The following is a 57,671-nucleotide window of genomic DNA, read 5'->3' as shown; positions in this document are numbered from 1 at the left end:
GGTGGAGAACGGAGAACCGTAGTTCCACTGAGAATAAGAATTGCTTGTTATAAAGAACATCAGAAGAAAAAGGGGGTATAACTTTTTCATAAATATCTCCCAATAAAAGTTTATTGGAATCCATTTCATTTCTAAATACAATGCTTTATGGGGGTTAAGCAGTATCAGGCAATGTAGTCCGAATTAAAATAAATTCACATTAGTTTTTTTAAAAAATTAACGACAATATAAGTGTTTATACCTATATCTAAAATACAAAAGCCTTAGTAAAAAAATTCCAATTGCTGTAATTTAATTTACATTAAGAGCAGAACTTTTTTATGTCATAAACTACTGCAAAAACTAAGGGCAAAACTTACGCCCCCTCGTAAGTTTTGAGATAAATTATTGTTATTTCTTCATGTTAAAAATCATTTACTGCGCTATATTTTTTTCAGCCTATTACTATTAATATGTTGCATCAGGCTTTCTGCCTGCTCCGCAAATCAGAAATTATTAGTAATTAACAATTAACAGGAATACAAAAAAAAACTCCTGTTAGTTTTCACCAACAGGAGTTTTTTAATTATGAATTCAGAATTTAGAATTATGAATTGCCATTTTACCGGCAACTGACAACTAATTACTGATAACTATTTTACAAGAACCATCTTCATAGTTTTTACAAACGATTGATTTCCGCCTGCTGCATTTATCTGGTAGAAATAAATTCCGCTTGAAAGCATTGAAGCATTGAACTGAACAGTGTAATAACCTGCAGTTCTTGATTCATTAACTATCTGCGCCATTTCTTTACCTGTCATGTCATAAATTTTAATCTGAACTTTGCTGTCGAACGGCAAGTCAAAATTAATCTTTGTTGACGGGTTGAAAGGATTCGGATAGTTTTGTGAAATATCGAATTTGCTTGGAACTCCGATTATAACTTCATTTGATAAGTCATAATATTTGAAGTTACCGTTGTAATCCATTTGTTTCAGTCTGTAGTTATATTTTCCTGTGTTCAGATTGTTTTCGGAGAAGCTGTAGCTTTTTGCAGTTGTTGAGTTACCTGCGCCTGCTACGTTACCGACTTTACTCCATGTATTTTCTGTACCGCTTAACTTTCTTTCAATATCAAATCCTGAGTTGTTTTCCTCTGAAACTGTTGACCAGTTAAGAGTTACTTTTCTCTTATCTATTGCTGATGTGAAAGATGAAAGCTCAACAGGTAACGGTGCATCTTTATCTGTTAATGCGAAGCTTGAGAATGATGTTAAGCCTGCTACTGTTACTGATTTTGCTGCATAGTTCAGATTTGACTGACCTGCGCCAACGCCGGGCTGATAATCTGTCCATGTTGCTCCATCATATTTAGCAAGTATTAAGTTTGTGGCAGGAGCAGTTATTGTTCCTGTCTGAGCATCACTGAAGAATACTGTGATATCATAAGTTGCGCCGCCTGAAGGCTGTACATCAGGTGTTAATGTCCAGTAACCGTAACCGTATTTTGCAGCTACAGGAGGATTTGGAGGTGTTGCGCCTGAATTAAATGCTGCTGTCATTGAACCCGGATAAGTACCTGCTGCACCCCATGTAATGGATGCAAAAGTCTTTCCGAATATTGACCATGATGTTGTCTGTCCTGCTCCGATTGTACCTGTTTGTGTTGCCGAAGGAGCCGGTACTGAAGGAGTAATTTCGTAAGCACCAACATCGCAAGGACCTGTTGATAAAGATGTTGACCTTGCTGTACCGTTGATATCATTAGTTACTAACCCGGGATAACCGTTTCCGTTTACTACCCAGCTGTTTGCATTTGTAATATCAATGCTGCCGCTTGTGGAATTTACAAATGACGGATTGCCGTTGAATGAGCCTTTATCTTTTCCTGTTACTGTAGCATAAGCAGAAAGTGTAGAGTAATCTGTTGTTCCTACTTTTGCAATATCTTTAACACCTGAACCTGTCGGGCTGCAATAGTATACATTATTATCAGAAGCTTCTAACTGAGTAGCATCTGTTTGTAAGAATATACATGTAGAACCTAAACCGGTTGCTCCAAGGAGTCCTAAGTTATTAGAGATAACGTTGTTTCTTATATCAGCGGTAGAACCTGTACCAAGTGTAATACCGTATGACATTGCACCTGTCTGGTTAAGAGTGTTACCGTTGAAGTTAATTGAGTTATTATAAAGCTTTACGCCTGTTGTTGTTCCGAAAACATAAATACCATGTGTATTATCACCAAGTGTGGTATTTACCCAGCCGTCACCGGATAAATCGGCTATCTGGTTGTTTCTTACTGTAATATTACATGAAGTTGTTCCTGAGCTGACTTGAACACCGTGAGCCCCGTATCCATTTGTACCTGTATATTTTAACGTATAAATTGAATTTCTTTCAACAGTTGTGTTTATTGTGCCTGTTGCAAGCCAGACTCCGTTATCGTCTTCCGAAGAAGTAGTTTCAAAGTTAGCAATGCTGTTCTGAGAAATTACTGAGCCGTTTACAGCCTGCATGTAGATACCTGTAAATCTTATAGCGTTTGCACCCGACGTTGTAAGGTCATTACCGTTAACATTTGCATATGATGTACTTGATGCATTTGCATTGATGTACATTCCGATATAAGATTTTTGTATTGAGTTATTCTGGATTGTTGTGTTTGCAAAATAACCCGGATTTCCAAGTGTACCTGCATCGCCGACAACTAAACATGAAGCAGTATTTACACCGTTAATCAGAATACAATTTTTTACAGTTGAAGCTGTATTGTAAGTTGTTCCGTTTGAACCTATCTGAAGTACGCTCGGTGATGTAGCAGATATGTTTGTAATTGTCATATCTTTTGTTGAGCCGCCTACAGTGTTTGAACCATCTATAATTGTATAGCTGCTGAATATTTTAATTAAAGCATTCGATGCTAATGTACCTGAAATGGTTGGTGATACACCAAGCGCAGGTTTCATTGTAATTGTTGCAGAAGCGCTTGGCTGTGCATCACTTCCAATGTTGAAAGTAATAGGGAATGTTTCAGACGGATATGAAGCATCTGTTAAAGATAGCTCTGTATTGCCTGATACTCCTCTTAAGTTTACATCTGCAACTGCTGCTGTGATAGTTGCATAAACACCTGCCATATCTGAAGTAATTCCGTTTGAGCTTCTGTCAGACTGAGATAATTCATGATATAATGAACCTCTGTATTCTGTTCCGTTTTCCATTAACACTGAATATTTTTCATCAACGGTAACTGTCTGTGTTTTTACATTCGGAGCGTTTAATGATGCTGTAAATGCTTCTTTATCAGATTTATTTACAACTGCTGCATCTTCAGTTACTGAAACTTCTCTTGTAACTGTTCTTACTTTTTCTACTGAATAAATATTTTTACCTGTAACTCTGTTAAATAAAGCAAGACCTACTGTGTAAGTTCCGCTCATAGGTGCTGCTGCAATTATATAAGAGTTTGGAGCAAGCGGGGCTACTGTTCCGGGAGGATTTATTCCTGAACCGCCGGCAGGGCTTGTAGCTACGTTTGCGTTTACATCCTGAGCAGCAACATAATATTGAACTACATCGTTAGCAGCTAAGCCGCCCATTGCAGCTGCGTTTATTGTAAATGTATAGTTGCTACCTGCAACAATTGGAGCGTCATCAAAATGATATGTTATTTCCGATGATTTTTTGTAATATAATCTCGGACCGTTTGCTCCGCCTGCTACACCTGAAGCATCGGATATTGCAGCAGTAAGAGTTCTGTCTGCTGTGCTTGCAGTATTGCCTAATGCTGTATAAACTATAGAAGGTGCTGTCAGATCTACTATTGTACCTGCAAATTCATCTGCGCCGATATCAGGAGCAGTAGCAGGAGTTAAAGGATTATCAGGATATCCTGCATTCGGATATCTGTTCTGATTATCATAATCTGTTGTTGTACCTGCAACTATTACACCACCTGATTCAAGCTGTGTGGCTGTTAAAGCAGGGATGTGCAAATCTGTTGCTGAAGTAAATGGTGCTGCAGAGGTTGAAGCAATTGATGCATTATCGTTTGTTCCTGCGGCAGATAAAGTGCTTGTGTAGCTTCTTGAGTTTGTTGAAGGTGTTGTTGAACTGGCAATAAAGTTAGAAGCTAAATAGAAACCTGAACCTGCTGTAGTTCCGACCTGTAAGATACCTTGTCTTGAAGCATCTGAGCCTGAAAAGTAAGCATTGTTATTTAAAGTTAAGTTCAATGTGCTCGTTGCTGCCGATGGAAGAAATAATGAAACGTGAGCAATTGAAGTTGTACCGCCTGTCATTACGTTTGAGAAAATATTGTTTCTCATATCAACGCCTGTGACGGAAGTTGTATTAATAGTAGCGCATACAGTCATAATGGTCGTTGTAGAAGTACCGAGCATTGCGCCTGAAAGATGAATTGAGTTATAATAAATCTTGTGGCCTGTACCTAAAATTCTTAAACCAATAATACCGTATTGGGTTGAGAAAGCTGCACCGCCTGTGATATCCTGGTTGATATCATAAATCATGTTGTTTCTGAAAGTAATATTGTTTCCTGCTGCAAGGAATACACCTGCAACACCGAATGTTCCTGCATTTCTATCGTAAACCTGTGAAACAATATTTCTTTCAACAGTTGCTGATGCTGCTGCGGTTGAAATATAAAGACCTGTCGGCTGATTTGTCTGAGTTGTGCTTCCGCAGTTATTCTGAACATTAGAAATTGTATTTCCGGCTACTGTATAAACACCGGCAGAACTTGCAAGAGAGATACCTCTTGCAGGAGAAGTTGTCGCTGCATTATTAACAACAACACCTGCTATAGTATTGTTTGAAATTGTATTGGGACCTGTACCGATTGCAGTTACAACATCTATACCTGCTGCGTTTGTAGTACCAACAGCTACGTATGAAAAGATATTTTTAATTGAGTTTCCGGTAATTGTAAGTACAGTTGTACCTGAAGCATAAATACCTTTTGTATAAACTGTGTTTGTTGGTGTTGTCTGAGGATAAGCAAAAGACTGCGCGCTCTGGTCTCCAATAATGTTATTAGAAATTGTAACACCTGTAGAAACACCAACTGCGGCACCGTTGAATACGATACCTCTTGCGCATGCCATCACTGTGTTGTTATCTACAAGTAAAGCATTTACAGTTGTTCCTGTAGGAGCTGTATTTGTTGTAACGCTTGTGATAGCTGTCGGAGCGTCTGTAGCTGAAGCCCCGCCGTTACCGCCGACGTAAATACCGAATGTGGTATTTTCGCTGCCTGTAACGCTTGTATTTGCAGCAGCGTTTCTGTCTGCTGCACTTCCGTTAAGGATTAAATTCCTGAATATATTGTTATCTGAACTTGTTACTACTGTTGCAGCATTACAGATTCGGATGACCGATGTATATGTAATTGTTGCAGCAGCAGTGTTTGTAATTGTAAGGTTGCGGTTTGTGCCGCCTGTATTCGGATTATCTCCGTCAATGGTAACATTATCTGCACCCTTTAATTCAATCAATCCGCGACCTGTAGTTGTAGGACCCGAAATTGTAACGCCATCTGTGGTGGGACGAATATTTACAGATGTATAAGAGGCAGAACCTGCGCCGCTTGAGTTTAAAACGCAAGGACCTGCTTCTGTTGTGTTAGCAGTGATACTAATTGTAATTGCACCTGTGTGCGTACCGGCATTAATTGCATCAAAAGCTGCTTTTAATGTCGTGTACGTTGTTGGTCCGCCGCCGGTAGATACATCTACCTGGGCAAAGGAGTTTTTCGTGCAGAACAACGCTAAAAGCACTGCGAGAAAAACCAATTTCTTAAAGGGTTTAGCCATAAGATTTTTTTTTGTTTTTTAAATGATTGTTTAAGAAAAAAATTATACAGTAAATTTTCTGATAGAATTTTGGGGTTCTTTCAGAAAAGATTCATCAAGATTATTTTTTATTCTTAGAGGAAAAAAAACAAATCAGTGCTTTTCAGTATTGTTGACAGTAAAAATATCGCATTAACTTGCCGTTACAGAAAGAATTATGAGATATTTAGTCCTGTTTGTTATTTTAAATTTTGATTATGTAAAAAAAAATAGACAGTAAATTTTTTATAAGAATTTTGGTGTACTTATAAAAAAGATTTATCAAGATTATTTTTTTTTCTTAGAGGAGAAAAAAATCAGCTCTTCATAGCTATAATACTTTACAGTATTATTCGCATTAAAATCTTACTGAGCGCCGGCTCAAGTTAGAATTTCCGGAAAATGAAATTTACTTTTTTTGTTTATGAAAAATAATCCGGTAAAATTTTTGAAAGAATTTGGGGTTTTTCAAAAATGCTGTACGGGATTATTTTTTTTTCTTAGAGATTAAATTAACTTTTTACTTTTTCTATAGATACAACAAATTAAAAAAAAATCCTAACAAAATCCTAACAAAAATTGATAACTTTTATTTACAGGCAAAATCGTTCAGAAATCAGCTAAAAACATAACAAATATTATAATAAAAATTATCTGTAAATCCTGCAATTATCAATTATCAATTATCAATTAGCGAAAAAAAAACTCCTGCTAGTTTTCACCAACAGGAGTTTTTAATTATGAATTCAGAATTTAGAATTATGAATTGCCATTTTACCGGCAACTGACAACTAAATAGTTATAACTATTTTACAAGAACCATCTTCATAGTTTTTACAAACGATTGATTTCCACCGGCTGCATTGATCTGGTAGAAATAAATACCGCTTGCTAAAGCTGAAGCATTGAACTGTACTGTGTAATAACCTGCAGTTCTTGTTTCGTTAACTATCTGATACATTTCTCTTCCTGTCATATCAAAGACTTTAATTTGTACTTTGCTGTCGAATGGCAAGTCAAAATTAATCTTTGTTGACGGGTTGAAAGGATTCGGATAGTTTTGTGAAATATCGAATTTGCTTGGCACTCCGATAATAACTTCGTTTGCTAAGTCATAATATTTGAAGTTACCGTTGAAGTCCATTTGTTTTAGTCTGTAGTTATATCTTGCAGTAGCAAGGTTTCTTTCTTCAAAGCTGTAGTTCTTAATAGTGTTTGAATTTCCTGCGCCGGTTACGTTGCCGACTTTAGTCCATTCGTTTGTTCCTGCAATTCTTCTTTCAATGTTAAATCCTGAGTTGTTCTCTTCGTTATTTGTACTCCATCTTAAAGTTACATTTCTCTTATCGATAGATGAAGTGAATGATGCAAGCTCAACAGGAGCGACACCTTCATTCTGCTGTACGAACTGAATAATCTGATTTATCATTGCGCCTTGCGGAGAAGCTAAGCCTGTAACTGTAGGCACATAACTCTTATAAACGTTTGTACCGTAGAACATATTGTAAGTAGGTCCGACATAGCTGACTGCAGCGCAAGAGTCGCCGTCACCGGACTCTGTAGTCGGAATCAAAATACCTGTGGTTGTACCTGTACCGTTATTCCACGTAGCAGGTGCTACGCAATCCGGATACGGGTCATTTATTCTCTGACCTGTGATTGAAAGAAATGGTGAAGCAGTTCCTTTAACTGTACTATCTGCTGCTGTGAATGCATCAATCCAGTCATCTGCCCAGTATTGAGCGTGCATGTATTGTCTGTAGAAAATTGTATCTGCTGCTGTAGCAGATGTATTTCTTCTCGGGTCTAACTGATATCCTAAGTCATTTCCAAAGATTAAAAGACTTCTCTTATCGCTTGGTCCTGTAGAACCGTCAAGCCATACTTTCAGAGAATCTCTTGAATTTGTAATAGCGCTGATATTAGCAGCACTTGCATATAGAGCAAAGATTGTTTTCCAGTTTGAGAGCGCTGCATTTGGCAATGCGCCTGAAGTTGGAGCAACATCATACTGAGATGCATAAACTGAATTGTTCAAATGGATAATAAGCGAGTCTCTGCTTGGCTGGTCGTTCCAGATGATAAGCATTTTCTTTGCAATATTCGGTGTGAAGAATGCTGATAAAGTATCGTTTGAAGGGCTTCCGTCACCAACCATGTAAACTGAGTCTTTGATCTGATAAGTTACTCCGGTTGTGAAACCTGTAAAATCAGCAAAAGTTGTATTTGCTGTTGCACTTACTCCCAATCCTGCAGGTACAGTTGTTGTACTTATGTAAGCTGTTCCGATAATTTGTCTTACAACTGTTACAGGATTTGTTGTTGCAGATAACCCTGAATTAATGATTACTCCCGTCATAGGAATATTAGTTGTTCCGTTTGGATAAAACGAACTTCCTGATGGAGATATTGATTGGGGACCTACATTAGGTGCAGATGAAGCATCTGTTGCAAAACAGAAGTATTCACCGTTTGTTGCAAGAGGAGATATTGGTCCCGGAGCGCCTGTTGCTGTAGTTCTTGTGTAATTTGTATTTGCAGTGAATGAACCGGTGCCGCTTGTTATTGATCTTACAGTCCAGCTTCCTGTTCCTGTTGTTGACTGAGCAACAAATAAATTTTGAAGATTACCAAGTAAGCTGTCGCTTCCTGCGCCTGTACCATAGTTATAATTGTTTCCTATTAAAGCTATAGTTGAGTTTGTCGGAATATCTGAACCGCCGTTCAAATTCATTCTGTAACTTCTTGTACCCATTAATCCCTGTAAAGGACCAACTACAGAACCTGTTGGTTTTGCTTCTATTGATCCTGTAATAGATGTGCTAGCGCTCCATGCAGTTGTTGTAGCCATTACAACTGTTTTCAGAACGTTTGATGTTGGAATAGAATCATTATAACTCGTTCCTGAACCCAATGCAAAATTTCTTGATGCAGTTGTTGTAGGGAAATCCACTCTCATAGGACCTGAAACATAACATCCATGTGTTACAGATGGAGTTGCAGTACTTGGTGCTGTTCCTGCACCCGGTGCAAAAAATGCCGATGTCCTTAATATGTTAACAGCATCAGTCATTATAATACCTCTTGTTAATGTCAAAGCACCTGTTGTTGCAGTACCTACTGTAAGCGGGTAAGCAAGCTGCAGCCTTCCATGTGTAGCAACAATCATGGTACCGGCAACCGTTCTAACTCCGGTAATAAGTTCAACTTCTTCACCGGGTGAAATTGTTTCTTTGCTTGGTGTGTAAGGCTGTACTGCCAGAGTACTAGTAACACCTGTTCCGTCAAGATATGAAACACTTCTTGTTACACCTGCGCCAAATGTAGGAGCTGATGTAAATGAACCTTTTAATCTCTCGATTGTCATCGTTGTGTTAGATGCAGAGCTTCCAAGTGTAAGATTTCCGTTTGGATTTACTGTACCTAATGCTAATACAAATCTGAATGTGTTTACAACAGGGGAGTTGAAAGTAACTCCCTGTGTAACTGCGCACCAGATTGTATTTATTTTACTAAAGCTTATTGTTCCTGTATTTGTAAATGTGTAAGGTCCGTAGCCGAGCCAAATCATAGCGGCTTCCGAAGTAGAAGTTGCAGAGATACCAAAGTTAATTGTACCTGCGTTATTTATATTACCGCCTATGTATGTTCTTTTACCTGTTGCTCCGCTAAATGAATTATAAGTTCCTGTCGCCGATACTGTAAAGTCACCAAAGGTTTGTAATAATATTGTAGTGGTTGTTGAGTTATATTGTAAAATACCGTCAACCTGTAAGTTTTGGCATCTTGCTATATTTACATTAAGGTTTACAGTTGCGCCGGAAGCGATAACAACGTTGTTATCAGAAGAAGGCACTACGCCGCCTACCCATGTTGCAACATCTCCCCATAAACCGCCTGCACCTGTAGATGTAATGGTTGTAGGTGTATATTCTTCAACTGAAACATCGTCCACGAACATGTTATTTGTTCCCCATGGTGAACCAACTTCAATACCGATTTTCATATTTGCCGTTCTGAAAGCAGCAGGTATGGCAACGGTAATTCTTGACCACGGAGTAGCAGATGTTACAGTCGTTGCAGTGAAGTTCGGTGTAATCTGCTGAATGTTAAGCCATGTTGTACCGCCATCTGAAGAACCTACTACTCTTATATGCAAAGATGTACTTCCGTCTGAGTTAAACATCCAGAATCTTAAATACGGAGAAGTTGAAGATGATAGATTTATGGAAGGGGATTCAAGTCTTCTTGAGCCCCAGTTTTGTCCCGAGCCGCCAAAGTCTCTTGTCTGAAGCCAGGCAACGCCTGTACCTGAGATAGCGGAGTTTGGCATTGTTCCCGGAGTTCCCGGAGTCAATGACCAGGTTGCAGTTCCTGTATTGGTATTCTTTTGCCAGTCTTTATCACCGGAAGTTGTTCCAATACCGTCAGGAATACCATTCCCGATTAAAACTTGTCTGGATTGTGTCCAGCCCGAAGGTGCTTCAGGTGAGCCTGACCATGCGCCTTCGAAATCTTGTGTAAGATATTGTGAATAACCGTTAGTGGTCATAAACAATACCAGAGCTAAAAGTACTAAGATTTTTTTCATTTCTTTTCTTTAGAGGTTAAATAAAATATTTCTTTAAAAAAAAATTTAGTCTTTAATAATATGTATTTGTATGTAAGGAGTAGTTAGAAATTAATTAAAATTTTTAAAATGTTTGTTTACGGAAATGGATGAAAGATATAGTTTAATGAAACTAAAAAGTTAACATTAATTTGTATGATTTAGATATAAATATCAGGAATTGGAGGTTTGATATATCTGAATCATTTGAAAAAAATGATTTGTCGGTTTTAAAAAATCCCGCTGCCCGAATTAAGTTTGCTTAAAAGCGAACAACAGGATTTCTGTTTATGGAAAAATTTTCGCCGTATATTACTTTATATATACAATTAAAAAAAAATCCTAACAAAATCCTAACAAAAATCGGAAATTTTTGGGAAATTAAAAAAAAATATGCGGAGAGGTTTATTGCGGGAAAAATCGGTAAAAAAAAAATCCCGGACTGACCATGCTCTCCAATCCGGGATTTTGTAATGGTGTATCTTATTTAACCAAAATCATTTTCTTTGTATCGCTGAATGAATTTGTTTCAATTCTGTAATAATACACTCCGCTGGAAAGTGCCGATGCGTTGAAATCTGTTTCGTAGGTTCCCGCTGCGAGAACAGAATTTACAAGGTCGCTTACAAGCCTTCCGTTGACATCGAATATGTTTATTTTTACAGTTGAGTTCTTTGCTAAATCAAATCTTATCTTAGTTGACGGGTTAAACGGATTTGGATAATTATTGTATAGTTTATATTCTCCGGGAATTCCGTTTGAAATGTTTACTATTCCGGTTATGTATGATAATCTTAAAAAGTAAGGCTTTGCATTGGTTAAAGGATTTGCAAGGTTTACGTTGCTGCCGGGAACTGTATCCTTCTGAACTACTACATTGGCAAAATATACATTACCAACTATATCATTGGATGGTGAAATGCTTGCATACCTCCAGTCATTTCTAGGTGAGCTTGGTGTAATTCTTTCAGGTGCTGACCAGGTTGCGCCTGAGTTATTGGAACGTATCAGGTAAATATCATCGTAGTTTGTAGTATCCGTACTTCCGGTTGCTGAGTTTGCTGCCATGGTCGTTACAAATAGAACGTTGCCTGTTACACCTATGCTTGGTCTGCAAATCGGAGCAAGTACATCGTTTGTTCCTCCGGCAGGTGCATATGGAATATTATTGGAGTCAGCAATTACTACACTTACAGGTGCTCCTGAAGTCCAGAACCTTATTTTACTAGGCGCTCCCGGGAAGAAATTTCCTGCAGTTGTTTGTTTAATTGTTTCAAAAACGACGCAAGGTGTATTTGATTTGTAAGCCATGGAAATTCCGCGTAAACCTGCGAGTGAATCTGTGCTGAAGTTTGCATCGAAAATTTTTGTAGGCGCTGAAAAATTTGAACCTGCATCGGTTGATTCCATAAAATAAATATCGCCGTAGTTTGCAGGGTCATTTGTTCCGTCAACAATGTAAGCAATGCCTATTCTGCCGTCAGCTCCGCGGGCTATAGTATAGCACTCGGCAGGGGATGCATTGAATGCTCTGTAACTGAGAAAATTAGAAGATGTCAATGAAAGACCAATTCCAATAAAAGCTGAGTCAGCTCCGCTTGTTGATGTACAGAATACAAACTTATTAGTTAGTGATACATTTTGAGTAGCTGCTACTCTTGGCCAGATAGTTCTATTGTTTGTAGAAGCTCCGGGGTCCAAAGCAGTGAATGAACCTAAACCGGGAAATGCATCAGCAAAAAAAACTGCTCTTACATTAGTGTTTGCGCCGATTGCAGTATGCGCTCCGATTAATGCGCAGCCGTTACTTGTTCCTGTTATTGTGCCAAAGCCTGCTCTTCCCGATGCAGGAACGTTGCAGATTAAGCTCCAGGTTAGTCCTCTATCGGAACTGAAAAAATACTGAATGGTTCTGTCACTCCATCCGGTTTCCTGTGATGAATAAGTATATACGGCATGTATATTATCCTGGTTAGCAGGGTCCTGCCAGATTTGCAAAGGTGTGCCGTTGCTTTCAAGGTCGTAATAATTGCGCAATGAACTCATTTCCTTCATGAAAACTATGGTTGAAGGGGATTCATTGTAATTTTGTATTATTCTTGAGTCAGGAACTATACCTGTTTTAAAAACGCTTTTATCAACCTCTCCGTCAGAATTAATTTTTACAGAAATGCTCGCCAACATTCTGATTTGTTCAGGAGTGTAATTGCTCTTTGCCTGTAAACCAAGCGTTAATACAAAATATGAAAGTAGTAAAAGAAAAAATTTCATAAAGTTTTCTCCGTTATTAAATGACTTAATAATTACTTCATTCTCTCTTGTGGTAGTGCAAAATAGGATTGAATTTATCAATAAGATAGGTAAATAATAATGGATAATAAACGTTTAGTATAGTTTGATTAAATCCGGCATAAAATTATTTTTATAAGGAAAATCTGAATTAATTAAATTTATGAACTTTAAAATGATTATCATTATTAATAATTTTTGTAGCGCTTTTTTTCACGATTACAATCTGTTTTTAAATTATTCATATCAATTTTTTGTAAAACAGCTAAACACAATAGTGAAAACAAATCAAAATAGTACAGTCCTATTACATTGAATAAAAAAGCTTATAAGTATAACTTTTTTAACATAAAAGTATTCACCAAACAAACAAAGTAAATGCTATGAAAAGATTAGTTTACCTCTTTCTACTAACACTGCTTTTCTGCTCTGCAGATTCATTTGCGGATTCTACCTTCGTCACCACCCTGAAAATAGGGAAGCTCGGCGGCGCAATCCGTGAAATGAAATTTGTCAACTCAACAACAGGATTTTGCTGCGGCGATGACATCAGCTTTAATACAAATATCTTTATAGCAAAGACCACAGATGCAGGAAACTCCTGGCAGACTGTTACTCCTCCCGGACTAACCCGCGGCTTAACTGCTCTTGAATTTATTAATGCCAACACAGGTGTTGTAGTAGGTAATGCAGGACTTATTCTCCGCACTACTAACGGCGGAACTAACTGGTCTACAATTGATATCTCTCCCTATACAGGCGATATTTCCGATATAACTTTTTCAGGTACTGATACAGCCTACGCATGCGGAGCAAGTGTAACCGGCATGGCAACAAACACTGTATTCAAATCCGTCAACGGCGGAGTGAACTGGACAATGCTTAATACCAATTGCACAAGCTCACGCTCAATGATAGAAGTATTTAATAATCAGACATTGGTCTGCGCCGGTAACAGCGGTGTAATTATCCGTTCAACAAACGGGGGAACTACATGGGATTCGCTTCGCTTCGGTACTCAGGCATTTAACGGATTAAAAAAAGCCGGAAGCAGTACAGTTTGGGCAGTAGGAAATTCACAGGTTGTTTATAAGTCAACCAATCAGGGATTAACATTCACCCTTGCCTTAGATAACGGTCCATCGCCATTATACTCAGTAGATTTCCTTGACTCCTTAAGAGGATTTATAGTCGGCTCAAACGGAGTAAACTACATTACATCTAACGGCGGTACAAGCTGGGATTCGCTTGCAGTCTCAACTTTATGTGCGCAGGTTCTCTTCAGCGCATGTTATAAAAGCTCAACTGAAATATTTGCAAGCGGACAGCAGGGAACAATTATGAAAAGCTCTAACGGCGGAACAGTTTGGGACTACGTTGAGTCATCCAATCGTTTTCATTCTATAGATATCAACGGTTCAATACCAACTTTTATGGTGGCAGTCGGCTGGAGAGGAGCTATTATCAAATCAGCCAACTCAGGCAGCAACTGGACTTTCATGAAAGCGGCTCAGGGATTTGAACTTTACGATGTAAAGGTCTTTGATGCGAACAACTTCTATATATGCGGCGGCGGCGGTACTTTCGGAATTACAACTAACGGCGGTATAAGCTTTACCTATAGAAACACACCGGTAGTAGGAGCTACAAACAGAACAATGTACTGGTTCAATCTTAACGAAGGCTACTGCGCCGGAGACAACGGCGAGCTCTATTATACTACAAACGCCGGAACAACATGGACTTCACAGCTAAGCTGGGGAGCATCTAATAACGATATTGAAGATATAACTTTTATTGATAACAATACAGGATACGTCAGCGGACAGCTTGGCAGAATTGCAAAGACTACAAACCGCTCAACATGGGACAGCACAGGCATTACACATCCATCAACTCAATATGTCTGGGAAATGAAATACATAAGCCATACACGATTTTATGCCGGCAGCCAGAACGGTTGCATTTACGGTTCAACAAACGGCGGTGCGACTTGGGCGTTAGTTAACGATACAACAGGGCTGAGTGGTGTTAACGTTTACAGCTTTGACTACCAGTTTGGCAGAGGTATTGCCGTAGGAACAAAGGGAAAAGTATTCAGATTGCAGGACCCTTCATTCAATTGGATTCTCTCACAAAGCAACGTCACAGGACCGAACGGAACTACAATCGATCTATGGGCATATAGAATGATAACTGTAAACGGCGGATACATGTGCGGCTATCAGGGAGGACTATTTTACATAGGCATTAGTCCGCCTGTAAATATTACGAAGGGGACTGAAGTAGTCAGTGAGTATCAGCTTAGCCAGAATTACCCGAATCCTTTTAACCCGATTACAAAAATAAAATTTGCTCTTCCGAAAAATGAGTTTGTAAAAATTACAATATTTGATTTGAGCGGAAAAGAAGTGCAGCAGATAGTAAATGAAAACCTGACTGCAGGTGAATACGAAACCGAATTTAACGCAGCAAATCTTGCAAGCGGTACATATTTTTATAAGATTGAAACGAATTCATTTTCAGATACGAAGAAGATGATTTTGGTAAAATAGATTTTGTTCTTTCTTTGTTTTAACCCTAAACTCGAGGCCCGTATTGCCCTATGCATGCGGGCTTTTTTTATAAAAAAAAATCAGATTTTTGTCGGGTTTGTTTTTAAAAAAATAACCACCCCAACCCCTACTTGAAAACTTTTTAACTGAACTTCCCCCTCCTTTATAAGGAGGGGGACTGAGGGGGCGGTATCAAAAGTTGTTACACCTGCCGCTTTAGAATATGAGGATAAAGCAAAAACATTATAACTCTAAAAGACCTCCCCCTTCCCCCTCCTTCGCAGGAGGGGGTAACACTAATTACTGTACACCTAACAAATAAACTTTTTAACCCCGGACTTCCCCCTCCTTTATAAGGAGGGGGACTGAGGGGGCGGTATCAAAAGTTGTTACACCTGCTGCTTTTAGAATAAAAGGAATAAAGTAAAAATATTCTAATTCTGTATAGAATTTTTTAAAAAAAGTCGGAGTTTTTTTTATTTTCGAAATCTCAATTACGATATGCATATCTTAAATCTTAACTCACCGAAAGGGATTTTTTCCTGAAATAATTTATAAAGAAGGGTGTACCCAAAAAATCAAATTTATTTTATTAGTACTAATTGAGAAATTAATTCAGAAAGTGGTTGATACGATTTTATAAAAAAGTTTTCCACTTAAAATTAACAGGAAATCCTACCCAGCCCGTTTTTCCATTTTATCCAGAACATATTTCACATGATAAAATCTTCCGCTTTTTTTTGCTTCATCAATTAAATATCTTTCAATCTTCTCGTCCTTCTCTTCTGCTTTAATGACTATTCCAAAATATTTCAGCGCATTGGGAATGAGCACTGCAAACATTTCCGGAATCTCTTCCGCTCTATCTGTATAAAATTGTCTGATAGTATTTAATGAAGCCAGAGCGCTTTCATAAGCTTTTAGCTCTATATAGTTCATCATGTAATAAAATCTCACATTAACTTTTTCTATAATATCGTGAAGCTGTAATTTATTGAAGTAACTCAGCGAGGCTTCAAAATCATTTCTTTTAAAACTTAAAACTCCCATAGAGTAGTTCAATTCGTTCTCCCGTTTTTCCTCATTCAGATACTGCGAATATTCATTTACAAAATTTTCAGCCCAGTCATATTCATTTAAAATAATTGCAACTGTAAACATATCGCGGAAGGGACCGATTGCGAGATTTTTTAAAACTTCATTGGGGAAAATCTGCTGCTCACTGAATATTTTACTCAGCTCAAATATTTCCCTGTAGAAAGTTCTTCTGTCTATCTGAACAAGTTTAGCGAGTATTATCTGAATTGTTCTGACAATAAAAAACAATTTATCATTTCTGTGTACTTTATCCATAATTTCCAGAACACCGCTTTTCAGTTCATAATATTGTTCCGGAGTTATAGGATGTTCGGTGTAATAATATATAAGGTAAATTGTTTTGATAAAGGTTTTGTATTCAGGGAAATTATCGCCGATATATTCTAAAACTTTTTCAAAATTAATTGCTTCCAGAAATGATTCTATTTTATTTTTTTTCCAGTCGAAGAGTCTGTTATTTATTGAATTTGTTAAACACATTTCCAGAAAAGATGTCAGAAAAAATATAAGAAGATTTTTTTGTCCGTTTATCTGTATGTTCAGATATTCTTCCGTATCCTGCTGCCTTAGTGAGTCCAGATTATGTAAATAATTTTGGTTTAACCGGTGGAGGCGGACAAAAGAATTTGGAATATAAAGTGAGCCGTCTTCATAACTGCTTAAACTTCTTAAAATGATTTTGTTCGAAATATCATTCAAATCTCTCTTTGTCAGGGCTTCAGCAATAAAAATATCAAGCTCTGATTTTTTTGATTCAATTCTTTCATAACCCATAAATTTTTTAAGCAGTCCGCCAAACTCAGAGTACAGATTCTGAATTCTGGTTTCTTTAAACTCTTCACCGGGATAAAGCTTTTTGAATATTTTTTCGCTTTGCAGAAACTTTCCGTCAAACTCCGGATGCTCTTTTTTTACAGCATCAAAAATCCTGAGAATTAAATCGGAATTATTAAAGTAAGGGGAGGAAAGAAAATCGCCGAAACGTTTCAGCTCTTTTTTATCAAGTTTTCTAAGTATTTCTACAGATTGCAGGGGGAGCATAAGGATGAATAATTGAATAGTTAAACTATTGAAAAACAAAATGATATGAAAAAAATCATGCCGGTTTTACTCGTGAATTTTAAAAAATTTCTTTTTGCACCGAATATAGCAAAAATATAATTTTGATAAAATTTAATTAAATAAAATTTATTAAATAAAATTTTCACCCCTATGAAAAGGACATTTAAAACCCCAAGGCTGTTTGCAGTTTTAGTTTTTTTATCTTTAGTAATTTTCGGCAAAGTTAATGCGCAGGTTTCATTTACAGATGAAACAATTATAGCTTCTGTCCCAAGTATCTTAGGCGTTGCATGCGCTGATTTTAACTGCGACGGGAAAAAGGACATAGTTTTTACAAGTTCAACAAATAATACAATTACCGTCTGTTTGAATACAACAACAGCCGGTTCAACAACTCCCTCTTTTACAGCAGGAACTAATTTCAATACAGGAACAGTACCGCAGCAGGTAATTGCAGCAGATTTTAACGGTGACGGAAAACCTGATATTGTAGTTGCTCATCAAACCAGCACTTATGTAAAAGTTTTTTTTAACACAACAACTCCGGGGGCATCGACTCCAACATTTTCATCGGGCACTACTTTCACAACAGGAAGTTTTCCGGCATATCTCACCTATGCTGATATAAATTGCGATGGAAAGCTTGATATTGTTGTAGCAAACTCTACTGCCTCAACGGTTTCAGTATTAAGAAATACAACTTCCATCGGTTCATCAACACCAAGTTTTGCCACTCAGGTAACTTTTGCAACCGGTTCTCTTTCATCAGGATTAACAACAGCCGATATAAATAATGACGGTTTACCTGATATAATTGTCACCAATCAGCTGAGCAGCACAGTTTCAGTTTTATTAAATAAAACAACAATAAACAGCTCTACTATATCTTTTGCTGCCAAAGTTGATTTCACTACAGGTACAAATCCGATTGATGTAAGCACAGGTGATTTTAATCATGACGGGCTTACCGATTTATTGGTTACAAATTTCACAAGCGGAACGTATTCAGTTTTGCTGAATACTACTGCCGTTAATGCAACAACTCCCGTATTTTCTCCTAAGACTGATTTTACTGCAAGTCCTCAAATTTACTGGGGCAAAGCAGCCGATATAAACAATGACGGCTTGCCTGATATTGTCGGAGGGGGAAGTGTCTTTGTGTATTTAGATACAACATCTCCGGGCTCATCTTCTGTAACTTTTCATACAAAGAAATTTTTAACCGCGTCTTCCGTCCGATACGGGGAATGTGTGGATTTAAACGGAGACGGGAAGTTAGATTTTGTAGGTATTTCTACTACAGATGTAAAAGTAATAATAAACACGATGACTCTCGGCGCTACCGCATCCTTTGGAGGCGCTACTGTAGTTAATTTAACGAGTTCGGCTAATCAGATTGATATTGCAGACTTAAATTTAGATGGAAAACCGGATGTAGTTGTTTCTATGCCAATCTGGGGCATTGCAACATTTTTAAATACTACTCCGATAGGTGCATCTACGCCGACATTTGCAGCTGCATACGAGAAACTTGGGTTAACTTCTCAATACGGAATTGTATTAGCCGATGTTAATCTAGACGGACAAAGTGATATTATAAGCAGCAATAATACGTCAGGTAATTTTTCTGTCTTTATGAATACAATGGCTCCGGGAGCAACAACGGCAGTATTCGGAAATGCAGCAAATTTTACGGTGGGCACAAACCCGCGTTTTCTTACAACAGGAGATTTCAACGGAGACGGTAAACCGGATGTAGTAGTGGCAAACAATGGCTCATCCAATATAACAGTATGCCTGAACACTACAACTCCCGGCAGCAATACTGCATCATTCGGAAGCAAAGATATCGCAACCGATGCATTTCCGAATGATGTAACAGTAGCTGACTTTAACGGAGACGGCAAGGTAGATATTGCAGTAGGCATTAATAATTTTTTTGAGATGCAGATTTTTCTTAACACAACAACTCCCGGCGCTTCTACTCCTACCTTTAGCGCAGCAACTACAGTTACAACTACTAATAAAGTGGTAAATATAGCAAGCGGAGATATTAACGGCGACGGAAAGCCGGATATTATAACGGTATATCAAACAGGAGTATGCTCAGTATTTTTAAATAATACTACTATTGGCTCAACTACTCCTTCATTTCCGGCAAAAACAGATTTCTTTGTAGATAACGGCAGAATAAAAATTACAGATATCAATGGAGACGGAAAACCGGATATTTTATTAGGCGGGGGCAACGGTTCTCTAAGCCTGTCCTGCCTTATGAACACAACTTCAACCGGCACAACAACACCAATTTTTTCAAAATCAACAATTTCTACGAGCAGCAGCAATTCTGCAATAGGATTTGGAGATATTAACTTAGACGGAACAAATGATTTAATTTCAGCCTCCATAATTACTGCGTTTGTTAGAGTATATTTAAACTCTACTGTAATTCCGCTTCCGGTTGAGCTGACTTCATTCGTTGCATTAACAGATAAACAAAATGTAACTCTTAACTGGAGCACTGTGCAGGAAGAAAATAATAAGGGATTTGAAATTGAAAGAAATTCATTCGGCGCAGGATGGAAAAGGATAGGATATATAGAAGGACACGGAACAACAAACACACCACAGAATTATACTTTCACAGAACGAGGACTAACAACGGGTTCATATCATTACAGGTTAAAGCAGATAGATTATAACGGTAATTATGAGTACCATGAGTTAAACAGCGAAATCATCATAGGGGTGCCTAGCAAATTTGCTCTGGCTCAGAATTACCCGAACCCGTTTAATCCTTCTACAATTATCAATTATCAGTTAGCAAATAACAGCTTTGTATCAATAAAAATATTTGATATCAGCGGAAGAGAAGTTTCATCATTGGTAAATGAAGTTAAGGATGCGGGATATTATTCAGTGCAGTTCGATGCAAAGAGTCTGCCAAGCGGAACATATTTTTATAAGCTGAGCACGGATAAGTTCAGTGATGTGAAGAAGATGGTGGTAGTGAAGTAGAAAGTTGAAAGTTTGTAAGGTAGATATGCCGCTTCTTATTTATAGAAGCGATTATTAAAATTAAAAAAATACTCAGAATAAAAATTTTACCCCTATGAAAAAAATAATATTTATTATAGCGCTCATATTAAGCGCGCAATCTTTGTTCAGTCAGGTAACATGGACTCTGCAGAATCCCTATCCAACCTCAGAGAGCTTATTCAAAGTATCTTTTTCCGATGCAAATAATGGAATGGCAGTAGGGTGGGAGGGAACAGTCATTTCCACAACTAACGGCGGCTCATTCTGGAATATCACCAACATAACAAATAAAGATTTAAATTCAGTGTTTTGTCTGGATGCTAATACAGCATTTATAGTCGGAGATACAGGAACGGCTTTTAAAACAACGAATGCCGGGAACAGTTGGGTTGAAATGAATACCGGGGTAACAACAGATTTGATGGATATTTATTTCGTAAATGCAAGTACGGGAATTATAGCAGGAACTACAGGAACAATTTTACGCAGCACCAACGGCGGAACAAGCTGGGCTTCTGTTTCAAGCGGAACAACTACTTCGCTTAATTCGGTGAATTTTCCTTCGGCAACTACAGGTTACGCCGCAGGAGCTACCACTGTTTTGCGGACAACTAACGGGGGAATCAATTGGACAAGTATTTCGACCGGGGTGTCATTTTCAATGTACAACGTTAGTTTTGCAAGCAATACTACAGGAGTTTTAGTGGGAGTTGGCGGAAAAATATACAGAACTGTAAACTCAGGCGGAAGTTGGACTGAAACTACTTCCGGTATTTCGACTTATTTATACGGAACATCTTTTATCAACGCAAGTACAGGGTTTTCCGGCGGTGCTTCAGGTGGTATGTTAAAGACAACCAATGCCGGTTCTACCTGGAGTACGCTAACGCTTGGAACAACAGAAAATATGTTGAGTGTAAAATTTGTTGATGCAAACACTGGATATGCTGTAGGTATATACGGTTCTATAATGAAAACTACTAACGGAGGAACAAACTGGTTTTCGCAGCGAAATGGTCCTGCTCTGCAATTAGGTGATGTAAAGTATGTGAACAACAGTACCGGCTACGCATCGGGCGGTAACGGAATAATATTAAAAACTACAAACTCAGGTACAAACTGGGTAATACAGAGCACTCCTACAACACAGTTTTTAACAGAAATGTTTTTTATGGATGCCAATACAGGTACCGCTGTAGGAGGAACAGGAACAATATTAAGAACAACAAACGGAGGAACGAACTGGACATCACAAACCAGCGGAACTGCAGTTAGTTTAACTGCCGTTGTTTTTACCGATGTAAATAATGGTATTGTTACGATGTCAAACGGCGGAAGTATTTTAAAAACAACAAATGCCGGAGTGAACTGGACCTCGGTTGCTACAGGAAGTTCAGCCGTATTTTACGATTTAGATTTCTGTTCTTCCGCAACCGGAATGATTTCCTGTTCAGGCGGAACAGTTCTTAAAACAACAAACGGGGGAATAAACTGGACTTCTATTTCCACAGGAAGCTCTGCTGCATTAAATGCAATAACAATGATAGATAGTTTGACTATTTATGCTGTGGGAACAGGCGGAACTATTCTTCTTTCAACAAACGGAGGAACAAACTGGAATACTCAAGTTAGCGGAATTACTTATCCTATGAATGACGTTAAATTTGAAGACAGATATACCGGTTCAATTTGTTCTTCTGCAGGAGTGTTATTAAATACAACAAACGGAGGAACAAACTGGACTATGTATCAGCTTCCTACCTATCAGTCTCTTTACGGTATAGACTTCAATTCATTTTATGTAACTGCTGTCGGAAACGCAGGTGTAATATTACGCTCCGATGTTCTTCTTCCCGTTGAACTTTCCTCATTTACTTCAATTGTTAAAGGAAATAATGTCACACTTAACTGGAGCACCATACAGGAGCAAAACAACAAAGGATTTGAAATTCAAAGAAATTCATTTGTAATAGGATGGAAAAAGATAGGATATATAGAAGGACACGGAACAATAAACACACCGCAAAATTATACTTTCACAGAACGAGGACTAACAACGGGTTCATATCATTACAGGTTAAAGCAGATAGATTACAACGGTAATTATGAGTATCACGAGCTGACGAGTGAGGTCATCATAGGGGTGCCAAGCAGATTTGCTTTGGCTCAGAATTACCCGAACCCGTTTAACCCCGGCACAGTTCTCAGCTTTCAGTTGCCCGTTGCCGGATTTGTTTCACTAAAAGTATATGACATTAGCGGCAAGGAAGTTTCTTCATTGGTAAATGAAGTGAAAGATGCGGGGTATTATTCGGTTCTATTCAACGCATCAGGTATTTCTTCAGGAACGTATTTTTACAAATTAACCATGGATAAGTTTAGTGATGTGAAAAAGATGGTGGTTGTGAAGTAGCAAGTTCGTAAAGTTAAAAGTTTGTAAGGTTTGTAAAGTTTATCATAGTAAGGTTCGTAAAATTAAAGCCTCTTTCCGGAAGAGGCTTTTACATTCTACATTCTACATTCTACATTTTGCATTCTACATTTTACATTCTATATTCTGCATTCTGCATTCTGCATTTTACATTATAAAATCTCTTTCATCTTGCTTATGAGCCATAAGTTTTTTGTCTCTGATATAAATTTTTCCATGCTGAAGTTTAAATCCATTTTTTCCGCTTTGGAGTAAGGCGAGAACTCTGCCTTGATGAGCAGTTTCATTCCTGCAATAAATTCCTTTCCTACGGTTTTATAGCTTTCAGAGACTTTTTTATTTTCTTTGAGGAAATGAGAAAATGCATCAATTGAATAATTAAGACTCTCAAGATAAGCACCCGAACTTTTTGCAAGCTCGTAATAATTTTTGAGCATCATAAGTTTCATATCATAGGTAAAAACCTCGTTTTCAAATTTGAAGCCGGAAATAAAATCAATCGATTTCAGATACTCACCTCTGTAATGCGTAAGATAAGCATAGGAATACAAGCGCATATTTTCTTTAATATCGGGATTGGTTTTTTCCAAGTACTCCTCTATATATTTTTCAGTCCAGTCAGTATCGCCTGCATGAAGACCTGCAAGCATAAAAACTTTATATGAAGAAGGATGGATGTATTTTACGTCATCCGACGAGAAAAGTCCTTGCGAGAGAGCAAACTTAATAAATTCAAATTTCAGAGGTATGATATCTTCATTGAGATTCAGGGTGTAATAATTCAGAACGAATGTAAAATAATTCATTTTATTTCTATCATTCATAGTATCGAACGCATCAAAATAAACTTCATTCAGCTTCATATAAAGATGTTCAAATTTTTTATTTTTTAATAATGAGCAAAGCAGAATTACATCCAGCTTAATTCTTTTATAGTTGGGGTAATCGGTGCGTAGATTTTCGAGAAATACATCTAAATTAAAATTGTTCATTAGAAGTGAAAGCTGCTCGGTTTTCCTCTCTATATTATAGATGATGGAATTTACATTGAGACTATTGAGCAAATGCGATGAAAAATTAAACAGGAAGGAAAGAAGGTCTTCGCTCTGGCTTTCAATCACATTATATATTTCATAATTTTTATTTATTGAGCTTTTAAAATTACTATATAAATTTTTCAGAAGTATCACCTGAAGTTTTTTTGTAAATGAAGAATCAGAATTTTCTTCTTCCAGTAATACCTCCTCAGTTTTCATTTCACCCAGTTCATTTAATCCGCGGTTTGAATATCCTTCAATTAAAAGATACGAGGAATAAAATTTCATACTTTTCATTGCCATCAGAGTAATGTACTCATCAAGAGCTTTACTGAAATCGGAGTTTGCAGCCCTTAAAATTTTCGATTGTTTTCCTTCGGCATCATCTAATTTTCCGAAATATTTTTTTAAAAATTTTTCTTTGTTAATTTCAAATTCCGGATAATATTTGATGATGCAGTCATAATATTTCGTAAGGTCTCTTCCGGTACTGAAAATGGGGGAGTCAAGAAATTTTTTAAAGTTCTTTATATCTTTTTTATCGAATGTTCTAAGGATACTTATAATTTTTTCGTTCAAAAGCTGTTATTTTTTTTGTGCAAAAAGATATTTTTAAATATTATAGAAAACAATCTATTAATTTTGATTAGATAGGATTTAAATTTCAGTTTCCCGTGCTACTTTATTAAACTTCTCTTTGCATTACCTCATTCAGAAATAGTAAATTGCACTGTTAATAAACAAAGTGCGCAAACTGTGCACAATTAATAGAAATATTTTTTAAAATAAAAAAATCTGAATGAAACACTTTACATTACTTTTTTTGCTGTTCGTCTCAATTCAATCAGTCTTCTCCCAGACAGATAAAAAAGCCGGAACTTCATACTCCCAAATAATTGAAGCTCCTGCGCCGGACCCGGTAATAACTGAAATTGTAAAAAATATTGATATAGCCAGAGATAATAATGACGTGGTATCTAAATTATATTGGGAAGGAAAGCTTAATGAAATAACAAAACCGCAGATAATAAAGGAAACTACAGGTGTGTTTAATTTCAAAAGGGGAGAAGAAAACCAAGGCGCTTCTCAGATTATAAATCTATCAACTATAACGGGAAATAAAATTGTGGCTAATGCAATATCGCGTGAGAGGGTGCATGGAGATATTTATGCTGCAGTCGGAGTTTATGGAACAAATACACTTCCTGACACTTTGAAAATTTTCCGTTCATCTGATAACGGAATAACTTTCAATCTCTTGCTTAAATATACAAATCCAAGCCTGGCTATTCACAATAATAGTATAGATATTGAAGCGGTTTCCAATGGTGACTCTTCATATGCATTCGTAACTATGACATACACATCTACAGGCACTTCCAATTCGGCTATTTTACGGGTTCGGCAGGATGGGCATATGGAAAGTGGTATAATTTTACTTTCTAATGCAACAAAAAAATATACCAATATCCGAATTACAAGTGATAATGCCAGGTTTACCACTACAACGTACATTTATATTTCGGCTACTTTAGATTCCACCGGTGGAGGAACAAGAAGATTAAAATCCAAGCTATTAAGAGTCCTGAACCCTTTTTCTAGCGGTCTCTCAGTAACATCATCATATCAACAGCCCGTCACCGGACAATATGGTTATGGCTTTTCAGGCGCAGTACCTGATTCAGCTAAATTTGAAACCGATATTGCATATGTAAGTAGTACGGAGTCTGCTTCTACATTATGTACTGTTACAATTGCAAGCGGTGTTCCGAACGAATTTAATAATGGAAGAAGTTTATATTTTACAAAGGATGCTAATTTGGGAGCATTTGCGCCAATCTTATTTTTTGCGACAACTCCGGTGAGTTTAAAAGAAAGTCCGAGATTTGCTGCTACAGGTTACATGGATAATTCTGCTGTGGTTATATCAAGGAGTTTGTTCGATGGGAACGACTGGGATCCGCTTTATGCATACACTCAGGATATAACAATAGGAGCTCCTGTATTTGATTATGGTTATGTTCAACCTTCAGCATCTATAACGATGGGTGTTTCAGTAGCTGCGAATTACAGAGCTAAGGGTTCCTATTTATTTGCATTCAGCGAAAAATTTGATCAAATCTCAGGCAATATATACATCAGACCTTTTAAAGGCGGGCAATTAGGAGCTCAGTCAACAATGGTGATGGTCAATAATATTGCCGCAACTACTACATTGGGCTTACCGGATGTGGGATTCAGAAATGTGAATGACGATTCATGTTTAGTCATTTGGTCCGGGAGTCAGGGCATGGGTTCTTATGTATCGGGCGGATGCAGCGGACCTGTTATCGGCATACATCCATCTAATACATTAGCTGAGCGATATCATTTATCTCAGAACTATCCTAATCCGTTTAATCCTACAACAAATATTAATTATGAAATTCCTGCCAGAGAATTTGTAACTCTAAAAATTTATGATGTTCTGGGAATGGAAGTAATGGAGCTTGTGAATGAAATTCAGCAGGCAGGAAATCACAGCGCAACATTCGATGCGAAGAGTCTGCCAAGCGGAACATATTTTTATAAGCTCAGCACGGATAAGTTTAGCGATGTTAAAAAGATGGTGGTAGTGAAGTAGAATTTATTAACCACCCCCTGCCCCCTCCTTGAAAAGGAGGGGAGTTGATTTTTGAAAATACTGAGTGATGTTAAGAAGATGGTGGTAGTGAAGTAGCAAGTTTGTAAGGTTTGTAAAAAATATGTCTTTCCCTCCTTTACAAGGAGAGCCTGTCCCGCCTAAGGCGGGAGGGACTGAGGGGGCGGTATCAACCAAGTATAAATTTTTTAAAATTAGTTTTGCAAAGTTTCCCTCATTTACAAGAAGAGCCTGTCCCGCTAAAGACGGGAGGGAGGGATTGAGGGGCTGAAAGTCCGCCGTGGCGGAGCGGTATAAATGTAAGTTGGATTCTAATATTTATTACAGTTATTCTTTTTTTAGCCTTATCCTGCTTAAGCGGGATGAGGTTTTTTTATGAAAAATCTTTTCTAAATCCAATCCGATAATCCATACGTACTTCTATAAGCTACAAACTCCCTCATTTTCTTGAATAAGGAAGATGATATTGCTGAAGTAAGTTCTTTAATTTTTCCCGATATTTTTTAACAGAAATTTTTTACCAATTTGGACTGAAATTTTAATCAGAATTTTATAAATTGGCAAAGTAATTGCATTAGTTATAAGCAATGTTATCCAATTTTTATTAACATAGGGGGATAAACAATGCTGACAAATGTATATAAAATGTCTGGAAGCGCTTACTAAAAAGAAAGCTTCAAAGGCTTCAAAGTACTAAGTACATAGATTGCATTATTTATTTTCTTCCAATACGTTAATTTTATTGGGAAGCGTTTTGGAAGAAAATACTTATTTACTATCCCGCGGAACTATTTTCAGATAAAAGACTTTAATATATAGAATTTATTAATAGTTATATCAAATCACTCATCTTAATATTTCTTTTCCTTCTCACATTTTCAGTAACTGATACTTACTCTCAGACTAATACTGAGGTGAAGCTTCTTCAGGGCATCAACTATATCTATAATGTAAAATTTGATTCCGCGCATAAAGTGTTCGATGAAGTTATTGCCTCTAATCCGAACAAACCCGAAGGGTACTTTTTCAAAGCAATGACTGCCTGGTGGGCAATAAATATTGACCGCGATAATGATGCATTGTATGACGAATTTTACAAAAAGGTTGACAAAGTTGAAGAAGTATGTGATAAGCTTCTTGATAAAAATGATGAAGATGCTGATGCTCTCTTTTATAAAGGGGGAGCAGTGGGCTATCGCGGACTTGTGTACAGCCTGAAGGATAGCTGGCTAAAAGCTGCGCAGGATGGCAAGACGGCTCTTAATCTTTTAGATAAGGCAAATGAGATAAATCCGAACAACCCCGATGTCAAATTCGGGCTTGGAATATACAATTATTTTGCTGAGTTCGTACCCGATAAGTATCCTATAATTAAGCCGCTTATGATAATCTTTCCAAAGGGAGATAAGCTTAAGGGACTTGCGCAGATAAAAGAAATTTCAATGAACTCCAGATATGCCAGAACGGAAGCAAAATTCATTTTAGCTTACCTCTACTCCATATACGAAAAAAATTACTCAGAATCTCAGTTTTACTCACAGGAACTTGTGATTTCATACCCGAATAACGCTTTTTTCAGACAGCTGCTTTGCCGCAGCTTCATAGGACTCTCAAACTGGGAATCTGCAATTAGCGGATGGGAAAAAGTGGTGCAGCTATGTGACTCCAATATCTTTGGATTTAACGAAAAACTCCGCCGTGAAGCACATTATTACTTAGGCGTAAGTTACTTAGGTCAAAGGAAGTTATCCGATGCTGAAAAGAATTTGCTCAAAGCTGAAGAACTGAGCCGGAAAGTGGATAAGGAGTCGACCGAAATCGCTGCGGACGGCTGGCTAAAGCTTGGGATGACTTACGATTTAATGGGAGATAAGGCTAAGGCTGATATTTATTACGATAAAGTGCAAAATCAGAGCGGATTTGCAGGTTTAAAAGAGCAGGCTGAGAGGTTCAAAAGGGATAGGTACAGATAGTGCGATTCCGGCTCAAAATCGCAAAAGTTACGCGAAAATTTTGAAAGTGAAAATAAATAATTATTAATACTTGTATTTATTTCTGCATTATGTAAAGTTGAAAATATTTAACTGATTTTACAATATTTATTTGAACGAAAACCGGACTTTTTCATAATTATTTTAATAAATTCTTACCTTCTTCTTTATCCCCATCTTCCTGCCTTATCGCCTCCATCCTTGCGCGTTCTTCTTCCTCTTCTTTCAGGCGTTTCTGATACTCTTCTTCATCAATTTCAAATTCCTCTCCGTTAGCGTCAAAGCCGCTTATATTAGTTTGCATCCTTCTGGAAATCCTGAAGACTTCAAATATTGAAAACGGAATCAGCGGTATAGAGATATAATAAAAATAAAAATAAATTTCCTGCAGAAGCCAGTTCACAAGAAGGATATTTATAAAGCTCCACCCGCAGACAAGCAAGAACCTCCTGAACGTAATAAGATAAATATATCTGAAATAAAAATATAAGATAACGGCTAAGAACCAATAGACTGATAGAAACGGAATGAGGTCGTATGTCAAGTGAAGCTTATCGGAGAGCGCAAATGCAGTCATGTACCAGGCGTAATAAAGCGATGCCATTACAATATAAATTCTCGTAAGCCAGTAGAGTCGAATCATACATCAAAGATATTGAAAACTTATCACTGATTATACTGATAAAAACTTCAATCGCGGATTACACTGATTAAGTATGATTGATATATCCGGAGTCTCATCATTTAATGAAACTTCGTTTCATTATTCTTTTTGTCTTGATACAAAAAGAACCAAAAAAATCAATCCGCTTAGGCGGACTATAAATTTCCCTAAAAATCACTCCGAAAATCGCGCTCGAAGTAAACTCGCTTCGCTTCGCTCGCTCAAACAAACTTCTCGCTAGCGATTGTTCTCGTGATTTTCTTAATCCCGCATCAAGTGCGGGACAAGCTCCAAATTTATAAGGCCGGATTTTGTTTAAATCTGTTCCCCTCTCCCGCTAAAGCGGGACTTGATAATTGGTAGCTTACCAAGGAGCGGGTACTTGTCCCGCAGTTTTTTTTGCGGGAGGGGTGGTTTAACGTGGGATGTGTTAGTACAAATCTTTATGGTTGTTTTTCAGGACTCGCTAAAGCGGGACGGGGGAACCAACAACGGCGGGAAAAAACTCCTCCCTTGAGGGAGGTGTCGAGCCTACGGCGAGACGGTGGGTGTCCGTTCAAACACCCCTCCCGACCTTCGGTCGGACTCCCCTCAAGGGGAGAGTTTGTTTATCTCATTCCCAACTGCCTGTCCCTACTTGGCGGATCCCCGTAAGGTAAGTGATTTTCATATCCTTGTGGTTGCTGGTCAGGAGACCAACAACGGCGGGAAATTCAGCTTGTAATAATACTCTCCGACTGGCAACGAGCTGCCATTAAATTCATTTTTTGTGCGTAAAAATACTTATTTTTTGAGAAAATTCGCACAAAATTCTCTGTTTGTACATTGTATTAACATATAGGATGTATTACTTTCCGCAAGAAGGGGAAAATTGGGCAAAGAATATCCTTTCGATTATACATCTCGTATATTTTTACATTTATAAACTTTTTGCATCTATCAGTATCCTGCTTCAAACTCTAAATTGAAACGATGCCTCTTAAGAAATTATCCGATCTATATCACAAAAAAATAAAAATTTTATTAGTTGAAGATTCACCTGCCGATGCAGAAATTATCGGGCGTGAACTTAAAAAAAGCGGACTTAACTTTACTATCAGCGTAGTCCATACTAAAGCTGATTATATAAATGAATTAAAAGAACCTCCCGATATAATTCTTTGTGACCACTCTCTTCCGGATTTCAATTCTATAGAAGCTCTGGAAATAGTTCAGGAAAAAAATTTAAAGATTCCATTTATATTAATTACGGGAGCTATCAGTGAAGATTTTTCTATTCAGATAATTAAAAAAGGCGGAACTGATTACATCATAAAGGACAGAATAACAAGGCTGCCCTCAGCTATAGCTAATGCTTTAGAAAAATACAGAATACAGAAAGAGCTTTCAGATTATATCGAAGTAGAAATTTCTAAAGAAAAGATTGAAAATGACAGGGATGTTCTTTCTAAGCTGGAGATGGGAGCCATAATAGATTCCTCACCTAATCATATTGCTTTGCTTGATAGTGACGGAACAATTATAGCTGTAAATAAAGCCTGGAAAGAATTTGCAGAGCAAAACAAATTAGAGGATTTCAATTACGGCTTAGGAAAAAACTATATCCATATTTCACAGAATGCGCTGGGCTCTGATAAAAAAATTGGAGAAAAAGCAGCCGAAGGAATAAAAAATATTTTAGGAGGTTCTATCGATAAATTTTCATTAGACTATCCGTGCAATACTCCAAAAGAAAAATTATGGTTTCGTTTGATTGTTTCTCCGTTAAAAATTGGAAATTCAAACGGAGCAATGGTGATGCATCAGAATGTATCTGAAATGAAATTTGCCGAGCTTGAACTAACACGCACAGAAAAAAAATATCAGACACTCGTTGAAAACGCAGGAGATATAATTGCATTATTAAGCGCTGAAGGAATTATAGAATATGTAAGTCCCTCAATAAAAATACTCGGCTATGAGCCGAAGGAATTGATTGGTAAAAATTTTACATTCAGTACGCATCCGGATGATGAAGTAAAAAAGGGAGATATATTTGATGAACTGCTAAAGGCTCCCGATAAAGAGATAAGCAGCATTCACAGAATTCAGCATAAAGACGGAAGTTATAAATGGCTGGAAGGAATAAAAATAAATAAACTTCATGATGAAAATATAAGAGCAATTGTTGCAAACTTCAGGGATATAACTGAGCGTAAGGAAGCAGAGCTAAAACTTGCAAATGCCTACCGGCTTTATTATTTCATAAGCCATATAAATCAGGCAATTATTCATAATCAAAATGAGCAGGACTTATTTGATGCAGTGTGCGAGATAGCAATCAATCAGGGTAAACTGAAAATGGCATGGATAGGACTGACAGAAAATGAAAAGGGAATTATAAAAATGCGTGCACAGTGCGGGGCATCGCAAAATACCCGCGAAATTTTAGCAAGGTATAAGTACAGTCCGGGCGGCCCTATAGACAGAGTATTGAAAGGCGCCGACTACAGTGTAATAAATGACATTAAGAAAGAATACAAAAGCGCATGGAAAAATTTCGGAAGGGAAGAGCAGTTTAATTCAGCCATCACACTTCCAATAAAAAAATCGGGACAGGTAATAGGAATCTACAGTCTGTATTATCCTGAAGTGAATTATTTTGATGAGGCGGAAATAAATCTGCTCACAGAGGCGGCCGGTGATATTTCTTTTGCGCTGGATGTGATGGAAAAGAAAAGGCTGCATGAAATTGCCGAGAAAAAAGTTGCCGACAGCGAAAAAACTTTGAAAGTGGCGCAGGCAATTGCTCACGTAGGCAGCTGGGAAATAGATGTTGCAAAAGGAATTTCAATATGGTCAGAGGAATGCTGCAGGATTTACGGAGTATCTCCCAAAAATAATGTTCATACATTTGAAACTTGGAAAACATTTATTCATCCGGATGATCTGGAATTTGTGTTAAAAACTTTTGACGAAGTTGAGCCGACTTTAACAAATATCTCTTTGAGTTTCAGAATTGTAAGACCGGACCGAACTGAAAGATATTTATTCTCACAGTTACAGTACACATTGAATGAAGAGGGAGCTATAACTTCAGTGACGGGAGTAGTGCATGATATTACGGAACGCTATATAGCTGAGCAGGAAAAAGAGTTTACCAAAAACAATCTTGCTGCGCTTATAAACAGCACAACAAATTTAATGTGGAGTGTAGATACTAACTTTAAATTAATCACTTCAAACTATACAAACGATGAAGCGGTAAAGAAAATATTTGGTAAGGATTTAAAACTAGGAGAAAGTATCCTGAAGGTTTTTCCCAATGAAAGAATGATGAAACGCTATAAAAAACATTATGAGCGCGCATTTTCAGGAGAGAGATTTACTGAGGTAGAATTTTTTGAAAGTCCTGAGAAAGTCTGGCTGGAAATTTCATTTTATCCGATGCTGGATGCAGGCAAAGTGATCGGTACTGCATGCTTTGCGCAGGATATAACGCAAAGAATTCTTGCCGAGGAAGAAAAGGAAAAGCTTACCAAGGATATTTTTCAGCGCAATAAAAATCTTGAGCAATTCGCCTATATCATTTCTCATAATCTCAGAGCGCCTGTTGCCAATATACTGGGATTTGCAGAAGAGCTTAGCGATGAAACATACGGCGAAGAGGATAAGAAAATCTTTCTGGAGGAAATGCTCTCGGGAGTAAAAAGACTTGACCGTGTTATAAAAGACCTCAATGAAATTCTTCATTTGAACAAAGAAGCAGATTCTCAAAAAGAAGAAATATTTTTATCTCAATTAGTGCATTCAATAAAAACTAGTATTGTTAATCTTTTAGCGAAGGACCAAGTCGAAATAAAAACAAACTTCCATGATTTAAAAAAGATAAATACTTTAAAAAGTTACCTTTACAGTATTTTTCAGAATCTTATAGTGAACAGCATAAAGTATAAAAAGCCGGGAGTTACTCCCGAAATAACAATAACCTCCGGGATAAGGGACGGGAAGGCGATTCTTACGTTTAGTGATAACGGCACAGGAATTGATTTAGACAGGAAAGGTGACCAGGTGTTCGGTTTGTATAAAAGATTTCATCCGGATATAGAAGGCAAGGGAATGGGTTTGTTCATGGTGAAATCACAGGTAGAAAATTTAGGTGGAAGTATAAAGGTTCACAGTAAAATTAATGAAGGCACAACATTTGAAATTGAGCTTCCTTTATAAAAGCTTTCGTTTAAAAAATTCTATTAATAATATTTATGAAGAATTTACAAAATGTAATAATTGTAGATGACGATCCGTCTAACAATCTCCTCTGCAAGACAATAATTAAAAGGGTGTATCCGGATGCGGAGATAAAATCATTTCTGAAAGCCGAGGATGGTTTAGTTTTTATTGCTGAAAATTATTCTGATGCCGCAGCGGTAAATCCTTCAAACATTTTTCTGGATATAAATATGCCGCTGATGAACGGATGGGAATTTCTGGATGAGTTTGAAAAATTTCCGGATTTTATAAAAACGCAGTTCACAATTTATATGCTGTCCTCTTCTATAGATGATTCCGATAAGGAAAGAGCCGCAGCAAATGAACTTGTAACAGGGTTCATTTCAAAGCCGCTCAGCAGAGAGATTATTTCACGTTTGTTTGGGTGAGTGGAGTTATTTCTTTTCTCTTCCTACAGTGGGAATTGATAATTGACAGCTTCGCAGCAAAGGGAAACGCTTACTTAATTAGCATCATCTTTTTCGTTTCAGAAAAATTATCTGAAGTCAGCTTGTAATAATACACTCCGCTTGGTAATGCGGTTGCGTTGAAATTTATTTTGTACTCACCTGCGTTTAAATTTTCATTAACAAGCTCAGATACTTCTCTTCCGTTTATATCATAGACTTTAAGATTGACAAAATTATTTTTCGGAATTTGAAAATTTATTGTGGTATTGGGATTGAACGGGTTGGGATAATTTTGTGATAGAGAGAATTTATCGGGAATACGTGAAGAAATCGGAGAAATACCGATTGCATCTGATATACTTCTTCGAATAAGGCCTGCATTGCCTATTGAAGCAAATATGTATTCAGAATTATTCCAAATATTATTTACGTTTATGTTTGCAGCGGCAGAATAAATTGAAATCCATGTGTTTCCGAAATCGGAAGATTTATAAACAGCTGTACCTGAATTTGCAAAAATGTAATTGTTGTATGAAATAATTTTTGTGAATGGAGAACTATACTGTTCCTGAAAAACTTTTGTCCAGTTTATGCTGTTTCTGTTTGTTCTGTATATTCCGGAATTTGTTGCAGCAAATAAAAAATCGCCTGCAGATGTAACAGCATTTGAATTCAGGTTAGTAAGACCGTTATTTATCTGAGTTAAAATATATGAAGAGGAGCATTTATAAATTCCATCGGATTGTGAGCTTATAAAAAATTCATTGCCGCTTTTATAAATATGGTTTAAGACAGAGTTTAAATAAAATGTAGAGAAGTTTAATGTATTATCATCGTGATAGACAAGAAGATAATTATCGCTTAAAAATAAAATATCTTCGTTATTTATTTCTCCGAGATAAGTGCTATACGAATAAGACTGAAGTCCGTTAAACCAGTTCACTCCGCCATTTGAAGTTCGTAAAATTGTATAATAAGAATTACTGACAGGAATAAATATCCTGCTTGAGTTTTTTTTGATTAATGAATTAGCAGGATAATATCCGTTGTTTGCATAGCCGTCGAAGTTTAGTGTCCATTGGTCACCGTTAGTTGTAGTTTTGTAGATAATTCCGTAAATAGTGCAATACAATTCGCTGCCGTAAATGTTAACAGAGTTAAAAAGAATATTAATGATGTTCTTATTTCTGCTTTGCCAAGTTGAACCTCCGTCAGATGAATACATTATACCATTAGTATTTGCAAGAAATATATTATTTCCATCTGAGCATGAGCTATATCTCGGATAAATATTATTTGTAATCGGAGAAGTTGAAGGAGTAAAGTTCAATCCGGAATTAGTGCTTTTATAAATAAAATTCTGATAGCTTACAAAAAGATTCAGGGAATCAGAAAAAATGGTAATTGGATAATAGGCAGAAGGATATGGTTTTGGCAGAGTAACCCAGTGAGTAGAATCTAAATGGCATTTATATATTCCATTAAAATCCAGAGCATATATATAATTATCTTTGAAACAATAATCGGCATAGTCAGTGTAGGAAGAATGACCAATTCTGCTCCAGCTCTGTCCTTCATTAGTAGATTTATACAAAACTCCGGTCAGTTTAACGTACAGGATATTATTATATTTTTTAATTTCAGAAATATTCGGATAATTTAGTCCTGAAGTAATATCTACCCATTGATTTCCTTGTAGAATAAAAATGCCGATATATGTTCCCACGAGCAACTTGCCGTTTATTGAACTGACACAATTTGCAAATGGAGTTATTAAAGCCGGGCTAAAGGAACTCCAGCTGCTTCCGAAATCAGTCGAACGGAAAATTCCTTTGCCATAAGACGCGGCATAAATGTCGGTTCCAATTTCAGTGATATCAAGTATATTAATTATCGAAAATCCGTTATTAGATTCTTCCCAGTCAAGCCCGTTATCAGATGAGCGGAACAGACCGTTACCATCGGTGACTGCAAATAAATAATGTGAAGTCTTTATTACTTTTGAAACTCTTCCTCCAGATAATCCCGAGATTTTTGTCCATTGCGCAAAAGAGGGAACCGAGGCAAGGAGGAAAATTATTATAATAAATTTTCTCATAAGCTTTTGTATAAACAAATATCAGATAAATTCACTTTAAAAACAAAGACTTTTTTAGCGAAAAAACAACAAAATAAGCTATTGATAATAAAAGATATACAGTGAATTTAGTAAATTGGATTTATGTTCGTTCCGAAGCCGGAGCATCGGAACGAGAGGATGTATGATAACTTTTAAACCACTTCTCCCGCAAAAGAACTGCGGGACAAGTACCCCCTCCTTGAAAACGAGGAGAACACTCATAGCTCATAACTCATAACTCATAGCTCATAGCTCATAACTCATAACTCATAGCTCATAGCTCATAACTCATAACTTTAATCTCCCTTGAATATCTAAGGATATTTGCTTATTTTTACTAATAAAATCTAACTAGAAAGAGGTAATTTCTTTGTTCAAAGTCATCATTCAGGAAGGCGAATCTATCGATAAGGCACTTAAAAGATTCAAGAAAAAATATGAAAAGTCAGGAATCTTAAAAGAATTCAGACGCAGAATGTTTTTTACTAAGCCATCTATTGAAAAGAAAATGGATCTAGAACGCGCTATTAGGAAAACTAAAAGAATAATAGCGGAAGAAAATAATTAATCCAATACGTTGAATTAATTAGATGTAAATTTTTACCCGCCATTACTATTTTGAGTATAGGCGGGTTTTTTTATTTTTGGAAACGAACGGTTCTCATTCCCAAACTCCGTTTGGGAATGCATATTCCGCGAAACTCCGTTTCGCAGTGAAACAGAGTTTCACGGTATAGTTCCGTCCCAAACAGGAGTTTGGGACGGAGAATAATATTAAAGTTAACCACCCCCTGCCCCCTCCTTGAAAAGGAGGGGGTTATGCGGGGATAAATTTTTATCCACGGCTTGAAAGCCGTGGCAATTGAATTCATAACAACATCCGGGGGCAAACAATTTTGGAAGTAAACAAAAAAGCGAAAATTAAACCTTACATAAAAAAAGGAGAAATCAAAAAAAGGATTTCTCAGCTTGCGAAGAAAATCAATAAAGACTACAAGCATAAAAAACCGATTTTCATAGGCATACTTAACGGCTCATTTATTTTTATTGCCGACCTTGTGCGCGAGATTGAAGTCGAATGCGAAATAGATTTTCTTAAGCTCTCAAGCTACGGTGACAGCAAAATTTCTTCGGGACAGGTAACTCTCCTGAAAGACCTTAACTGCGAAGTCGAAGGTCAGGATATTATCGTTGTTGAAGATATCGTAGATACGGGACTCTCTGTAAAGTTTATCCGCGACTTAATCATGACAAAGAAACCAAAATCAATAAAATTCGTTACACTCTTATACAAGAAGGATATAGCCAAATTAGATTTCAAAATTGACTACATCGGGTTCAAGATAAAGAATGATTTCGTAATAGGTTACGGTCTTGATTACGCCCAGAAATATAGGAATTTAAATGGCATTTTTGTGTTATAATAAAAGAATTAAATTTTAATACTAATCAATTTTAATGGATAACAATAAGAACAAGAAAAAATCAGGCAATGATGATTTTAACTGGAGCCGTGTCTTCAGAATCGTTCTCGGCTGGAGCGCAATATTAATTGGGTTCTTTCTGATAATGATTTACACGAAGGGCTCAGAAGGAAAGTATTCCGATGTATCATTTGACGAATACCAGAGATTACTTCGTGACAAAAAAATAGAGAGCGCAGTTATCAAAAAGAATGATAACAACTACGAATTCCTCGGCAAGCTGAAAGGCAATGAGCCGGTAAACGTAGGCACACGCACATTCACAACTGATAAAATTACAGTATTCCTCCCATATACAAATGTAGATGACAATTTTATAAAATCCCTGAATGAAGCAGGCGTGAAATTCTCCGTTGAAAAAGATGACGGCGGATGGCTCGGACCTCTTCTCGGCGCAGTGCCGTGGATACTTATAATTGTATTCTGGATTTTGATTATGCGCAGAATGCAGTCAGGCGGAGCAGGCGGCTCGCGAAATATTTTCTCTTTCGGAAAATCAAAGGCGAAGATGCTGAACGAATCTGCAATCAAAGTTACATTCAACGATGTAGCGGGAGCAGATGAAGCTAAGCAGGAACTTTCTGAAATAATAGACTTTTTAAAATCACCGGGCAAGTTCCAGAAGCTCGGCGGTAAAATCCCGAGAGGCGTACTTTTATTAGGCCCTCCCGGAACAGGTAAGACTTTACTTGCCCGTGCAGTAGCAGGCGAGGCAGGCGTTCCGTTCTTTTCAATCTCAGGTGCAGACTTCGTAGAAATGTTTGTAGGCGTTGGCGCATCGAGAGTAAGAGATTTATTCGAGCAGGGAAAGAAACACGCTCCATGTATAATTTTCATAGATGAAATTGATGCAGTAGGTCGTCACCGCGGCGCTGGTATGGGCGGCGGACATGATGAAAGAGAGCAGACATTAAATCAGCTCCTTATCGAAATGGACGGCTTTGAACAGAACAATGGTGTAATAGTTATCGCTTCCACAAACAGACCTGACATTCTTGATCCTGCGTTGTTAAGACCGGGAAGATTTGACAGACAGGTAGTTGTAGATAGACCTGACGTGAAGGGAAGAGAAGGAATTTTAAAAGTTCATACAAGAAAAATTCCGCTATCGAAAGATGTTAAGATTGAAACGATTGCAAAAGGCACTCCCGGATTTTCAGGAGCTGACCTTGCAAATCTTGTAAACGAAGCAGCGCTTCTTGCTGCAAGAAACAGCAAAGATGTTGTAAGCATGCGCGAACTTGAAGATGCGAAAGATAAAGTTATGATGGGTACGGAAAGAAAGAGCATGATAATTTCCGATAAAGAAAAATTAACGACTTCATATCATGAGTGCGGTCACGTTATAGTTGCACGAATGATTCCTGAAGCTGACCCTGTGCATAAAGTTACAATCATTCCGAGAGGAAGAGCATTAGGCGTAACAACTTATCTTCCGATGGATGAAAAGCACAGCTACTCCAAAGAGCATATCGAAGCAGTTATTGCATACGCTATGGGCGGCAGAGCAGCAGAGAAAATAATTTTCAACGAGCTTACTACCGGCGCAAGCAATGATATAGAACGCGCAACGGGAATGGCAAGAAGAATGATATGTGAATTCGGTATGAGTGAAAGATTAGGGCCTGTAGCTTACGGACAGAAACAGGAAGAAGTATTCCTAGGCCGTGAAATGGGTTCGCATCACAACAGGGATTACAGCGAATCAACACAGATCATAATTGATGAAGAGGTGAAGAGAACTGTTCAGGCAGGCATGACAAGAGCAGAAAAAATATTACGTGATAACATCGAAGTGCTTCATAAGATGTCACATATATTAGTTGAGAGAGAAATTCTTGATGCAGAAGAAATTGATAAGATAATGCGCGGAGAGGAATTGCCTCCGTTCATTAAGGAACCGATTCTTCCTGTAGCAGAGCAGGGAAAAGAAGCTAAGAAAGAAAAGATAATGAAGGACGATCCCGGCTTTTCAGGTAATGTAGCATTGGCGAATTAAAGAAAAGTAATGACAGCTGATAATATTAAAAATATTGATACTGAAAAGATAGCAAGGGAAGGTGAAAAGATTTATGAAAAAATTAAATCTGATTATGAACCTCATCTAATAGGAAAATTTTTAGCTATTGATACGGAAACCGGTAAAGTTTATTTAGGTGATACAAGTCTTCAGGCATCACAAATTGCAAGGAAAGATAAAGCTGAAACAATTTTTTATATCAAGAAAATAGGATTTGATGTTACTATGGAATATCCGGGATTTTCAAGCCGTTATTTGAAGAGCATTAAATGATTAAAGGCTTTTTCCATGGTAATCTTGCTTATATTAATTTAGATGTTTCATGGGGCACTACTTCTCTTGAGGAGACTTTTCTGATTGATACGGGTTTTGCAGGAGGAATTATGATTTCACCTATTCTTGCAGCACAATTAGCTTTAGATATAACTGAAACTAGAAATGTAAGGTTAGCGGATAATTCAGTTGCAAATATGATGGCTGCTTCGGCAGTTATTAATATTGAAGGAGAATTCAATTTAATCGAAGTATTTATATCGGATGGTTTACCAATAGTAGGAATGGATTTTTTTATTTTGTTTGGATATAAATTAATTGTAGACTGCAAGGAAAGAAGAGTTACTTTAGAAAAATAGTTTTCAAAAATGTTTCAAGCGGTTCCGTAATGTATTTTTCGGAATCGCTTTTTTTATGTACTCATTTAAAAGAGTAGCCAAAAAGAGTTGTATAGATAAATGGAATCAGGAAAAAAGCTGGATATAAAAAATGAATTCTTGAGGAAGTCGATTCACATCGGGTATTCTGCTGTTCCTATTTTTTATTTATTCACAACAAAAGAAGTAATAGTTACGATAACGATAATCCTCAGCGTTTACATGATTGCTCTGGATCTGCTAAGAATAAAATGGATATGGCTGCGTGATTTATATCTTAAAGTACTTGGAAAGATCTTACGGAATCACGAAACAGATAATTCAAAGTCGTTATTCACGGGCGGTACGTATATAGTTCTTTCTTCGCTGTTCTGTTTTTTATTTTTTGAAAAACACGTTGCAATAAGCGGAATGCTTATTACAACTTTCGGCGATACGGCAGCAGCTTTGTATGGAAAATATTTTGGCAGGATAAAAGTTTTTGATAAGACGCTCGAAGGCAGCATTGTATTTTTTATTACGGGACTTATAATACTTTTTTTCATGGGGATGCTCAGCGGATTATTTTTAATTCCTGCATTAATTGCGCTGGCAATTACTGTAACACTTGAGCTTATGCCTATTCCTATTGATGATAATATTTTAATCCCTGTTTCGTTTTGTGTAGTCTTTAATGCAGTGAATATGATTCTTGGTCGCGGATGCCTCTGTTAGTAAAAAGTATAAAGTAGTAAGTATAAAGTAACAGAAATAATAATTCATCCCGCTAAAGCGGGATTTCGTTTCACTCAATAATTCTAAATTCATAATTCATAATTATAAAAAATGTCTTTAAGATGCGGTATAGTAGGACTTCCGAATGTAGGAAAGTCAACATTGTTTAATGCTTTAACCTCTTCACAAAATGCAGAGGCGGCAAATTATCCTTTTTGTACAATCGATCCTAACGTCGGAACAGTTATCGTACCCGATGAAAGAATCGATAAGCTTGTTGCATTATATAATCCTAAAAAAATAATTCCGTCAACGATTGAGTTCGTTGATATAGCGGGACTTGTAAAGGGCGCTTCAAAGGGCGAAGGGCTTGGCAATCAGTTCTTATCTCACATAAGAGAAGTTGATGCAATTATTCATATTGTCAGATGCTTTGAAGATGATAACGTTATTCACGTAGAGGGAAAAGTAAATCCCGCCGATGATATTGAAGTTATTGAAACAGAACTTATACTAAAAGATCTTGATACAACTGAGAAGGGAATAGAGAGAACATCAAAAGGTTTGAAGTCAGGCGATAAAAAAATAAAAGCTGCAGTAGATGTACTTACAAGATTGAAAGAACATTTATCCGGCGGAAGACTTGCAAAATATTTTACGAATGAATTAGATAACGAAGACGATAAAATCACAATCCGTGACTTGCATCTTCTAACCGATAAGCCGTTTTTATATGTTGCAAACGTAGATGATTCAAGCTCGAAGGGAAATAAATATTCAGATGTAGTAAAAGAAATCGCTGCAAAAGAAGGCGCTAACTTTATGACGTTGTCAGTACAGATTGAATCTGAAATTTCCCAATTGGAAACCAAAGAAGAGAAAGCGGAATTTTTAAAGGAGTTGGGACTTGAAGCATCAGGTCTTGACAGACTTATAAGAGAAGCATATTCATTATTAAATTTAATCACATACTTCACGGCAGGGGAGAAGGAACTGCACTTATGGACAATCCATAAAGGCACAAAAGCTCCGGCAGCAGCGGGAGTAATTCACACCGATTTCGAAAAAGGATTCATCCGCGCAGAGGTTATAAAATGCAAAGACATTCTTGAATATAAAACTGAAGCAGCTGTTAAAGAAAAAGGATTACTGCACGTAGAAGGAAAAGATTATGTGTTTGAGGATGGCGATATTGCGAATTTTAGGTTCAATGTCTGATTTAGTTGTCCGTTGCTAGTTGTTCGTTGTCAGAAAACTTTAACTCCTTTCGGATTTTTCCGGAAGGAGTTTTTTTTTATTCACAAGTTCCCCCCTCTCCCGCTAAAGCGGGACTTGATAATTGATAGCGTTACAAGGAGGGGGATTAAGGGGGCGGTATCAATTCATAATGCATTCCCGTTCCACACCAAATGCAGGATAAACTCCGGCGAGAATCCAATCATTTATCTATATCTCTTAAACTTAAAATTTTTTGCACTATATGACCGTTTGCAATTAGGATACCCAGAACAACGCCAATATTTACCATAAAACCCATTAGTTAGTTTCATTTCTTTTCCGCAACTATAACAAATCTTTTTCTGTGTAAGTATATTAATCGATATATCATCTATGTTAATATCAAGATTTACAGTATGTCCAAATTCACATACTTTAGAACTTTCAGAGTTTTTAAGATCAAATAAAACAATGTTCCCACATTCTCTGCACATCGCATTATAGTTATAGTTTTCTTTTTCGGGAAATGCGGCGCCCATTAATTTAAGTAAGCGATCAATATTTATGCAATCAATATTTACAGTCGAAGCGTACTCTATTGCAGTTTTTTTGAAATCAGAAGTTGTTACAAAAAACCCTTTTTCTGCTTTTTCTTCTTGCATAGCTGCAAAAAAGATTTGCAGTGCCCTTCTACCAATAGTATTTTCTTTTTTATACTTTTTATATTCTGCTACAAATTTTCTATTATTTTTAAAGAATACGGCATCTTTTCCTCTATCATTTGTATAAGGAGTTTTATTTACTTTGTATCCAAGATTTTCAAACATTTTTGAAACTATGTCTTCAAATTCATTTGGTTGGAGTGATAATAGATATTCTTGTTTTGTCAATTTTAGTTTCAAAAGTCTTTTATATTCATTTAACCTTAAGTCATCTGCCTTTTGGTTCAATTCTTTTTTCTTTTCAATTGCTATCCTCTCATTATTTTTTTTTCTTTCAAGTAAAATTTTATCCCATTTACATTTTTCACATTTTGCTAACGTCTCACCTCCTATAATATTGTGTTTGCATACTTGTCTTGCTTGTTTATAATTGAAACGCTTTTCCTTTATATAGTTTGCAAGCCATCCGATCCCCCAAAATAAAAAAATTAAAATTACTAAAGTTAATGGATATATTAATATCCAAAAAAGATACCAAGGGTTAATTTTTATGTGAAGCCAATTTGTTAATACGTATTGATATCCTTTACCTATTGGATAAGAATATATGAGAATTGCAATTAGTGAAGAAGTTGAATCGTTACGATAATATCCTCTGCCCAAATATAACTTACTTTAATTACTTATAAATTATATTTAGTATTTAAGTTAATCAAGAGTTAATTTGGGAGTCATTTGATTGGATTCCCGCTTTCGCGGGAATGACATAGAGTGTATATGTGAAATTTTTCTAGCAATTGACAGCTAACAACCGAGAACTAACTCACTCCCATCGCTTTCAACCCATTCACAACAATTACAGTCAGAGTATAGGCAAGCGAAGTAAAAACTACAATTTGCAGTATAGGTATTTTCCAGCCGCCGGTTTCCTTGCGTGCAATTGCTGTCGTGGATAAACATTGCATAGCAAAGACGAAAAAGATTACGAGCCCTATAACCATTGACGGCGTAAATAACTTCTTACCCGTATCTTCAAACTTTGCATCCTGCATTGCAGTGAGAAGGCTATTATGATTTGACTCATCGTCATCGGTCACTTTGAAAATAAGTGCTAAGGAGCTGACGAACACTTCACGCGCTGCGAAAGTAGCAACAAGAGAAACGCCGATACGCCAGTCCATTCCCATCGGCTTCATAACGGGTTCAATAAATCTTCCCATCATGGCAGCATATGAGCCTGCGAGACGTTCGGAGTTTTTAACAGAAGAAACTTCCTCAGCGCTTAACTTATCCGCATCCGGAATGGACGGATTGTAATTTGGAAAAGTTGTCAGCACCCATAGCACAAGAGACAGAATTAAAATCACAGGTCCCGCTTTTTTTACATACTGCTTTGCATTCTTATATGAGTGCTTTAAGTTGTACCAGAGCTTTGGTCTGCGGTAAGCGGGGAGCTCAAGTATAAAAGACGAGTCCTCTTTTTCTTTTACAATTTTATCGCGGAATTTATTCATAATAGCAGCAACAACCAGAGAACATACTATGCTGAAAATATAAATCAGAGTAAAAAATATTCCGCCGAGATATGGCTTATCTTTAGGAGTTAAAAAAGCAACGAGCAAAGCATAAACCGGAATACGCGCCGAGCATGACATTAACGGTAAAATAAAAATCGTAAGAAATCTTTCTTTCTTATTTGCAATAGTCCGTGCAGCCATTGTTGCGGGAATAGCGCATGCAAAACCAGAAAGCATCGGAACGAATGAACGTCCGTTCAATCCAATTTTTGAGAGAGGCTTATCAACAAGCATCGCGCCCCGCGCTAAGTAGCCGGAGTCTTCCAGTAATTCAAGTATAAAAAATAAAATTAAAATCTGCGGTAGGAAGACGAGAACTGAACCGAGCCCGGGTATAAGTCCGCCGGAAACTAAATCACTCAATAAATTATCACCGAGTAAATCACCGGAATAATTTGAGAGCCATTCAAATCCGCCGCTTATCCAGTCCATCATGGGCTGTGCAATCCAGAAAATAGCAGTGAACGTAAATGCCATAATCAGGAAGAAAATTGAAAGTCCCCAGTATTTATGAAGAAAAATTTTATCGAGCTTAAGAGTCTTTGAATCAGGCCTTACGAATGGTCTTCTTTGATTTAATATAACAAGCTCTTCGTTGATAGCGTTTAAATCCAGTGCACCGTTTTTTCTAAAACCGTTTTCGGTTATTACTTCATCTTCAATCTCTTCAATCTGTTTGTATGAAAGCAGCAGTTTATCTTTATCAATATGAAATTTTGCAATCGGTAAAATTATTTCTTCTTTTTGTATAGCAACGATTTTATCGCGTGTCTTTTCAAGCAAATGCTTTATACCGTCTGCGTTTCTACCGTCAAATTTCACAACACAGCAGCCAAGTATTGCGCTGAGTTTTATAATATCAATATCTTTTCCGTTACGCTTCAGAATATCAATCATTGTTACAACAACAATCAGATTGAAATTCGATTCCATCAGCTGCTTCACTAAATACAAATGCCGTGAGAGCTGCGATGCATCAACAGTTACAATTACTATATCGGGATGTCCGTACTTGGGATGTTTGTATAGCGTATCGACAGAAACTTTTTCATCGGGGGAAGTGGGGATTAAGCTAATGATTCCGGGAGAGTCAAGTATATCGGCGTTAACTTCGTGCTTGCTGAGAATTTTAGAAACAGAATAATTAACGGTCGAGCCGGGATAATTTACCGTCTTGGATTTTTTTCCGCTGAGGTAATTATACAGCGTAGTCTTGCCCGAGTTTGGCGGACCAACTAATGTTACAAGCGGAGTCTTCTTTTCGTTTAAATGTGAATACAATGCGCCTCTTTTTTTCTGATTGCAATTATAGTTCCTCTTATTGCAAATGCAAGAGGGTCTTTGAATGCCGAGCAATTGAGAAGCTCGATTTCCTGCCCGGGCGTGAAACCGATTTCAAGTATTCTGTGCGCAGACGGGTGAGTATTATCTACGTCTTTTATTACGGCGCGCTCGCCGATTTTTAAATCGTCAGCTCTTTTCAATTAAAAACTTTATTTAGTCTTTGTTTAAATCTTATTAAGACTTTGTATAAATATACAGACAAATTTTTTTAAAACTCTATTGGTGTTTAGTATCGTGCTTAAATTCGCATGCCTTTTCATCTTTACACTCGGCAAAAACCTGTAAAGTGTGGTCAACTAATTTCAGTTCGTTTTTCTTGCAGACTTCTTCCTGAAGCTTTTCAATTTTCGGATCTTCAAATTCAAGAATTCTGTTGCAATGAACACAGATGATGTGGTAATGATTGTTGCGTCCGAATTTCGTTTCGTAGCGTGTACGTTCGCCTTTGAAATTGTGCTTTGTAAGAAGGTCACACTCGCTCATCAGGTCAAGAGTTTTGTAAACGGTCGCTCTTGAAACGTTCAGGTATTCATTCTTCATTTTTAAGTACAGTTCATCAGCGTTAAAATGCCCTGCCATATTTAAAGCGGCATCAAGAATAAGAAATCTTTCATTCGTTATTCTGTGCGCATGCTCTTTTAAATACTTTACAAAAATTTTTCTTGCGTCTTCTGATATCATTTTTTTCGATGTCATCCCGGGCTTGACCCGGGATCCAGTTAAACTTTATGATTGGATTCCTGCCTTCGCAGGAATGACAAAATTATTTTTTAATTATTTATTAAACTATTTTTAAAACGACTTCAATGCTTTATGCAGTGCATCGAAGCCTTCGTTTATTTCTGCTTTGTTAATGTTTACCGGAGGTCTGAATCTTATTGTTCTTCTTCCGCATGGGAGAACCATTACGCCTGACTCAAGCGCTTTTTTGATAACCTGATTTCTTGTTTCAGTATCTTTGCAGCTGAATGCGCACATAAGGCCTTTACCTCTGGGACTTAATACTAAACCGTAAAATTGTTCGTAAAGTTCTTTTATCTTCGCAAGCATGTATTCACCCATTACTTCTGCATTCTTTACTAAATTATCTTCTTCTATTATTTCAAGAATTCTTTTTGATCGCACCATATCAGTTATGTTGCCGCCCCATGTAGAATTTATTCTGCTTGGTTCGTGGAATACGTTATCCGGAACTTCATCAACTCTGTCTGTACATAATAATCCGCAGACCTGCATCTTCTTTCCGAATGTAATTATATCCGGCTGAACAAAATGCTGATGTGCCCACCATTTACCTGTGAGAGCAATACCTGTCTGCACTTCATCAAGTATGAACATGATTTCGTTTTCATCGCAGATTCTTCTGAGTTCCTGGAAGAACTCTTTTCTAAAGTGATGGTCTCCGCCTTCACCCTGAATCGGTTCAAGTATAATCGCTGCTATATCATCTTTATTTTTTCTTAATGCATCATGAATTTCGTTTATACATGCTTTTTCTTTTTCAACTGTTGCGGCTAAATTTTCTTCGTTAAGAGGAAAAGTGATGTACGGATTTGAAACTCGTGGCCAGTGGAATTTAGGATAGTACTTCGTCTTCTCAGGTGAAGTATTTGTTAAAGACATTGTATATCCGCTTCTTCCATGGAAAGCTTCCTTAAAGTGAATTATCTGATGACCTTTTTCTTCTGTGTAACCTTTTGCAAAATTCTTTCTGACTTTCCAGTCGATTGCAACTTTCAATGCATTCTCAACAGCAAGCGCTCCGCCTTCAATAAAGAATGAGTACTTGAAGTAAGAGGGGACTGCAAGCTTCCAGAATGTATCAACAAATTCAGCCTGATCCTGTAAGTATATATCGGACAGAGATGGCTTTGAAACTGCTACCTCGCCAAGTTTCTTTTTGAACTCATCGTTGTTGATTTTCGGATGATTCATCCCGAGAGGATTTGATGCAATGAATGTGAAAAAATCCAGATATCTTTTCCCATGCTTTGCATCGAAAAGATATGAGCCCTGTGATTTTTTTATATCTAGAGTCATATCAAATCCGTCAACGAGCATATATTTTTTTAGAACGTCCTGAACATTAGCTGCATCAATGTGTGGGACTGCACCGACTCCGTTTGTAGCTGTAGATTTTTTTTCCATTGTTTCCATTGTAGAATCCTCCGTGGTTAAGATTTAGTGAATATTACCTATAAAAAGGGGTGTTTCGTTTTGTGATTTTAAAAATTTTCTGAATCTGAGAACATCTTTAGGGGCTACTATAAATATTAAACCGATTCCCAGATTAAAAGTTCTTCTCATATCTTTCTCGTCAACGTTTCCTTTTACCTGTATGATATCAAATATTGCGGGGCGCTCCCATGTATCGTAATCAACTTTTATTTTAAGATTCTTCGGAACAACTCGTCTTGTGTTGCCTTCTATTCCTCCGCCTGTTATGTGCGAGATGGATTTTATCTTAAATTTCTTTAAAGAACTTTGTATTATATCTAAGTATGACCTGTGTGTATTAAGTAACTCTTCGCCTAATGTTTTCGTAAGTCCTGAATATTTTTTATTGAGCTTCGCCTTTGTATCAAAAATTTTTCTTACAAGTGAGTAGCCGTTTGTATGAAGTCCCGTTGAGGGAAGTCCTATAAGCACATCGCCCTTCTTTACATTTTTCTTATCGAGTATTTTAGACTTTTCTACTATACCTGTTATCGAACCAGCCAGATCAAAATCGTTATCATGATAAACTCCGGGCATCTCTGCAGTTTCACCGCCGATGAGTGAGCAACCGTTTGCTTTGCATCCGCGGATAAGTCCTTTTACAACTTCCTGAGCGACTTTGCTTTTCAGCTTTCCAATTGCATAGTAATCAAGAAAGAACTGAGGAACTGCGCCGCATACGGCAATATCGTTTACGCAATGGTTAACGAGGTCTTCACCGATTGTATCATACTTATTTAAAAGAGCGGCAATTTTAAGTTTTGTTCCTACTCCGTCAACACTCGAAACAAGAACGGGAGATTTGTATTTTTTGAAGTCTATCTGGTAGAAGGAACCAAAGTTTCCGATGCCCTGTATAACACCTTTAGTGAAAGTACTTTTTACAAGCGGGCTTATAGCTTTAACAAATTTGTCAGCTTCGGAAATGTTAACGCCTGAGGTTTTATAACTTACTTGCACCATATAAGTTACTCAAAATGCAGAATTTTATCAATGCAGTTTCATAGTGAAAAAACTGCGTTTAAACAGTTTAAAGTTAGTTTTTGTAAAAGGTGAGATTTTATAGTTTCTCCCTCCTTTATAAGGAGGGGGATTAAGAGGGCGGTATCAATGGTATTCTTCACTTTTCTTTGAAATTGTTTCCCTTCTATTCGTTATAAGAAGTTCATTATCAAGTTTGTTAATCAGTTCAAGAATAAATTCAAGAATAGTCCCAATTTACTCTAACATTTGACGGACAATAATTTCATAATGACTGACAGTCCTGCCTTGTAAAATGTTAATTCACTTACGCAATCTTCAAATACAACTAATAATTATAATATTTTCATCATAGGTTTTTGGCACAGGTATTGAATTAATATATAACAAGTTCATTAAAAATAGTAAAGCAGTAAATACATTTTCTGAGGTGAGATAAATCGATATTATGTAAAAGATACAATTACATTTTATGGTGACTATCTCACCTTATTAAAACTTTAAATTGACTTTACACGGACAAAAAGTTTGCGGTGAGTATGATATGTTTGAAAGGATTAAATTCCAATTCCATATCGTATATTACTTGCCGCTTTAATTTTTCGGTGAGACTCAATAGGATTCATATCGTAAATCCTCTGGAGTGATAATTACATAATTAAATTTCATTGCAGATAAAAAATCTCGCCGAATGTTTCCATAGGTGAAGAAGGATATATACAGTGCCGGAAGAGGTTCCGGCTATATATCAATTGTGTAAGCCCGTTGCCCGGAATTAAGTTGTGAAAATTTTTTACAATTATGGCTTCGGATAGAGGATTTACACATTCTTTACCTTTTTTTATTTTAAGGAAAATGTTTTGAGTAATATGGTCAATTATAAAATAGTAGTTCCTTTAAAAAACAATTATAGACTTATTGTTCTAAAACTCTCCCCCGATGGGAGTACTCCGCGAAGCGGAGGGAGGGGTGTATAACTGAACACCCTCCGTCTCGCTTCACTCGACACCTCCCTCAAGGGAGGAGTTTTGCTTTACTATTCCTATAGATTTATAATCAACTTTTTAGAGAAGGAGGGGGAAGAGAATTAAAATGATTTTATTTATCTATTCTCTTCAGCTTTGCGGCGTTAAAATCACTCATAGTTATCCATCCCGCTTTTTTAAATACAACCAACATAATAATTATAATTATTACCATTACTCCTATGCTTGAAAAAAATCCGAGCTGGCTGTGAAGGAACGGCATGTAGTCGAAATTCATACCATATATTCCGGTAATAAGATTCAAAGGTAAAATAATGGTAGCAATGATAGTAAGTCTCTTCATAATGTTATTCATATTGTTGTTCACGATAGAAAGATATGAATCCAGCATACTTGTAACAACATCTCTATAAGATTCTGCGCTGTCAACAATTCTTACTAAGTGGTCATATACATTCCTGTAATAAACAGATTCTTCCTCTGAAATCAGGTCATACTCACCGCGGTATAACTTAAATAATATTTCTTTCTGATAACTTGCAATCCTTCTTATTTTTATCAGCTGTTTTTTCATTTCGAGAATTTTTTGGAGAGTAGTATTTGAAGACTGCATCTTGAAAACAAAATCTTCCACTCTGTCAATCTCTTCCTCAATGTAATCCAGCACGGGATAATATCTGTCAACGAGTGAATCCAGAATAATATGCAGAGCGTAATCAGGTCCTTTTTTAAGAATTGTCTCTCTTAACTGAGCATTTACGGCGGCAAGAATAAAATTTTTCTCCCTCTCATTATGAACCGTGATTATGAAATTATGCCCGATGAAACAGCTTAATGAAAATTGTTTATAGTGAGTGTAGTCTTCTGAAACAGTAATACCGTTAAATACCAGAAAGAGATATGATTCATAATCATCAATTTTAGGAAGATGGACATCTTCATTTTTATTCAGATATTTTAAACAGTCCTCAATTGCCAGCGGATGAAAATTAAAAATATCTTTAAGGATTTTATTGGCTTCGTCTTCTTCCGGCTGCCACATATCTATCCATGCAAATTCCTTTTCATTGCCTGTATCCCATGAATTGAAATCTTTTAAATCAACCGGATGACATCCGTGTGAGTTTTGTGTAAGGATTGTTATCATAAATCAGTTTCAAATTTCAAATTTCAAGTTTCAAGTTTCAAGTTTCAAGTTTCAAGTTTCAAGTTTCAAGTTTCAAGTTTCGAGTTTCAAGTTTCAAGTTTCAAGTTTCAAGTTTCAAGTTTCAAGTTTCAAGTTAATAAACAAATTCATTATTCTAAACTCATAACTCATAACTCATAACTCATAACTCATAACTCATAACTCCAAATTCTTATGCACCTTTCCATCCACCACAATTACAAATTCTCCCTTTAAATTTTCTTCCCCTATCTGAGTTAGAATTTCTTTTGCATTGCCTCTGAAATGTTTTTCACCGGGCATTGTTAAGTCAAAGCCTATAAAAATTTGTGTGTTGGGGAATACTTCTGCAAAGTCACCAAGGATTTGTTTTAATCTGTAGGGAGCTTCAAGTAATGCAAAAACCTTATTGAGATTTTTTAAATCGTAAATTTCTTTTTTTCTTATTTCACTTTTGGGGGAGAGGAAGCCGATATAATAAAATCTGCTGATATCAAATCCTGAAAGGACAATAGCAGCAAGGACTGAATTCGGTCCGTGCAAAAACTCAAGCTTGATATTAAAATCGATACACTTCTTTAAAAGTGTTTTGCCGGGGTCGGCAAAAACGGGAGTGCCTGCATCTGAGATAAGCGAAATGTTTTTCCCGTTAACTAAATCAAGAAAAATTTCTTCCGTCTCTTCGTTATCTTTGTTATCGTTATGCTCATTAATTCTTTTAAGATCTTTTTTTATTCCAAAAAATTTTAAAAGCTTAACGGCTTCTTTATATTCTTCGCAGATTATATAATCGGATTCTTTAAGATATCGCAAAGCGCGCAGAGTGATATCTGCATAGTTGCCGATGGGAGTTGTTATTAGATTGAGAGGCAAGTTATTTGTTAGTTTAAATTACACCTGTGCTGCCGTATCCGCCTTCTGCGCGTTCGGTTTCAGATAAGTTTTCATCTTCTACAAATTCCATTTTTTCATGTTTTGCAATTACAAGCTGCGCAATCCTGTCGCCGTAATTTATTTCGAAAACATCTTCTCCGTGATTTATAAGCAGGACTTTCACTTCTCCTCTGTAATCCGAGTCAATTGTGCCCGGCGTATTTAAAACCGTCACTCCGTTTTTCAATGCAAGTCCGCTTCTGGGGCGTACCTGGGCTTCATAACCTTCCTGCAATTCTATAATAAGATTTGTAGGGATTAATTTCCGTTCGCCTTTTTTCAATGAAATTATTTCAGAAGAAGAAGACCTCAGGTCTGCGCCTGCAGAGCCTGAGGTTTTATATTCGGGTACAAATGCTTCTTTCGAAGCATCAAATTTTTTATAAAGAACTTTCATCAGTTATTGGAAATCCCCGCAAGTAATCCGAAGAACACAGCAATTATTGCTACGATAATTCCAAGCACTGCAACAATACAGTGTGCAATACCAAGCCACATACCGATTGTTGCCATAGAGCGTCCTGCTTCTGAAGAACGTCCTTCATTAATAGCATTAATTTCTTTTCTGCCGATTATCCATGCCGGAATAGCTGTTAAAATTGTACAGCCTATTAACCAAGAAGCTATACCGAGTATCAATGCCATTATGGCATTAGTACTTGCCTTGTTCTGGTCCACGCCTCCAAATTGTGTATTGCCGTAAGACGGTGGAGGTGGCGGCGGCGGCGGTGGATTATAACTCGGCGGCGGCGGCGGTGGCGGCGGTGGATTGTAATTTGGCGGTGGAGGAGGAGGTGGTGGAACTGAGCCTCCGTCTCCTGTATCAGGACTAAGTAGTTTGTAATTTTTCATAGACAAATTAGGTTTAAGAGTTTAAACAAATATACAAATTTAAGAATTAAGAATTAAGATTGAAGATTTAATACAGAGGAGAGAAATAAAAAATCCGTTCAACTCTTATTAGTTAAACGGATTTTTTAAAACAAAGTTATAATTGCTCAATAATTTTCTTGGAAAATTATTTTATAAGTGTCATTGATTTAGTCTGAGTAAAGTCAGGTGTGGTAATTTTGTAGAAATAAACTCCTGAGGATAATTCCATTCCTGAAAAAGTATATTCGTAATTTCCTGCTGAGATATTTTCAGAGACCAGTGTGTTAATCTCTTTTCCCATTGAATTATAAATTGTAAGAGTCACGTATTCAGATTTCGGAATTGAAAAATTTATTTTTGTAGTCGGGTTAAAAGGATTCGGATAATTCTGTTCAAGCTTAAAGCTAACAGGAGCAGTATTTTCTCCTACAGAAGTCACGCCTGAAAGTTTTGCCAGCCATAAAGATGCATTCAGAAATAAGCTTGAGTGGTTTGTACCCAGCTCTGTCCATCCGGGATATAATGTATTTCCTGAGGCGCCCGTTCCGTCATCGCAAGGTGAGCTGTCTCCTATGATGCAGACTCTTCCTGTCCCTAACAATGATGTTGCGCACATTATGCTCACGCTGTTTTGTGAAGCACCGTTACGCCATATAACTCCTTTTGCATTTGCGTTTTGAGTTGTGTTAATTGTCATCGAGGTGCCGTTAGAGAATTTCAATTGCTGGACTGCGCCAACGCTTCCATTAAGAATAGGGCTTCCGCTCCATGATGTTAAAACATTTACCGATGTTTCGGAAATATTGTTGGAGTCAAGGATGATTCCAAATGGATAGGACTGAACTGAATTATTTCTAATCAAATCGTTTATTGCACGCACAGCATCCCAGCCGTCTCCGTCTCTATCTGCGCCTGCGTGGTCAGCTACTAAAAATAATCCGCCGCCGTTTTGAACAAAATGTATTATTGCAGCTTTTTCTGTTGCCGTAAAAGCGTTATTTGGTTCATCTATTACAAATACATCGTAATTGGAAAGATCTTGAGCGTTGCTTGAATTTCCATAGGTAATTGCTCCGCTTGGAGGAAGAGTTTCTACAGTGTTTCCGAGTTTAACAAGTGAAATACCCCATGCCGAGATTGCGCCTTTCCAATAGTCTTCAGTGGTTGACTGTGTAACGGTTGATTGTAACGGTGTAGGATATCTTTGCGGAGTGCTTGTATCTTCGTCAATTACCCAGTCAGCGTTTCCGGCAGTTTCGCCCATCGTTGCATCGAATAAGAATTTTTTAGGTACAGAGTACGAATAAGAAGTACATACGAAAAGAACGACTACTAATAGTAGTTTCTTCATTGTGTTTGCTAGAGGTTTAGTTTTTTGTATTTGGTGAATACCAGTTAAAAATAAGCATTTTGAGTGAAAAAAACAAAAAAGCGAGTGTTAGTTTATGGTATTTATATCAAATATTATGCCGATTGAAGAAGTTGTAAATTGTTATTTCCCCCCTCCTTACGAAGGAGGGGGATTAAAGTATGTCCAGCACTTGATGCGGGAGGGGCGATATCAATTACTACGTAATTTTAAAATTTCATCCTTTATTCTTTCTAAAACTAATGGCAGACTTTCAAATATTTCTTCATTATTAAATCGGATTACTTCTATTCCAAGGTTATTTAAAAATAGTGTTCTTACTTTATCATATTTTATAGCAACTTTTTCTAAGTGGATTTCTCCGTCAAGCTCAATTGCAAGATTTAATTTAGGGCAATAAAAATCTATAACGTATTTATCAACACTAAATTGTCTTTTGAATTTTGCGCCTAAAAGTTTTTTACCACGTAATTCTTCCCAAAGAATTGATTCTGCTTTGGTAGAATTTTTTCTAAGATGTTTTCTTTTTTCCTTTGACTCTGGTTTATTAAATATTTCCATTTTTCTTATTTAACCGCCCCCTCAGTCCCCCTCCTTCGTAAGGAGGGGGAAGCTTGCGTAATTGATAAAGTCGTTTAATTTAATATTGGAGTTATTTCTCAATGAATGAAATAAAAATAAAAAAATATTTTGAGGGATAAAAAGGAAAATAGGAGAAGATTTATGTTAGGACAATCTGATTTCCCCCTCCTTACGAAGGAGGGGGATTAAGGGGGCGGTATAGTTCTACACCCAGACACTTACTAAAAATATTCTGGCTATATAAAAAATTATTAATGATAAGAGGGCATTTATTACCGGTACAGAAAAAGTGAAATAGTTTTGTAAAATGGTTTTTTCAACTTTGAAGATAAATATCGTTACAATAGAAAAAACAAAAATTAATACTGCATAAATTAATGCGTAACCTGTGATATCAAAATCTAATCTGTTGAATGAATTTATTGGCTTATGCAAATAAAAAAATAATAAAATTGTATACAGAATTGAGAGACACAGTATTAGAATATTAATTTTTTTAGGATTCTCATACCTTAAATATTAAATTATACCGCCCCCTCAGTCCCCCTCCTTCGTAAGGAGGGGGAGGCTTAATTCTTAAATCTTAAATAAAGATGTCACATTCTCTCTGAAACTCTTCTTCATTTCATCTTCATTTACATTTTTAAACTCGGCGACTTTTTTTATCGTGTTTACAATATAGGAAGGCTCGTTCGGTTTTCCGCGGTGGGGGATTGGCGAGAGGAACGGAGAATCCGTCTCTGATAATATTCTATTCATCGGGACTTTCACAACAGTATCTGCAAAAGCATATTTCTTATATGTAACATTGCCCGTGAATGACACATAGAATGTTTTCAGTTCCATTACTTTATCAAGCTGTTCAGTCGTGCCGTCGAAGCAATGGAATTGTCCCTTCAGCTTTTCGCTGTAATTATCTTTCACAACTTGTATAGCATCATCGATTGAATTGCGGGTGTGAATAATAACAGGCAGCTCTCTTGCTTTTGCAATTTCTATGTGCAGTCTGAAAAATTCTTTTTGCTTATCGTTGTAAGATGTATCCCAGTAATAATCTAAACCTGTCTCACCGACTCCGACAACCTTATCGTTATCAAAAAGTTTTTCTATCTTCTCCAATTCCGAATACTCATATTTATTTACATCGGTAGGATGAATACCTAAAGCAGCGTAAACCATAGGATACTTTGCTGTAAGCTCGAGCAATTGCATCGATGTTTTGTAATCAACGGCGGGAGCAATGATTTTTTCTATTCCGGCATCTTCCGCGCGTTTTAAAATTTCATCTATGTTGTTTAATATATCTTCGTAATAAAGATGGGCGTGAGTATCTACTATCATTTTAAAATATTTCAGTTTAAGAATTAGTAACGATTGTTCTGAGAAGATTTGAAAAATTCTTAAATGCGCTTAAACCCGCTTCAACAACTTCAGCATGTTCAGTTTTTCCGTTGTTGGAAACTCTCAGCAGATTTGTGATACAGGAAATTCCTATAACGTTAATATTATTTTTCTTAGCGTAAAGAATTTCCGGAATGGTTGACATGCCTATGGCATCCGCTCCCATTTTGCGAAGCATAAGAATTTCTGACTTGGTTTCGTACGCAGGTCCGGATGAAGCTGCATAAGTCCCTCGCCTTAATTTAATGTTATTATCTGTTGCAAGCTTTATTACTTTAGATAAAGTTGGGTGATGGAAGCACGATTTATTCGGCTGGAAAATTTTTCTGTTCATTAAATCAATATGAGAAGTAATAAGCATTAAGTCTGAGACCTTATAATTAAGATTCACTCCGCCGGCAGCGTTTGTTATAATCAGATTTGTGACGCCCAGCTCAATTGCCTTATTCACATTCTGGAAAACCATATCCTGAGTGTATCCTTCGTAAAAGTGACTTCTGCCCTCGAAAACGACAATCGGCTTTTTGTTTATAGTACCTTTTATGATTTTTCTTTTATGAAATCCAGAATCGTCTTTGAGCAAAATTTCGCTGTTTTCAATCTCTTCTGAAAATTTGTTAAGCCCCGAACCCAGTATTACCCCCGTTAAACTCATTTATTTCTCTGTTTCTCTTTTTATATTATGCAAAAATGGTGATTAATTGAATATTTTAAATTTTTATGTAATAAGAAAGTGAAATCACACTTTTTGAAAATTAACCACAGAGAACACAGATTTTGCACACAGAGAGCACAGATTTAATTAATGTCGATTTTTAACCAATAAAACTAGTTTTATTCATATTCTTTTCTGTGTTCTCGGTATAATTTCTGTGTCCTCTGTGGTTAAATCTTACTTCTGCGAAATAATTTTTTTAAACCTTGAAAATACTTTTCATTACTGCTATGTTTGTTCACATGAAACTTTAAATATGCAGGGTTAGTTTATAATATTAAAATACTTATGAAAGAAAACTATTATAAGAATTTAGTTGAACAGTCAAAGGATTATTTTAATAAGGCATTCAAATTTCAGTCTGAAGGATTACTTGAACAGGCAATTGAGAACTATAATTTATCTATAGAATTATTTCCAACCCCTGAAGCTCACACATTTTTAGGATGGACATACTCGCTACTTGGTAACTACGAGAAAGCGATTGAAGAATGTAAAAACGCAATTGAAATAGACCCCGATTACGGAAATCCGTATAACGATATTGGCGCATATCTTCTTGCACAAAGAAAAGTGGAAGAGGCTATTCCTTTTATTGAAATGGCATTAAATGCAAAACGATACGATGCCCCTCATTTTGCTCATCTAAATTTAGGAAGAGCATTTGAAATGAAAGGGCTGTGGTTTGAGGCAGTTGAAGAATACAGAAAATCTAAAGATATTGCCCCTGAATATCTTGCGGCTAAGCAG

At 36.8% G+C, this 57,671-nt stretch carries 37 protein-coding genes (2 of these 37 only partly in view); 15 read left to right on the top strand and 22 right to left on the bottom strand.

Annotated elements, in window-relative coordinates:
• From JST55_14285 to JST55_14270, 4 genes are all read right to left on the bottom strand, one after another.
• Positions 1-90, bottom strand: the start of a protein-coding gene (locus JST55_14285) for a T9SS type A sorting domain-containing protein (GenBank protein ID MBS1494679.1). 2,619 nt of this gene lie to the left of the window's left edge; only the first 90 of its 2,709 coding nucleotides appear in the window; its start codon is at positions 88-90; its stop codon lies off the left edge, out of view.
• A gap of 542 nt (positions 91-632) precedes the next feature.
• Positions 633-5,819: a T9SS type A sorting domain-containing protein gene (locus tag JST55_14280; protein ID MBS1494678.1), complete on the bottom strand. Its 5,187-nt coding sequence runs from the start codon at positions 5,817-5,819 to the stop codon at positions 633-635.
• Between the two features lie 823 nt (positions 5,820-6,642).
• Complete coding sequence (locus JST55_14275) at positions 6,643-10,428, bottom strand: T9SS type A sorting domain-containing protein (protein ID MBS1494677.1); 3,786 nt, start codon at positions 10,426-10,428, stop codon at positions 6,643-6,645.
• A gap of 501 nt (positions 10,429-10,929) precedes the next feature.
• Positions 10,930-12,717: a T9SS type A sorting domain-containing protein gene (locus tag JST55_14270; protein ID MBS1494676.1), complete on the bottom strand. Its 1,788-nt coding sequence runs from the start codon at positions 12,715-12,717 to the stop codon at positions 10,930-10,932.
• A gap of 401 nt (positions 12,718-13,118) precedes the next feature.
• Between JST55_14270 and JST55_14265 the strand changes: the two genes are divergently transcribed.
• Positions 13,119-15,290, top strand: coding sequence for a T9SS type A sorting domain-containing protein (locus JST55_14265; GenBank protein MBS1494675.1), 2,172 nt, complete (start codon positions 13,119-13,121; stop codon positions 15,288-15,290).
• Between the two features lie 675 nt (positions 15,291-15,965).
• Here JST55_14265 and JST55_14260 read toward each other — a convergent pair.
• Positions 15,966-17,429: a hypothetical protein gene (locus JST55_14260; GenBank protein MBS1494674.1), complete on the bottom strand. Its 1,464-nt coding sequence runs from the start codon at positions 17,427-17,429 to the stop codon at positions 15,966-15,968.
• A gap of 171 nt (positions 17,430-17,600) precedes the next feature.
• Here JST55_14260 and JST55_14255 point away from each other — a divergent pair, with 171 nt between their 5' ends.
• Positions 17,601-20,468, top strand: coding sequence for a T9SS type A sorting domain-containing protein (locus tag JST55_14255; protein MBS1494673.1), 2,868 nt, complete (start codon positions 17,601-17,603; stop codon positions 20,466-20,468).
• A gap of 94 nt (positions 20,469-20,562) precedes the next feature.
• Positions 20,563-22,902 (top strand): T9SS type A sorting domain-containing protein, encoded by a 2,340-nt coding sequence (locus tag JST55_14250; GenBank protein ID MBS1494672.1) that lies wholly within the window; start codon positions 20,563-20,565, stop codon positions 22,900-22,902.
• A gap of 170 nt (positions 22,903-23,072) precedes the next feature.
• Here the strand turns inward: JST55_14250 and JST55_14245 are convergent, their stop codons facing one another.
• Positions 23,073-24,536 (bottom strand): hypothetical protein, encoded by a 1,464-nt coding sequence (locus tag JST55_14245; GenBank protein MBS1494671.1) that lies wholly within the window; start codon positions 24,534-24,536, stop codon positions 23,073-23,075.
• A gap of 220 nt (positions 24,537-24,756) precedes the next feature.
• On the opposite strand from JST55_14245, the gene JST55_14240 reads away from it, so the two are divergent.
• Positions 24,757-26,580 carry a T9SS type A sorting domain-containing protein gene (locus JST55_14240; protein ID MBS1494670.1) on the top strand — a complete coding sequence of 608 codons (1,824 nt, stop codon included), beginning with the start codon at positions 24,757-24,759 and terminating at the stop codon, positions 26,578-26,580.
• A gap of 932 nt (positions 26,581-27,512) precedes the next feature.
• On the top strand, positions 27,513-28,571 hold the full coding sequence (locus JST55_14235) for a hypothetical protein (GenBank protein ID MBS1494669.1): 1,059 nt from the start codon (positions 27,513-27,515) through the stop codon (positions 28,569-28,571).
• 157 nt (positions 28,572-28,728) lie between these two features.
• On the opposite strand, the gene JST55_14230 is transcribed toward JST55_14235, so the two are convergent.
• Positions 28,729-29,232 (bottom strand): hypothetical protein, encoded by a 504-nt coding sequence (locus tag JST55_14230; GenBank protein MBS1494668.1) that lies wholly within the window; start codon positions 29,230-29,232, stop codon positions 28,729-28,731.
• Positions 29,233-30,225: 993 nt separating this feature from the next.
• Here JST55_14230 and JST55_14225 point away from each other — a divergent pair.
• Both JST55_14225 and JST55_14220 read left to right on the top strand, forming a co-directional pair.
• On the top strand, positions 30,226-33,459 hold the full coding sequence (locus JST55_14225) for a PAS domain S-box protein (GenBank protein MBS1494667.1): 3,234 nt from the start codon (positions 30,226-30,228) through the stop codon (positions 33,457-33,459).
• Positions 33,460-33,494: 35 nt separating this feature from the next.
• Positions 33,495-33,890, top strand: coding sequence for a response regulator (locus JST55_14220; protein MBS1494666.1), 396 nt, complete (start codon positions 33,495-33,497; stop codon positions 33,888-33,890).
• 70 nt (positions 33,891-33,960) lie between these two features.
• Here JST55_14220 and JST55_14215 read toward each other — a convergent pair whose 3' ends face one another.
• The gene (locus JST55_14215; protein ID MBS1494665.1) at positions 33,961-36,009 is read right to left on the bottom strand and encodes a T9SS type A sorting domain-containing protein; all 2,049 of its coding nucleotides are present in this window, start codon (positions 36,007-36,009) and stop codon (positions 33,961-33,963) included.
• 391 nt (positions 36,010-36,400) lie between these two features.
• On the opposite strand from JST55_14215, the gene rpsU reads away from it, so the two are divergent.
• From rpsU to ychF, 7 genes are all read left to right on the top strand, one after another.
• Entirely contained in the window at positions 36,401-36,598 is a 198-nt protein-coding gene (gene rpsU / locus JST55_14210) for a 30S ribosomal protein S21 (protein ID MBS1494664.1), read from the top strand.
• A gap of 310 nt (positions 36,599-36,908) precedes the next feature.
• Positions 36,909-37,454 (top strand): hypoxanthine phosphoribosyltransferase, encoded by a 546-nt coding sequence (gene hpt, locus JST55_14205; GenBank protein ID MBS1494663.1) that lies wholly within the window; start codon positions 36,909-36,911, stop codon positions 37,452-37,454.
• Between the two features lie 34 nt (positions 37,455-37,488).
• Positions 37,489-39,513: an ATP-dependent zinc metalloprotease FtsH gene (gene ftsH / locus JST55_14200; protein MBS1494662.1), complete on the top strand. Its 2,025-nt coding sequence runs from the start codon at positions 37,489-37,491 to the stop codon at positions 39,511-39,513.
• Positions 39,514-39,522: 9 nt separating this feature from the next.
• On the top strand, positions 39,523-39,807 hold the full coding sequence (locus JST55_14195) for a hypothetical protein (protein ID MBS1494661.1): 285 nt from the start codon (positions 39,523-39,525) through the stop codon (positions 39,805-39,807).
• Complete coding sequence (locus JST55_14190) at positions 39,804-40,166, top strand: hypothetical protein (GenBank protein MBS1494660.1); 363 nt, start codon at positions 39,804-39,806, stop codon at positions 40,164-40,166. The genes JST55_14195 and JST55_14190 overlap by 4 nt, the downstream gene beginning before the upstream one ends.
• A gap of 99 nt (positions 40,167-40,265) precedes the next feature.
• Positions 40,266-40,898 carry a hypothetical protein gene (locus JST55_14185; protein ID MBS1494659.1) on the top strand — a complete coding sequence of 211 codons (633 nt, stop codon included), beginning with the start codon at positions 40,266-40,268 and terminating at the stop codon, positions 40,896-40,898.
• A gap of 111 nt (positions 40,899-41,009) precedes the next feature.
• Positions 41,010-42,116, top strand: coding sequence for a redox-regulated ATPase YchF (gene ychF, locus JST55_14180; protein ID MBS1494658.1), 1,107 nt, complete (start codon positions 41,010-41,012; stop codon positions 42,114-42,116).
• Between the two features lie 224 nt (positions 42,117-42,340).
• On the opposite strand, the gene JST55_14175 is transcribed toward ychF, so the two are convergent.
• From JST55_14175 to JST55_14110, 14 genes are all read right to left on the bottom strand, one after another.
• A complete protein-coding gene (locus JST55_14175; GenBank protein ID MBS1494657.1) occupies positions 42,341-43,441 on the bottom strand; it encodes a restriction endonuclease in 1,101 nt (366 codons plus the stop codon).
• Positions 43,442-43,596: 155 nt separating this feature from the next.
• Positions 43,597-45,636: a ferrous iron transport protein B gene (gene feoB / locus JST55_14170; GenBank protein ID MBS1494656.1), complete on the bottom strand. Its 2,040-nt coding sequence runs from the start codon at positions 45,634-45,636 to the stop codon at positions 43,597-43,599.
• Positions 45,621-45,839, bottom strand: a complete 219-nt coding sequence (locus JST55_14165) for a ferrous iron transport protein A (protein ID MBS1494655.1) — start codon at positions 45,837-45,839, stop codon at positions 45,621-45,623. The genes feoB and JST55_14165 overlap by 16 nt, the downstream gene beginning before the upstream one ends.
• Before the next feature lie 76 nt (positions 45,840-45,915).
• Positions 45,916-46,380 (bottom strand): transcriptional repressor, encoded by a 465-nt coding sequence (locus tag JST55_14160; protein MBS1494654.1) that lies wholly within the window; start codon positions 46,378-46,380, stop codon positions 45,916-45,918.
• 111 nt (positions 46,381-46,491) lie between these two features.
• Positions 46,492-47,847, bottom strand: coding sequence for an L-lysine 6-transaminase (locus tag JST55_14155; GenBank protein MBS1494653.1), 1,356 nt, complete (start codon positions 47,845-47,847; stop codon positions 46,492-46,494).
• Positions 47,848-47,880: 33 nt separating this feature from the next.
• Positions 47,881-48,879 (bottom strand): phosphoribosylformylglycinamidine cyclo-ligase, encoded by a 999-nt coding sequence (locus JST55_14150; GenBank protein ID MBS1494652.1) that lies wholly within the window; start codon positions 48,877-48,879, stop codon positions 47,881-47,883.
• 1,116 nt (positions 48,880-49,995) lie between these two features.
• On the bottom strand, positions 49,996-51,030 hold the full coding sequence (gene corA, locus JST55_14145; GenBank protein ID MBS1494651.1) for a magnesium/cobalt transporter CorA: 1,035 nt from the start codon (positions 51,028-51,030) through the stop codon (positions 49,996-49,998).
• Positions 51,031-51,225: 195 nt separating this feature from the next.
• Positions 51,226-51,921 (bottom strand): 16S rRNA (cytidine(1402)-2'-O)-methyltransferase, encoded by a 696-nt coding sequence (rsmI, locus tag JST55_14140; GenBank protein ID MBS1494650.1) that lies wholly within the window; start codon positions 51,919-51,921, stop codon positions 51,226-51,228.
• A 13-nt stretch (positions 51,922-51,934) separates the two neighbouring features.
• On the bottom strand, positions 51,935-52,378 hold the full coding sequence (dut, locus tag JST55_14135) for a dUTP diphosphatase (GenBank protein MBS1494649.1): 444 nt from the start codon (positions 52,376-52,378) through the stop codon (positions 51,935-51,937).
• Positions 52,378-52,833 (bottom strand): DUF4190 domain-containing protein, encoded by a 456-nt coding sequence (locus JST55_14130; GenBank protein ID MBS1494648.1) that lies wholly within the window; start codon positions 52,831-52,833, stop codon positions 52,378-52,380. The genes dut and JST55_14130 overlap by 1 nt, the downstream gene beginning before the upstream one ends.
• A gap of 166 nt (positions 52,834-52,999) precedes the next feature.
• Positions 53,000-54,205, bottom strand: coding sequence for a T9SS type A sorting domain-containing protein (locus JST55_14125; GenBank protein ID MBS1494647.1), 1,206 nt, complete (start codon positions 54,203-54,205; stop codon positions 53,000-53,002).
• A gap of 210 nt (positions 54,206-54,415) precedes the next feature.
• Positions 54,416-54,793, bottom strand: coding sequence for an endonuclease domain-containing protein (locus JST55_14120; GenBank protein ID MBS1494646.1), 378 nt, complete (start codon positions 54,791-54,793; stop codon positions 54,416-54,418).
• Between the two features lie 588 nt (positions 54,794-55,381).
• On the bottom strand, positions 55,382-56,146 hold the full coding sequence (locus JST55_14115) for a TatD family hydrolase (protein ID MBS1494645.1): 765 nt from the start codon (positions 56,144-56,146) through the stop codon (positions 55,382-55,384).
• A gap of 16 nt (positions 56,147-56,162) precedes the next feature.
• A complete protein-coding gene (locus tag JST55_14110) occupies positions 56,163-56,861 on the bottom strand; it encodes a purine-nucleoside phosphorylase (GenBank protein MBS1494644.1) in 699 nt (232 codons plus the stop codon).
• A 348-nt stretch (positions 56,862-57,209) separates the two neighbouring features.
• Between JST55_14110 and JST55_14105 the strand changes: the two genes are divergently transcribed.
• Positions 57,210-57,671: the 5' portion of a tetratricopeptide repeat protein gene (locus JST55_14105; protein ID MBS1494643.1), read on the top strand. It continues 33 nt past the right edge of the window; 462 of the gene's 495 nt are visible here — the first part of the coding sequence; the start codon lies at positions 57,210-57,212; its stop codon lies beyond the right edge, outside the window.

It is taken from the genome of Bacteroidota bacterium, from assembly GCA_018266835.1.
In the GTDB taxonomy this organism is placed as follows: domain Bacteria; phylum Bacteroidota; class Ignavibacteria; order Tepidaquicellales; family Tepidaquicellaceae; genus JAFDZO01.
The sequence above is the reverse complement of the archived record's forward strand: the minus strand, read 5'-3'. Positions and strand labels throughout refer to the sequence as shown.

Excerpts from the sequence above, each read along its gene's own strand:
- JST55_14260 (MBS1494674.1), bottom strand. The coding sequence starts at position 17,429 with ATGCTCCCCCTGCAATCTGTAGAAATACTTAGAAAACTTGATAAAAAA.
- dut (MBS1494649.1), bottom strand. The coding sequence starts at position 52,378 with ATGAAAGTTCTTTATAAAAAATTTGATGCTTCGAAAGAAGCATTTGTA.
- JST55_14270 (MBS1494676.1), bottom strand. The coding sequence starts at position 12,717 with ATGAAATTTTTTCTTTTACTACTTTCATATTTTGTATTAACGCTTGGT.
- ychF (MBS1494658.1), top strand. The coding sequence starts at position 41,010 with ATGTCTTTAAGATGCGGTATAGTAGGACTTCCGAATGTAGGAAAGTCA.
- JST55_14125 (MBS1494647.1), bottom strand. The coding sequence starts at position 54,205 with ATGAAGAAACTACTATTAGTAGTCGTTCTTTTCGTATGTACTTCTTAT.
- JST55_14275 (MBS1494677.1), bottom strand. The coding sequence starts at position 10,428 with ATGAAAAAAATCTTAGTACTTTTAGCTCTGGTATTGTTTATGACCACT.
- JST55_14215 (MBS1494665.1), bottom strand. The coding sequence starts at position 36,009 with ATGAGAAAATTTATTATAATAATTTTCCTCCTTGCCTCGGTTCCCTCT.
- JST55_14115 (MBS1494645.1), bottom strand. The coding sequence starts at position 56,146 with ATGATAGTAGATACTCACGCCCATCTTTATTACGAAGATATATTAAAC.
- JST55_14225 (MBS1494667.1), top strand. The coding sequence starts at position 30,226 with ATGCCTCTTAAGAAATTATCCGATCTATATCACAAAAAAATAAAAATT.
- JST55_14160 (MBS1494654.1), bottom strand. The coding sequence starts at position 46,380 with ATGATATCAGAAGACGCAAGAAAAATTTTTGTAAAGTATTTAAAAGAG.
- JST55_14150 (MBS1494652.1), bottom strand. The coding sequence starts at position 48,879 with ATGGTGCAAGTAAGTTATAAAACCTCAGGCGTTAACATTTCCGAAGCT.
- JST55_14220 (MBS1494666.1), top strand. The coding sequence starts at position 33,495 with ATGAAGAATTTACAAAATGTAATAATTGTAGATGACGATCCGTCTAAC.
- JST55_14155 (MBS1494653.1), bottom strand. The coding sequence starts at position 47,847 with ATGGAAAAAAAATCTACAGCTACAAACGGAGTCGGTGCAGTCCCACAC.
- JST55_14240 (MBS1494670.1), top strand. The coding sequence starts at position 24,757 with ATGAAACACTTTACATTACTTTTTTTGCTGTTCGTCTCAATTCAATCA.
- JST55_14130 (MBS1494648.1), bottom strand. The coding sequence starts at position 52,833 with ATGAAAAATTACAAACTACTTAGTCCTGATACAGGAGACGGAGGCTCA.
- JST55_14190 (MBS1494660.1), top strand. The coding sequence starts at position 39,804 with ATGATTAAAGGCTTTTTCCATGGTAATCTTGCTTATATTAATTTAGAT.
- JST55_14185 (MBS1494659.1), top strand. The coding sequence starts at position 40,266 with ATGGAATCAGGAAAAAAGCTGGATATAAAAAATGAATTCTTGAGGAAG.
- JST55_14280 (MBS1494678.1), bottom strand. The coding sequence starts at position 5,819 with ATGGCTAAACCCTTTAAGAAATTGGTTTTTCTCGCAGTGCTTTTAGCG.
- JST55_14230 (MBS1494668.1), bottom strand. The coding sequence starts at position 29,232 with ATGATTCGACTCTACTGGCTTACGAGAATTTATATTGTAATGGCATCG.
- JST55_14255 (MBS1494673.1), top strand. The coding sequence starts at position 17,601 with ATGAAAAGGACATTTAAAACCCCAAGGCTGTTTGCAGTTTTAGTTTTT.
- JST55_14110 (MBS1494644.1), bottom strand. The coding sequence starts at position 56,861 with ATGAGTTTAACGGGGGTAATACTGGGTTCGGGGCTTAACAAATTTTCA.
- JST55_14195 (MBS1494661.1), top strand. The coding sequence starts at position 39,523 with ATGACAGCTGATAATATTAAAAATATTGATACTGAAAAGATAGCAAGG.
- corA (MBS1494651.1), bottom strand. The coding sequence starts at position 51,030 with ATGATAACAATCCTTACACAAAACTCACACGGATGTCATCCGGTTGAT.
- JST55_14250 (MBS1494672.1), top strand. The coding sequence starts at position 20,563 with ATGAAAAAAATAATATTTATTATAGCGCTCATATTAAGCGCGCAATCT.
- ftsH (MBS1494662.1), top strand. The coding sequence starts at position 37,489 with ATGGATAACAATAAGAACAAGAAAAAATCAGGCAATGATGATTTTAAC.
- JST55_14265 (MBS1494675.1), top strand. The coding sequence starts at position 13,119 with ATGAAAAGATTAGTTTACCTCTTTCTACTAACACTGCTTTTCTGCTCT.